The following is a 57,671-nucleotide window of genomic DNA, read 5'->3' as shown; positions in this document are numbered from 1 at the left end:
TATAGTCTTTTCTTAATATACAAAACTCTTCATATTGAATCGGACACCACATATGTTTTTGATTTCTAAGAATTAATTTGTTTTTAATATTTTTAAAGCGTTATTTAACACTTGCAGCCTTATTTCTGGAGGACACATTTTCATAACAGCAACAACTTGCAATTCTGCCACTAATTCGTCAAAACCTTTTTTGTCATCCAATCCTACTAATTCTATTATGGTTGCCTTCAATATATCACCTTTCATATCTATTCCTCCAAATATAATATAAATCATTTCATTATATGTTTTATTACCTCAATACGTTACCTTAAAAGATTTATTATTATAAATGCAAATATCATTTACAGGTATTTTTTTATTATCTAGTAATCATCTTTCGCACTTTTATCAACTTGACTATCAAGTAAATTAAAAATATCTTTTTCTATTTGCCACGTAGTAAATATTTTCATAATGCATATAATTGCTGTGAAGTATAGTATTTTTTCCACTAATTTTTAATAAATATATTTAGCTGTACTTAATCGATTTAATCTATGTATAAAGCCGCAAGCACTAACATAAATATTTTGGAGGTATAACTATGAAAGCAGCCATTTACTCAAGAAAATCAAAATTTACTGGCAAAGGTGAAAGCGTAGAAAATCAAATAGAATTATGCAAATTTTATGCTAAAAATAATGGTTATGATGATATTTACATATATGAAGATGAAGGTTTTTCAGGTGGTAACATAAACAGACCTGAATTTAAATCTATGATGAAAGATGCTAAATCAAAAAAATTTGATGCAATTATCTGCTATAGACTTGATAGAATTAGTAGAAATGTTTCTGATTTCTCTACTCTTATTGATGAGTTAAAAAAACTCGGCATAGATTTTATTTCAATACGAGAGCAGTTCGATACTTCTAGTCCTATGGGTACTGCCATGATGTTTATTAGCAGCGTATTTGCTCAATTGGAGCGTGAAACCATAGCTGAACGTATTAAAGATAACATGTATGAACTTGCAAAAACTGGCCGATGGCTTGGTGGTACTCCGCCTTTTGGTTTTTCTTCCGAGCCTGAATATTATTTAGATAATAACTCTAAGCAAAAAAAGATGATGAAATTATCACCTATTGATAAAGATCTCTCTCTAGTAAGATTCTTCTTTGAGCAATATTTATTTCTTGGAAGCCTTGGAAAGCTTCAAAAATATCTTCTAGAAAACAATATTAAAACAAAAAGAAATTCTAACTGGGATATAAAAGCATTACAACTCCTACTTAGAAATCCAGTTTACGTTAAATCCTCTGATCTCGTAATAAATTATCTTTCAAATAAGGGTACAATTGTATTTGGTAAACCAAATGGTAATGGGATTTTAATCTATAATAAAAAAGACTCTAAAGATAAATATAAGGATATTAGTGAATGGATTCTTTCTATCTCAAAACATGAAGGAATAATTGAAGACACTTTATGGATTAAAGTTCAAAGACAATTAGATAAAAATAAGGATCTTGCTCCTAGATTAGTTAATGGCAGTGCATATTGTGTATTTAACTCTGTGTTACATTGTGCGAAATGTGGTGGAAGAATGATACAAAAACAAGGCCATATTTCTAAAAGAACTGGTAATATACTTAGGTATTATGTATGTATAAATAAAATTAATCCAACCGCTACCGTCTGTGATTCCAAAAATATAAGAATTGATAAGTTAGAAGAATCTGTTCTAAAAGAGCTTTTTAAAGCCTCTGAAAATAAAGGCTCATTAATTAAAGCCATTGAAGAATATAAAAAATCCTTAGAAACTGAATCTATAGATAAAAATAATATAAAATCCTATGAGAAGCAAATCTCTCAAAAGAAGCTAAAAATAAAAAATTTAGTAGACAAGCTTTCTTTAAATCCTAATATATATGAATTACTCTCTTCCAGAATCGAAGAATTAAACAAAGATCTAAATAAATTAAAACTTAAGAAGTCTGAATTAGAAAACATTAATGATTTTAAAGCCGCTATCAAAGAAATTGATGCTTATACTTCTATGATTCTTAACTTTAAAAATTTATGGGAAAATGCTGATCATTTTACAAGAAGGTTTCTTATAAATTCTCTTATTAACCATATTTCTTACAATTCAGATACTAACGAAATTATTATTACTCCGCTTTGCACCAATAAGTCCCATTTAAAAAAATAAAATGTTAATCTATACCATACTTTCATGCGCCTGAAAAGGCGCTTTTTAATGTAGCACTCAAATGCGCCTGCAGTTGCAGCAAAATCTATATTAGTAACCATATCAACATCAGTTTTAGGATTAATATTATTTTGCTTCATGGCATATTCAAAGGCCATTTCTGGTACGCCACCGGGCCTTCCACCTATGATTTTCTTCCCTTTTATATTTTGCCAACTGAAATTATCCTCTTTATTTCTTCCAACTAAAAATGACCCATCCTTTTGTGTAAGCTGAGCAAAAAGTATTGGGTAATCTTCTCTTCCTTGATTATTAATATAAATTGTTTGTTCTGGACCACAAAAACCAATATCTGCTGATTTACTCATAACTGCCTGCATAGTCTTATCAGCACCTTGTCCTGTCTGCAAATCAATTTCAATTCCATTTTCTTTAAAATATCCCTGACTCATTGCTATATACATTGGTGCATAGAAGACAGAACGAGTTACTTCATTTAAACGTACAGTTACTATACCACCACTAGTAGATTTACTATTACTGCATCCAAACATAGATATAACCATCACACATGAAATCATTAAACCAATTAATACTCTCAATTCTCTTTTCACGAAGAAAGCATCTCCTAATAGTATTTATGGTGTATAGTATGATATTTTATCGAAGATTGTTCTAATTTATAGTAGTTATGCGCATAAAAAACTATTGCAAAATAATTAATATCATTTTGCAATAGTCCTCTAACATGATTTCATATTTTATATAACTATTTAACTTTAAATTGTGCTACTAACTCACTTAGTCTGCTTGCAAGTTTTGATAATTGGCTGGCTGAATTTCCGATTTCATCCATAGTAACTGCCTGTTCTTCTGCAGATGCTGATACTTCTTCTGTTGCAGATGCTGTTTGTTCTGATATAACTGATGTTTCCTGCATTTCTGCCACAGTATCTTTAGCTGTCTTAATCATTGTTTCTGTAGAATTATATACATCTCTTACTACATCAAAAATATTACTTATGGCTTTTTCAATATTATCAAAATGAGATTCAGCTTTAACTGCTGTTTCCATACCAACAGTTATTTCTTTTGAACCTTCATTCATACTATTAGTTATATTTTCAATTTGCCCTTGTACACCACTTATTAGCTTTGATATCTGGCTTGCTGCAGTAGCTGATTGTTCCGCAAGAGTTCTAACTTCATCTGCAACAACTGCAAATCCTTTTCCTTGTTCTCCTGCTCTTGCTGCTTCTATTGCTGCATTTAATGCAAGTAAGTTAGTTTGACTTGCAATGTTAGTTATTACTTCAACTATTTTCCCAATCTCATTTGATTTTTCAAGCAATATTTTGCTTTCTTCCAGATTAGTTTGATTATTATCAACAATTATTTTCATACTAGCTACAGATTTATCTATAGCTTCAAAAGCAACTGCACTTATATTGTGAGATTCCTCAGCTGTTTCAAGCATATTGTTACACTTATTCACAACTGCTCTGCTCACTTCTTCCATTTCAATCGTCTTTTCGCTGGCTATTGTTACCTGCCTTGATTGTTCAGTAGTATTTCCCGCTATTGATTCTATTGCCTTAGCAATTTCCTCAGTAACTTTAGTACTGTCATCACATGAATTAGCAAGACTTGCAGAAACTTCATTAACTTTGGCTGACTCATCAGTTATATCCTGCACTATTCCCCTCAATGCTCCAATAGTATTATTAAAGGCTTCTGCAAGATTTCCAATTTCATCTTTGGATTTTACTTCAACTGATCCACTTAAGTCCCCGGTTGATACAACCTGAGCAAACTTATTAAGCTTTACTAAAGGCTTAATTAAATGAGTTGTAACCGCAAATATTACTATAGATAAAATTACTATGATTGCCACAGCTAATCCAAGCATCATTAATATAAGGCGATCAGCTGATGCAAAAAGTTCATTTTCATAAACTACATTAACAACTGTCCAATCTGCTACTGGCACCTTAGCATAAAAGGCAATCTTTTTATCAGATCCGCTTCCAAAGCTGAAAACTCCTGGCTTACCCTCTTTAATAAGTTCACTAAGTTTAGTCAAATCAGGATCATTCACTGAATCTATTTTTTCTTTCATAGCCCAGTCAGCATTTGGATGAACAATAAATGTACCATCACTGCCTATTAGCATTCCATATCCTTTATTTCCATATTTTAAATTCTTTACTTGATCTTCTACGGTTTCAATTGTTACACTGGCAGCTGCTCCAATTATTGCTTTTCCCTGATTATCTTTCTGCCACGCAAACATCATAACAACATTTTTATCATAAGCTTGAGAGTATGTAGGTTTAAATATTGCGTCATAAGGTACACCATTTGTTTTAGAATATCTTTCTCCTGCTTCTTGTGCAGCACCTTTGGCCCAGTTAGCTGTAGCAAATTGTCCATTACTAACATTGTAATATCTTGCCTGAAGCTTATTTAACCCATCTGGACTACTCCATTCACTAGGTTCTATATTATTTACTATATGTAAGGCTGCATATTCATTAGGATACGCATTATTTATAAACTTAAATCTTGATGAATTTATTTCATCTATCAATGCTAATGAACCATCATTACTTTGTAAATCTACATTGGGATTTTTCTCCAAAAATGCATTAAGCATTGGATTCTGAACCGTTTCTTGAACTTCTCCTAATCTTCCGGTTAACCACGTATTTATATGATTTGTTGATTCAGTTGTTCTTTCTGACATTGAGCTAACCAATTCGGTCTCTAATATATGTCTAAAATTTATATATGCAACTCCTGTTAAAGATAGTAATCCTACTATTACCAATGGCAAAATTGCAACCATAAATTTTGATTTAAACGACATCTTCATAATCAATCTCCCCCTAAACTTATGTAAAATTTCTATTGTTGAAATTCACTATTATGTAACCATATATGGTTTAATTCTGCTTCCTTTTTTTCAAAGTTTTTTCTTTCTCTTATTGGCTTTGCTGGAACTCCACCGACCATCGTATTTCCACTTACATCTCCAACAACTAGTGAACAGGCCGCTACTATTCCTTGTTTTTCAATTGTCACACCAGGTAATATTGTTGTATTTGAATATACTTTTGCATAATCCTTAATTATTACTGGTGCATATGTTCTTGATACGTGATCATGCTCTTCATGAGAATGTGTGAAAACTGTCACTCCTTCAGTTAATGTAACTGAATTTCCTATGACTATTCCACCTTTTGAATCTAAAAATGTTCCCCTATTTAAGAATACATTATCTCCTATTTCTATGTTATCAGGTACATTGAAACGAACATTTTCTTCTGCTATGAAGTTTTTTCCACAAGACTTAAATAACTTCTTTGCTAACAACTGTCTATACGGAATAGCAAAGTTAGCTATAAGACACATTGGTGACTTATCTAAAACTTCCCATAAAAAATGTAGATATCTTTTTTCCTTTGTGAATCCTAATTCCTTATTCTTAGGTAAATAATCTCCATACAATTTTATCTCATCTAAAATTTCTAAAGGAAAAGGACATTTTATTAAATCTAAAATTTTTATTACACTTTCTTTATTTACCTCTTCATTTAATATATTTTTTACTTTTTCTAACATCTCTTCTATTTTACCCATTTTATGTATTGATTACCAAAATTGCAAAGATAATCTTCTCCCTTCCCCGTTAATGTGCACTGCAATTTTTAAAATATTGAAATATCGCTAGGTTACACAAACTATTAAACAACTGATTTCTGAATTTAAAATAATAAAAATTTAACTTAATTACCATTATCAACTTAAGTTAACTTTTAACCTAAATATGTTACACTCCTTCCTAACCTTTATGCATTTTATCATGCACTGCTTATATAGCTCACTTTTTACTAAGGAAAATTTTCAACAAAAAAGGTGCCTATAAGTATTTAGGCACCAAAAATATTATAATCATGTTTTATAAAAAAATAAATTTGGCAACCTGACGATCATAGAAAAAAACTTTCCCTTAGACTCAAAGCTTTGCGTCCTTACCTTTCGATAAGTATGCTATTAACATCATAATATATACTATTATATTCCATTATTACACTAATTATATTAAATTTCAACATTTTATATTAAATCTATATTAAGTAAAATGAAAAAAAGTTCATTTTATATCATCATAAATCTGTTTTTTCCATTATATAACTTTTATTTTTTTTTATGTTGAATTTTATTATTTGTTTATAAACGCTTCAGATTAATATCATATTATTTATTCCTATTTGGCCCTAATACAACAATCTCATATTTATTATTCTTTTTACTTAATTGTTATTTTTTAAATAATATGTTAATATATCATTGTTATTTTTAAAAATTTCCGATTATATTGCATAAACATTTTTAAATATGGAATTTTGTTTTTTATATTTACAGAAAGGATGATTCAATATGAAATTATGGTCCATTGCTGCTATTGCAATCTACATTCTCATCTTACTCATAATTGGATACAATTCATACAAAAAGACCTCTAATATTTCAGACTATATGCTTGGAGGCAGAGGTCTTGGTCCTATGGTAACTGCTTTATCAGCCGGAGCAAGTGATATGAGCGGCTGGATGCTTATGGGGCTCCCAGGTGCAGTCTATTTAACCGGTATATCTAGTCTTTGGATTGGAATAGGATTAACAATAGGTGCCTATTTAAATTATCTTTTACTTGCTCCACGTTTTAGAGTTTATACTGAGGTCGCAAACGATTCTTTAACAATTCCAGATTACCTTGAAAATCGCTTTAAGGATAAATCAAATGTTTTGCGTTTAGTATCTGGAATCGTAATACTTGTATTTTTTATTCTATATGTTTCATCAGGAATTGTAGCAGGAGGGAAATTATTTTTAGATACTTTTGGATTAACCTATACTATGGGAGTAGTAGTTACTTTATCTGTTGTCGTTCTTTATACTTACTTTGGTGGTTTTTTAGCAGTAAGCCTTACCGATTTCTTTCAAGGAACACTAATGTTTATCTGCTTAATCATGGTGCCACTTGTAGCATTTATCAATATAGGAGTAGATCCTGGCACCTTTACAAATAAGTTGACTAATATTGACCCTGCATTGTTCGACATGTTTAGAGGAACCAGTATAGCTTCTATCATCAGTCTTCTGGCTTGGGGCCTTGGTTATTTTGGTCAGCCACACATTATTGTTCGTTTCATGGCCATAAAATCTCCAAGGGAACTAAAATCAGCACGAAGAATTGGTATTGGATGGATGGCAATTGGTCTCTTAGGTGCTGTTGCAAGTGGTCTTGTAGGACTAGTATATTTTACAGAACATAAAACACCATTAAGTGATCCGGAAACAGTCTTTCTTCGTCTCGGAGATATTTTATTCCATCCGTTTATTACAGGAATTATACTGGCAGCAGTACTTGCTGCTATCATGAGCACTATCTCATCTCAGCTTTTAGTTTGCTCTAGTTCAATTACAAAGGACTTTTATCTAACATTTTTAAAGAAAGAAGTTTCTGAACACAAACAAATGATAATAGGAAGATTATCTGTACTGATAGTTGCAGCTTTAGCAACAATCCTTGCATATTTACCTAATAAGACAATCCTTGATATTGTTGGTCAAGCATGGGCTGGTTTTGGTTCATCTTTTGGACCACTTCTCCTATTAAGCCTTCATTGGAAAAAAATGACCAAATGGGGAGCATTATCAGGTATGATTGTTGGTGGATTAACAGTTATAATATGGATAGCTTCAGGTTTATCAAGCTATCTATATGAAATGATTCCAGGTTTCTTCCTATCACTTATATCTATTGTTATTGTCAGCCTTCTAACTTATAAGCCTAATAGCATTATTGATAAAGAATTTGCTACAATGGAAAAGACATTGTTAGATATGAACTAAAGTTATATTGGATTATTTTACAATTGAAGCATAAACTTAAAGCACATATGATTTCACTATAAAATCATATGTGCTTTATATTTGCCTCAAGCCTTAATATTATAATATTTTTCTAACTTAATTAATTCGTCCAGTTCCAAGTATAATTCCCACCACCACTCTGAACAGTATATGCCTGATTATTATTTGAGATAGGTAGCGCATTTTCTCCAAAATGGTTTATTCCTTTAGAACTTGCAAGGCTGGCAATATTCTTAACAAGAGTTTTTGGAGCTGAGTAATATGGACTTGTATTTGCATTTGAGTCATCCATTTCTAAGCATGTAAATGTCAAATCTACATCTGATTCCTTAAATTGATCAAGTAAAGTGCTATAATTATAATAACCTGCACAATATTCTGATGCATGAGGCATTATTGGGCTATTCATAAGCCAATGTACCCCTGATACTTTTGCTCCTATTCTTACATTAAAAACTTGATCAAAATGTGAATGAGCTTCTGATGCCATATCTGCTAAATGCTTTGTAAGTACGCTTTGATACCAGCTTAAAAAGTCACATCCATATACTGAGTTATACCCATTTTCAAAAAAATTATCTCCATCTGTTGGTGGACTGATTTGTGAAAAACTTGCAAGATTTGTTCCCCATGCACTATTTAATTCCTTTACTGTACCATATTTTATTTTCATAGCGTTTTGAAAATCTGCTTCCGCTGCTGCACTATAACATTGTAAATACCCCCTATTAGGGTATGACCACCCAATAGCTGCATTATATGAAGGATATCTTAATTCACCTGCTGGTCCGCCAGAAATATATATTTTGGCTATAATATCTTTATATACGCTAAAATTTAATGCAAATGAATCATAAAGTTCATCATATTGCTTATTTGCTCCAGACCACCATGGACTAAGAGCCTCTTTGTCAAAATTCCCTTTTTCATCTTTATACTCCATATTTTCTTGTGTATCTTTATTCCATAACCATGAAGGTAAAGATATATTTACTGTATCTCCAACATTACCACCACATTGATGCGTTGATATTATAGGCACCCACTTTAATCCTGATGAGCGTACGACATCAGCATATGTTTTATAATAGCTCCAGTCAAATTGGTTATCTCCTTTACTTTCAACATCTCCCCACCAAACATCCGTTGTAATTGCATAGACTCCGTTATTCTTCAGCGTTATCAATTTATTTTTAAAAGCATTCCAATCTGTTATTTTTTCTAATGGTGCCATTACAAAGGATTTGTAATCAGAGTTTATTGTTGATGCATTTACCTTAAAACCAAATGATAAAAATAGTGTAAAAACAAGTAATAAAGATACTAGAGCCCTTTCATAGCCTCTTAAGGTTTTGTTAACATACTTCATAAATTCCCTCCTAGTATTTTACTGATCTATTGAGTAAAGCATTAGGACATTATAATCGAGTTATTTTTTTCCATTACTTAACTTAATTATATTCCATATTATGTAAGTCATCAACACTTTTGTATTCTCTAAATTATAATAATATAATTATCATTGTAGCTAAGTATAAGCGTTATCCTCATCTAATTAATTACTTAGCTATAATTTTCTTATAAAAAACTCTATTCTTAGATATAGCTATAATTTTAATTTCTTATAAATCTATCGTCTCACCCAAGTTTTAAAATCTTCTGGTGAATCCTCATTTATAAGAAACACTCTTGCACCTCGTGGAATATCATCATTACCATAAGTTCCATATCCCATATACCCGGCATATCCAAGTCTAATACCGCTTAATTCAGCACAATAATTATTTAAATGATCATGACCTGTAAAAATTCCTTTTACATCTCCAGTTTTAATTACTTTACTAAAAAGGCACAAATTTATTTTTGCAACGCTTTCCTCTTCAAACCTTTCACCATCAATCAATCCAGTTTGCCATGCTTTCTTAAAATTTCGTAATGGTATGTGGAAAAACATAAGTGCTGGTATTATTCTATTATAGTTTCGTTTTAGGTTTAACGCAGTCTTCCTATACCAATATATCTGAGTAAGTCTTATCCAATCGTATCCTCCAATAAATGAAGGTGCATATTTTCCAGAGTCTATCATATAAATATTAAACTTAGGTACTTTTCTTTTTGAACTTTCTATAAGAATATTATAATTACCAATCCTATCAAAAGTTTTGTATCCAATTTCACTCAAATTACATTTATAACTCATATATAACTGCATCATTTCTTCCTTTGTCATCATACCATGCTCATCATCATGGTTACCAAAAACAACCGCCCACGGTATCCTCCTATTTTCCATTGGTCCTGCTATATTGTTAATAGCTTTTTTAACGTCATCTACAGTTTTACATTTACCATCAATATTATCTCCAGTTAAAACTACCATATTAGGTTTCTCGCAATCTAATATCCTATTCATAAGACTTATGGATTTATCCTTCTCTGGACCTTCGTGTATATCTGTAAATTGAACTATTTTGAAATTTCTATTATTATCAAATTTAAGTGGTATTTCCATAATAAGACCCGCTTTCATTTAATATACTATACTAATTTCTATGATAAAAATTAGTATAATAGTATTTATATTAAAAACATATCTTTCTTTAGAAATTAATAATAAAATTACTATTTAAATAATTCAAATTACAGACTAAAACTAAAAAACAAGAACTAAGTTCTTGTACTAAAACTTAGTTCTTGTTTTTTTATAATAATTAATCTCTACATATTTAAACCTGAGTAACCTTCTTCTCCATGCAGCGAAATATCCAATCCTTCTGACTCCTCACTTGAAGTTGCTCTTAGCTTCATTACAAAGCCAATAACCTTAAGTATTACAAATGTTGCAACTGCTGCATATAATGCAGTAGCACAAATTGATATTAAATGTGCTTTTATAAGTGCGAAATTACCATATATTAATCCATCAGCACCTGCTGGATTAATTGCTTTAGATGCAAATATACCAGTAGCTATAGATCCCCATATTCCCCCTACACCATGGCAGCCAAAAGCATCTAGTGCATCATCGTATCCTAATTTCTTCTTAAGAACAGCTATAGCAAAGAAACTCAATGCTCCCCCAATTAATCCAATAAACATGGCTGATATAGGGCTTACAAAACCTGCTCCCTGAGTTATAGCAACTAGTCCAGCAACGGCTCCACTAACCATTCCAAGTGCAGTAGGTTTTTTATAAAGAATCCACTCGCACACTGCCCATCCAATAGCTCCAGCTGCTGCAGAAGTATTTGTAGTAAAGAAAGCGTTAATAGCAACATAATTCATTGAAAGAGCACTTCCTGCATTAAAACCAAACCATCCAAACCACAAAAGTCCGCCCCCAAGTATTGCCATAGGTATGTGGTGAGGTCCAGGACTTGGCTTCTTTCTTTTTCCAATAACTAGTGCTGCAATAAGACCAGAAACTCCAGAATTTATTTCAACTGGATGTCCTCCTGCAAAATCTAGAACGCCTAAATTTTTTAACCATCCATTAGTTCCCCATACCCAGTGAGCAATAGGATCATAAACTAATGTACTCCATAAGATTATTAATACCAAAAAAGCCGGAAAAGTCATACGTTCAGCAACGGAACCTGAAATAACAGCGGCTGTGATTGCTGCAAACATTAATTGAAATATCACAAATTCTAAATGAGGTATTGTAGCTGCATAATCTGCATTTGGGGTGATTCCTATATTATTCAAAAATCCCCAATCTAGTCCCCCAATTATACCTTTAACATCTGGACCAAAGGCCAAAGTATAACCAACTAAAATCCACTGAATAGATATAATAACTAACGCTACGTAACTTTGTATTGTAATACTAAGTACATTCTTGCTCCTTACCATACCACCATAGAATAAAGCTAAACCTGGTACCATAAGCATTACTAGTGCTGCACAAATAAATACAAAGCCCATATCCGCGCCATTCAACAATTCCATATTTTTATTCCCCCTTGAATAATTTTTAAGCTTTTCACTATTAATTACATTTTGAGTTTATTACTAATATATTGCTTTATTATAGTTTCATAAAAATAAAAAGGCGCTCTCACTTCAAAAAGGTATATCTATTGTTAGATATATCTTTATCCAGAAATGAAAACGCCATTGTTTCCCAAATATTTTATTTAATCATGTATTATACTTTTATAAGTTTACTATCTTAAAATTTAGGTGTCAATATAAAATGTAAAATTATTTTATATTGTGTTAAAATATGAATATATTTTTTCACAAACAAAAGATATAGGTGTTAATAACAAAAATCTCTTGCTTTTATACATAAAAAACAAGAGATTTTTGTTTATTTTTTATCTTATTGTCTTAAATAACTTAGTATTTCCTGCTGCTCCTATAGTTAAGCTCTATTCCCCCCCGCAAATTCTCTTCCTGGATTAATATCCATGACAACACGTTTAGGTTCTGCCAATGAAACTTCATGTTCACATTTCCACTTTTCCTCTTCATAAATTCCATCTATTTCTTTTAAATTATCAGCTGCCTCACTATTATCAAAAATATAATATCCATAAGAATATAAAATATCGAGCACTTGATCAGGATCTAAATTCTTGAAATGACATTGTAAATCACATAATCCTACCGCCGAAAGTCCTAAGGTATCCATTAAGTATTCATCTTCCCTTCCTTCAATATTAAATAATCTTACATTTAATATACCAAATAGAAGGTCATAATCTTCATTAAAAGGATTATTCTCTAAGTATTCATCCCTGCTTATTACCTGCTCAGTAAGTTGAAAGTGAATTCCTTCACACGGAATAAGTTCAACTATAGCATAAAGCGCCTTTTGAAAAAGCTCTATTCTCTTATTGTATTCTAATCCTATAGCCATTATATCTGTTACTATAATTCTATATGAACACTTCTCAATTTCTTCTTTATTTTTTAAATCTCCTGATTGTCCTAAAGATTTATTTAACTTTAAAATATCTGGTTTATCAAAAATCTTACTAATAACAATTGAAACCGGGGCACTCATATTTTTATACTCTAATACATGATCCATAAATGCGAATATAATATTATTCTCCTGACTAGATGAAATTTCAACATTACCACAATATTTCTTAATGTTTTCTAATAAGTCATTTTCCAAAATTACAGGCTCTTCTTTCATATAGAGTTCTACACTATATGTTTCCGCAAAAATATCTGGCACATTTTCCTCTTTATTCTTTTCTCTGTATTTCTTCATATTACAAACCTTCTTTCTCTTCTCGTAATTTTTCTAATATAAATTATTTTATTTTATATAAAAAAGCCATCTCAAAATTTAATCAATTTTGAGACAGCTTTGCCCATCAATGTGTTAATTTATTATATCATAATAATCTATTATTTTATACATAATTTCTTGAAATTATATATTAGGTAAAGATTTATTAGTAGGACCTTCTATCCAATTTCCTTTGTAATCATATCTTGAGCCATGACATGGACACTCCCATGTTAATTCATCAGCATTCCAATGAAGTTCACAACCTAAATGAGCACATTTTGTTGATATAGCAAATATCTTTCCGTAATTATCTTTATATACCCCAGCCTTTTGTCCCTTATATTCTATGATACCTGCCTGGCCATTCTGAATACTACTTGTATTTTCTTCCGGAATGTCTATCCTTTGTGCAATAAAGTTTTTTGCAGTTATAATTATATCATTAGCAGCATTTTTCATTGAAGCTGACATATCAAATCTTTTTGGTGAAAATATTTCCGAAAAGTCATTTTCTTTTTGAAGAATCATATCACTTATTATCATCGCAGCTACCATTGAATTTGTCATTCCCCATTTTTTAAAACCTGTTTCAACATAAATATTCGGTGTTTTTGATGAATAATGTCCTATATAAGGTATATCATCTAAAGTCATACAGTCTTGTGCTGACCAATGAAACCTTTCTATTGAATCAGGGTAAAACTGTTTTGCAGCTTTTCTGAGCTTATCATAAGCCCCACCTTTCTCATTTTCTCCAACTCTATGTACCGCGCCGCCAAACAATAATAAATTTTTATAATTTCTAAATGAATGGGCATTTTTATCAATTCCTTTATACATACCATTTAAAACTTGAGCATTTTCTAGAGCTAATACATAAGATCTTTCTTGATGCATTCTCATAAAATAATAGCCTGGAGTATTTAGAAATGGATAATGTGTTGCTACTACTATTTCCTCCGCTGTAATTTCTACTCCTTCCTTTGTCACTACAGTATTTTTCTCTGTAATATCAAGTGCCGTCGTATTTTCATAAATAGTTAACTTTTCTGAGATTGATTTCAAAAACTTAAGGGGATTAAACTGAGCTTGATTCTTAAATTTCAATGCTCCTTTGATTTCAAATGGCAGCTCGACTTTATCAACTATTTCAGCATCAATTTCCAGCTTTTTCGCTGCATTATATTCATCTTCAAGGCTCTTTATATTATCTAAAGAGTACAAATAAGCATCCTTACGCTCAAAATCACAATCAATATTTTCCTTATCAATTATTTCTTTGTATCTCTCTATCGCCAAAATATTAGCCTTAGCATATTGTCTTGCACCTTCTTCACCGAATTCTTTAATCAATTTATCATAAATTAAATCATGCTGACACGTTATTTTAGCGGTTGTATTTTTTGTAACTCCACTAGCAATGCTTCTAGCATCAATAACAACTACCTCTTTCCCACTTTTATTAAGTATATAAGCTGTCATCATTCCAGCCATACCAGCTCCTATGATTAAAACTTCACATTTAATATTTTTATCTAAAGCTTCTCTTTTTCTAAAATCAATTTCAGAATTCCATACACTTTCCACGTATACATCACCTCATATTTAGTATCTCTTCTTTTTTCAAATATACACGAAATTTATACACTATCAGCTTCTCATTTATAAAATTTCCTCACTAATAACTTAATGAACTCATAAATTATAATGATATAAAAATATATTAGGAGAAACTAATGGATTCAGATTATAGAATGAAAATTAATTTTGATACTCTTCCCAGACGCTTTCCACCTCAACATCAAAATTTCCAGCCTGGTATCGAAGAATTAATGAACCCTCTTCCAATATTCGATAATCCCGATTATAAAGGAAGTGGTAAATTAGAGAATAAAGTAGCATTAATTACAGGCGGTGACAGTGGAATTGGAAGGGCAGTTGCAATTGCTTTTGCTAAAGAAGGTGCAGATGTTGCAATTTCATATTTATATGAGCATCAAGATGCACTTAAGACTAAAAAGTATGTTGAAAAATATGGCGGCACATGCTTACTTATGCCCGGAGATATTTCTCATGAATGTTTTTGTGAAAAGTTAGTAGAATGCACAATAGACAAATTTGGGAAGCTAGATATTTTAATAAATAATGCTGGTGTTCAGTTTCCTCAAGACAGCATAGAATGCATATCTCCCTCTCAATTAAAAGCAACATATTCAATTAATATATTTCCTATGTTTCATCTTACCCAAGCCGCACTTCCATATATGAAAAGAGGCAGTACAATAGTTAATACTGCATCGGTTACAGCCTACCAAGGCCCTAGAGATTTAATCGATTATGCATCAACAAAGGGTGCAATTGTAACATTCACTCGTTCTCTTTCTAATTCATTAGTACCTAAGGGAATAAGAGTTAATGCAATAGCACCAGGTCCAATTTGGACTCCTCTTATAGTATCAAGTTATTCTGCCGAGCGAGTTGCTATATTTGGTTCTGATACTCCTATGAAAAGAGCTGGCCAGCCATTTGAATTAGCTCCTGGATATGTTTATTTGGCATCTGATGATTCATCTTATGTTTCAGGTCAAGTTCTTCATATAAATGGCGGAATTATGGTTGACAGTTAATTTCTCTATTAACGAACTTTTAAAATAATTGCACTAATCGCTTATCCTTATATAATATTAAGATAATAAATAATTAGGACTTGCAAAGCAAGCCCTAATTATTTATTATCTATAAATTCCATATTCCAATTAAAATATCCTGTTTCCTCATTTTTTATATATTTAAAATAAGCTGAAAAAGTATTACCTTTTTTGCTCTTTAAATTTCTAAATCCAACTTTTCCATTCTTAAGTAGAAGTTCAACCATTTCTTTAGATACATTCTTTCCAAAAGATTTTATATATTTATCATCCTTCCAGATGGTGAATTTACAGCCATTCTTCCAGTTACTACACCCAAAGCCTTTTTCACCTTCAATTACTGGATTGCCACATACTGGACATGGACCTATACTTTCAGTATCCTTTGGTATTTCAACTTTAAATCTTGATAATGCGCCATCATCTTTCTTAATTAACTCCACAGACTGAATTGTAAAGTCTATAATTAACTGCATAAAATCACTTTTAGCAAATTTACCTCTTTCAATATCTGAAAGAGTTTTTTCTAATCTTCCTGTATACTCCAAATCAAACAATTCCTTTACAGGAAAAGTTTCAACTAGATTCCTTCCAAGATCAGTGCACATAAGATTTTTTCCTTTGGTTTTTAAATATCCTATATCCTTTAATTTTTTTATTGTTTCAGCTCGCGTTGCTGGTGTACCTATACTAAAGCCACTTAAAATAGCCTGCATCATTTCTTCTGAATCTTCTTCTTTGTCTTCAAGACCTTTTCCACAGGTCTCCATCACTCTAAGCAATGTTTTTTCAGTATGGTACTTAGGTGGTTTCTTCGTTACTGAATTAACTTTTGAATCAACAATATCGACATTTTCATTAATTTCAACCTTTGGAAGTATTACATCCTTACTTTCTATCTTTTCTACTACTTTCCATCCTTCCACAAGCTTTACTTTTCCCTTTGATATAAAAATTCCTGGTACTTCTGTAACATTAGCCTTTAACGTTACCTTTGTTTCCTCAAATTCCGCTACAGGCATAAACTGCATTATGAATCTGTTTTTAATAGCCTCGTATACTACTTTTTCATCTGCTGACAGTCCTGAAGGCTTAATATATGTAGGTGTTATAGCACTATGGCTTTCAACTTTTGAACTATCAAAAATTCTTTTAGATGTAGAAAATTTAATATCTTTCTCATAAGGCAAACCTGCCTTTAAGGTATCTAAAACCTTTTTAGCTCTATCCTTTAAACTTTCTTCCAAAACAACACTGGCTGTTCTTGGATAAGTAGTAAGTTTCTTTTCATAAAGTGATTGAGCAACCTTAAGAACTTTATCTGAAGTCCATCCTTTGTATTTGCTGGTAATATGACCTTGAAGATTTGATAAATTAAATAAATATGGCGGATATTCCTTTTTAAGCTCTGTTTGTTTATCAATAATCTTAGCAGTTACTCCCTTAAGTAAAGGTAAAAACTTATCCAAATCTTCTTTCTTATCGAACTTTTCAGAATCATTTTCATAATAAAGTCCTTCAAACTCTTCATTAGCTGAAGTTTTGAAGTTAGATATTAATTTATAATAAGTTGTAGCAGTAAAATTTTCTATTTCCTTATCTCTATCATAGATTATCTTTAAAGTAGGAAGAAGCACTCTTCCTATATTAATAGTTTTATTTTCTTCAAATTTATACTTTAGTGTACTTACTGAAGTTAAGTTAATTCCTATAATCCAATCACTCCATTGTCTTCCTATTCCCGCATCTTGTAGTGATTGCATTTCTTTATTGTCTTTTAAAGCCTCCATACCGCTTTTAACTTCATCCGGTGTCCATTCATTTAAGAGTAATCTATATATTGGCTTTTTAACTTCAAAATAACCAAATAATTCATCTGCAATAACCTGACCTTCCCTATCATAGTCTGTAGCTGAAATGATGCTTTCAACATCATCCTTATCAATCAGGCTCTTTATTATGCCAAGTTGTTTTTTAGCGCCCTTATCCTCCGTGGATCTATCTACACCATCACATTTTACTTTATACAAAAAATGTTCTGGAATGAATGGAAACTTTTCAAATCTCCAGCCTTTCATGTTTTCATCATAATCTTTTGCATCATATAGCTGCAAGAGATGTCCAAATGCCCATGTTATGTAATACCCATTGCCCTCAAAATAACCATCTTTTCTGGTCTTTATTTTATATGCATCAGCAATATTTTTAGCAACAGATGGCTTTTCCGCAATAATAACCTTTGCCATGATATTTTGTATCCTCCTTTAGTTACTATTCTCATAATAAAATGCTAAATATCAGATTCTCATGAGAAATATTAACCAAGTTCTTTTCTCTATCTTTTAGCAATATATATATTAACACTAAATAAAAAATAAAACCAGCTTAAATAGTTTACAATTTAAAACTAGCAGTTCACAGTTATTAAAACTCTTATTTATGCGTTTTCTATTTATTTTATCATTTTTATTATTGCATAATTCTTTTGCCGCTTTTATTTCCTAAGCCTTTATATAATTACATATATCATAGACTGGCACATGAATTTCTCTCTATTAACTTAGTATCCAATAATATATGTTTATTCTCTTCTTGTCCATTAATCAATGAAAATAATAATTTTATGCTCATTGCTGCCATCAACTTTTGCGGCTGCTTTACTGTTGTTATACTTGGATTGTAATACTTGCTTTCATCCATTCCATCAAAACCAACTAATGAAATATCTTCTGGAATCCTAAAGCCACTATCAATTATTGCTTTGGCTACACCGATTGCCATAATATCCGATAATGCAAAAATTGCTGTAATGTCCTTTCTTTTCTCTAATAATTTCATTGTTTCCACATATGCTTTTTTACTTGAATATCCACCTATTATAATTAGATCTTTTTCTATCTCTATCCTTTCCTTCTTCAAAGCTCTTTCATATCCTTCTAATCTTCTTAAACTTATTCCTGTATCATTAGCATCCCCTAAAACTAATGCTATTTTTTTATGTCCTTTATTTATTAAATATCTTGTTGCATCATAAGCACCTTTAATATTATCTATTCCTATTGATGAATAATATGACTTTCCTTGCTTTGAAATAGTATTTACAGATGTTAACACTATAGGTACATTTACTTCTTTAAAACTCTCATCAGTAATCTCAATAAAATTTCCACCTAAACATATTATACCTTGTAATCTTTTTTCCTTTATAAAAGCTATTAAAATATCCACATCTTGATCTAAATTATAATCATTTTGATGCACTATAGCTGTATATCCATTTTCATTTATAATTTTTCCTATAATATTAGTCATTTGAGCGAAAAATGGATTAAATACGCCTTTTACTAAAATACCTATATTCTTTGTATTATTTTGTTTTAATATTCTTGCACTATTATTCGGAATATAATTGCTATCTTTTATGATCTTTAAAATTTTTTTCCTTGTACTTTCCTTAACGTCAGGATGATTATTTATTACTCGTGAAACCGTACTAACTCCTACCTGCGCTAATTCTGCTATATCCTTTATATTCATATATTTCTCCCACACCACTTTAAACATAGATCAATTACGATATCGTTACCATTTACAGTTATATTATTAATTTTAAGTTATCTAATTCATTTAAAGTCACTTTTATTCAAGATTATAGTTTACTTTTTTGTTTCCAAATAAAAAATGCTATTTTAAATAATGACGCATCATTAAATTTTCTTATATCATACCCTGTATATTTTTCAATTTTATCTAATCTATAGATCAATGTATTTCTATGGACATATAGACTTTTTGCCGCTTCACTTAAGTTTAGGTTGAGCTTAAAGAAAATCTCCACTGTTTTTATCATATCTTCATCTAACTTTGAAAATCCATCATCAAATTCTTGTAATATCTTTGCTTTAGTTTCCTCTTTTAAATTGTCCATTATTTTCTCAAACAGAAGGCTATTCTGTTCAAATATCCTTGAAGATAACTTATATTTTTTTGCAAGTCTTATTTTATAAACATTTTCGTTATACAATCTGCTTAAAAATTCATACTCTTCAATATGACAATAACTTATGTAACATTTCTCATAAAGAGAAACATAAACCGTTTCACTTATGCTTGATACATGTTCATTTATATCCTCAAATGCTCCAATTAGATTTATTGTATCTTCATAATTAATTACTATGATATCAGTATCGTTATAAATTTTTTTCAAAATTTCTAAGACTTCAGCTATTTTTTCCCTCAAGTCAATAGTTATTAAAAATGTCTCCTCTTTTATTTTAGGCATGGTTTCCTTTATTTTTTCTTTTGATACATTTGAATTTTGCAATAACTTAATTGTAAGCTTTTCCTTTTTATCACAGTTGCTTTTGTACTTATCCTTAATACAAAACTCCAATATTTTCAAAGATTCTTTATATTCTTTTCCAATTTTTATTTCAAATTTCTTTGTTCCAATAAAAAATATATTGTGAAAATGTTCTTCTTTGATGCTGCTTGAATTTGCCTTAAATATAATTTTTCCGTCTTCATAAATCTCAAAAGGTATTTCACAATTTTCATATATTTCTTCTAAATACTTTACTAATTCCTCCATAATCCTCTCACTCCAATTATTATTTATCCCATGTTCAATTATTATAATACTCCCATCTTTTTAGATGGGAGTTAAAAGCTGCATCCTTATAGCTTATTTAAGCTTAACTGCTACATAAACTAACATATTCTCAATTCTGTTTCTTTATCAAACACATGAATATTTTCATGTTCCACATATAATTTAATTTTATCCTTAGGTTCTGATTTAGTACTTCCATCAACTCTTGCTGTCATATTGTTCTTTCCTGATTTAAAATAAATATAACTTTCAGCACCCATTCTTTCAACAACTTCCACATCTCCAGCAATTGTTGCACTAGGATTCATTTCAATTAATTCACTATTATCATCTAAATGTTCTGGTCTAATACCAAATACAACTTCCTTATTTATATAATTCTTTTCTTTTAATACATTTCCTTTTTCTTCCGGCAATAATATACTATTTTCTTCAAAATTACAATATATCTTTCCTTCCTTTTCAGTTACAGTCCCATTAACCAAGTTCATTTGAGGACTTCCAATAAATCCTGCAACAAATAAATTAACTGGAGTGTTATAAATATTAAGTGGAGTGTCAACTTGTTGAATAACACCATCTCTCATTACAACGATTCTAGTTCCCATTGTTAATGCTTCAACCTGATCATGAGTAACATATATGAAGGTTGTACCTAAGCTTTGATAAAGCTTTGATATTTCAGTTCTCATTTGAACTCTTAATTTTGCATCAAGGTTTGATAATGGCTCATCCATTAAGAATACCTTTGGTTCTCTGACAATAGCACGTCCTAATGCAACTCTTTGTCTTTGGCCTCCAGATAGAGCCTTTGGCTTTCTATCCAATAAATGTTCAATATCTAATCTCTTGGCTGCTAATCTTACTTTTTTATCTATTTCATCTTTTGGAGCTCTTCTTAATTTTAAGGCAAAAGCCATATTATCATATACTGTCATATGTGGATATAAAGCATAGTTCTGAAATACCATTGCTATATCTCTTTCCTTAGGCTCTACATCGTTAACAAGTTTTCCACCTATATATAATTCACCCTTTGATATTTCTTCAAGTCCCGCAATCATACGTAAAGTTGTTGACTTACCACAACCTGATGGTCCAACAAATACTATAAACTCTTTGTCTTCAATTTCCAGATTGAAATCTTTAACTGCAGCTACATCTCCTTCATAAATCTTATAAATATGTCTTAATGATAGATCTGCCATATCTATGTTCTCCCTTTCATTTATATAATTTCAATTTTATTTCTATAACATTAGCTATAGGTTTATTTTACTACATGAAATCCTTTAAATTCCATATTGAAAATTTACAAAACTGCATTCTTTTTTTTGTGAAATAATATAAAACCTTAAATAGTACTTTCTTTATTTATTCCCGTCTATATATATAAGTTGCGTTAATGAATTTACATTACATATTTTGTTTTAGCATTAATGTAAACAATAGTGATGCGGTTTCATTATCGCAACTTATATAGTATAATTTATATACATTTTCATTGGAGGTGGCAATTAGAACAAAAGTGTCTGCGACACGCTCCTTCGGAGAAATTATTAATAGTTAAATTAAAAACCATAGAGATTGCTGTTCCTCTATGGTTTTCTTCTTATAGTTTATAACTTTTGCCATATACCCCATTGTATTCTTTAGGTCTCATAACTCCACCACATTTTTCGCATGAAAAACAAGGCGGTTCATCTATATTACTTTGATCCATCTCATCAAAGTATTCTACAACCTCCCTAGGTATATTTTCTGTTATTCCACAATTTAAACATTTATATGGTATTATATCTTTCACTTAACATCCCTCCAACTATGTTGTTGTCGGCTTTATTTTACCATATAGTACTCCTTTTGCAATTGCATATATTTCCAGGATGTTTTCTAATTTTTCTTTCCCTTCACTTATAAATTTATCTTTAAAATATTCTCGCATCGAGCCGTATCGTGGATACACTATATCATTAAATCTCATCTTACCACCACATTTAGAACATTTGCATGGATCTACCCCAAAAGACGCAAGAATTCGATATTCCCACTTTTCTATTGATTTCTTAATTTGTATTATTTTCTTATCTATCATCTTGATAAATTGATCTTTATCCTTACATCTCCTCGAATACAGTCCAAAATATCTCACCATTTTAAAATTCTTGTCTGGTATATGTATTATAACTTTTTTTATAAACTCAAAGACTGGCACTTTCTCTATTATTTCTTTATTGTCTTCATGTCTTTTATATTTAAATGTTACACTTTCACCATCATACGCAATTATTCTTGATTCTGCTATCGCAGGTCGTCCAACATATCTTCCAATATATTTTGCAGCTATCTTTGCTGATTTTATTTCATTTTTAGCATGAACATAAAATCCATCTTTATTATTTTTATATATTTTGTTCTTTAATCGTCTAAAACTATCTTTATTTCCTTCTCTTTTTATTATTTCATCTAATAATATTTTTTGCCATCTCTTTCTTAATGCTTCATACGAAAAATATTTAAAATTTCTCCAGGTAGTTAGCTTACCCTTTCCACCTTCTGTAACCATCATGTGGACGTGGGGATTCCACTTTAAATCTCGTCCAAAAGTATGTATAACTGCTATAATTCCAGGTATAAATTCTTCTTTTTTATTTTGCTTATACATCCAACTCGTAACAGCTTTAGCTGCACATTGCGGAAGTAACTTCAGCCTATCTCTTTCTCTTCCGAAGTAATTTCTAAGTTCCTCTGGTATTGTAAATACCATATGTCTATGCTTTACATTTATTAATTTTCCCAGCATTCCATTAACCCAATTATCAACATAAACCTTTCCACATGATGTACAAAATCTACTTTTACAAGTGAACCCAACTTTCTTTATTTCGCCACATTCCTTACATTTTAATTCAATATAACCATTACTTATATCCTTGCATTTCATAACTTTTTTTACTTCTGCAATAACACTAGGTCTAATTCTGTTTTTATATCTTTTATAAAATTCATTCCAATTTTCCTCTAATATTCTTCTTAATTTACTCTTAATCATTTCATCAATTTACCACATATATTTTTCTAATGCAAGTCTACGCCGCGCTTTCAGCGAGCGCGATTTTTATACTTTCCTATACAATGAAAAAACCTATCATAGGTATAAACTCTAGTCGACTTATAAAACAAGATACTCTTTATTCTCATTCTGTTATGGAATCCATCAGTAATGATTATGTCGAATCAGTAATTAGAGGCGGAGGAATTCCCATTATACTTCCAATTCTTTCTGATGAAGAATCTATTAGACAACAAATTGAAACTCTCGATGGCGTCGTACTTTCTGGCGGAATAGATGTAAATCCATTACTTTATAATGAAGAACCTTCTCCAAAACTTGGATTTATATTTCCTGAAAAAGATAACTTCGACCTTTTAATAGCAAAAATTGCTTATGAACTTGACAAACCAATTCTTGCTATATGCCGAGGACATCAAATTTTGAATGTAGCTTTTGGAGGAACTTTATATCAAGATTTATCAGATATGGATGGATGCTATATTAAACATCAGCAGCAAACAAAAAATGGTGCCGTAACTCATACTTTATACATCCTTGAAAATTCAATTCTGCATGATATTTTAGGAAGCTCTATTATAAGCAATACTTTTCATCATCAGGCAATTAAAGATTTAGCTCCTGGCTTCAAGGTTACTGCTTATTCTAAAGATAATGTAATTGAAGCTATCGAAAGCATAGATAAGGAATTTGTCGTTGGCGTGCAATTTCATCCAGAAATTATGACTGTCTACAATGATGAAAATATGCTTAAACTATTTAAAGCTTTTATAAATGCTTCGTTAAACAATATGATAAATAAAAAATAACTTAAAATCTTAAATAATATATTTAACTTATTAATGTATTTTTTAAGATTTTAAATTATTTGCTTTATATTATTTATAATTCTCCTTATCTTATAAATAACTTCATGAGTATTTATAGCATATTTTGGAATACTTTTACTATGCTTAATATTCCATATCCCCATTGAGGATTTGGATATGTGTCACCGCCTCTTTGAATTGCACCTCTTTGTATATATGTTTTTATAGTTTGTGAATATATGTTAGGATCATTTCCTTCAACAATTCCCCATTGAAATAGCATCGCGCATGTTCCTGCCAGTATAGCTGCTGATACACTTGTTCCATTAACAATAGCCGTTGTATTATTAGGAGCTGTAGTTAATGCATTTACTCCTCCTGTAGCAACGTCTATTCTATCAACATATTCCTCTAAAAATGCCATTCCAGAATACTCTAAAATATTATTGTTATTTTGATTATATGCTGCAGCTGTAATTGAATAGGTTGATGCACTCGGATTTACAATTGTTCCATACGGATCTGAAGGGATAAATCCTGTTCCTCCAATACTTAATCCTACACCAGGTATCCAAGCATTGTATCTTCCATCTAAAATCAACTCTCCTGTCAATCTAAATTTCCAAATCCCTTCCTTTATATTACTGAATCTGATCGTATATGATTGTTCTCCTGTAAGCTCTTCTGGAAAGTATGAATTAATTACTATTGGTGTATTTTCAAAAACAAAGGAATAAGTACTTATACCTTTAATTTCCGGCCTTATTCTTCCTGTATTTTCTCCTGAAGGTGATATAATTTCTAGAGACATTATATTAGGTGAATCAATCCAAATCTGAGCTATATTATTTTTTTGCTCTGGTGCCATATATAATTGTATTACTCTCGAATCATTAACTTGTGGTATTACACCAGAAGCATGACATCCAATAGCACCTTGATTTCCTGTTCCTGTAACTATGGCTATTCCACTATGACTAGATATTGAATCCATATATTGTTCCAGAATCCCATCACCTTTATGACTGCCTAAATTACTTCCAAGAGGAAAATATATAACCAATGGTTTATTACTGCTTAAGGAATATCTATATAAAAACTCTAGTGCCGGAAAAATGGCAAATAAATCAAATACAGGAATATTAAATCCAAAATTCATCATGATCTTAATAGATTGTATTAACTTAATTATTATAAAATCACATTCTGGAGTAATCCCCTTTAAATTAGGATTTATCCCCCTGGCTCCGATTATCCCAGCCATATTCGTACCATGGCCAATTTCATCTCTGCTAGGCACTATTTCATACGGTGATTTTCCTTCATTAGAAGCACTTATAGCCTCTTGTATTTTATTTTTATCATAAACAGTTCCGTACGGAACAATATTTCCTTCTTCTATATTAGTGGATTGTATTGTTTGATCCCATATATATTCTATCCTTGTCTCTCCATTCTCTTTCATAAATTCTCTATTGAGGTAATCAATTCCTGTATCTATAATAGCTACAGTAACTCCTCTCCCAGTTAGTCTTAATGGCAGCTCCAATTGCAAAAAATCTGCTCCAGAAGCTTTAACTGGAGAGATTTCCTGAAGAGTAAATATATCTATCGGGGCAACAAATACTACAGTTGAAAAAATCGTCCCTTGAATATTTAATTGATCTTCTTTATTGGTAGATACGATAGCATATTTATCATTAATTATTGTTACAAAATATCCTAACTGTTTTGAAATTTCCTCCTCAATATTTCCTTCATATTGGACAACATAATGATAATAATTAGGATCAGAAAATATGTTAGGAGGCACTCTATAATTACCTTTCATTTAACTCCCCCTGTACTTTCCTTTCGGAATTCTTATAAACAAATCGTTAATACAATATTCATTATATTCATAATCATTATCTTCATTATTAAAATTACAGCTTCTACTCCTCCTTCCTCTATATATTCCTCCAATAATATTAAAAATACCAAGCAAATCAAAATCTCCATATCCACTTTCTCTTGTAGGATATCTATTAGTTTGATTTCTATTTGCACCGTACATCATATATGTTCTAACTTTTTTTGTGTACATAGTTGGGTCATTACCATCAATTATTCCCCATTGCAATAAAAGTGCGCAGGCACCGGCAACTATTGCAGCTGCTGCTGAACTGCCTGAGAATGTTGTTGTTCCACTTGAAGTTTTTGTTGTTAGAATATTCACTCCTATTGTTGAAACATCTGGATTAATCACACCATTTGTATTGAATCCTTTTCCTGAAGCTGCAATTAGAGCATTATTATTCCCGTAATAAGCAATAGTAAGTACATTTAGTGCTTCAGATGGCATTGTCAATGTATTAAATGGATCTGATTCAAGAAATATAGTATTTTCAGGTAAGGTACTTTTAGGTGGAAGCCATATGTCATATCTTCCATTAATTATATAATTCCCAATCAAATTCAAGCTCCATATTCCTGGTTTTATGTTGGTAAATTCAATACTTATTACCTCGTGCCCTGTAAAGTGCTCTGGGCTGTAATATCTAACTAACATCTGTGTATCTAAGAAAACAAACTTAACTGGCTGAACTTTGTTTATTTGAGCTTGAATAACCGATGATGCTTCCCCCGTGGGAGAAATTACATTTATAGAAGCGATATTAGGTCTTCGTATCCAAATATAGAGATGAAAAGTTTTTATTTCTCTTGGTATTCTCAAATCTATTACTTTTACATCTCCTACATTTCTAATATATCCTGATGCATGACCTTGTGAATCACCTTCATTACCAACTCCACATACTAAACATATTCCTCTATTATTTCCAAGAGATGTTACATATCTAGAAATCAAATTAAAGCCATCGTGACTTCCTTCACTGCTTCCAGCTCCAAGACAAATAACCATAGGCTGCCTGCGAGCCATCGCTACCTTTCTTAGGTACTCCAATCCACTTACAATTTCAGATGCATTGTATACTGGTACATCAGGAACTCCATTTGCTTTTAGCTCTGCTTTAAAATTACTCGACTCAAAAAGCTTAACAATCACAAAATCACTTTCATTTGCAATTCCTTGAAATTCTTTATTACTTCCACGTGCACCTATAATTCCTGCAACTTTAGTCCCATGACCAATTTCATCTTTTGATGGTACAATTTGATATGGATCACCTTTGTTTCTATAAGACTTTATAGCATTATTAATTTGTTCATTGGAATAAACTTGACCGATGTATACAGATTGATTATTGCTATTTACAATCGTTTGATCCCATATACTCACAATTCTTGACGTATCATCTTCTCTTATGAATTCATCATTTAAATAATCTATCCCTGTATCAACTATTCCAACCAATACATTTCTTCCATTTAAATCCAAATATGGATTGATTTTTATATTATTTATATTATCAACAGATGATGGCGAAATATCTTGCAAGACATATCTAATTCTAAAATCAAAAAAAACAATCTCTGGAACATCAATTAAGAGCCTGTCAAAATCTTTTGCTTGTACAGATACTACTCCAATGGTATCCGTAATTACATCACCACAAGCATAAGATATACTATCTATCTTCTTTTTAAAATCGCCCTTATATTCTATTAAATAATTTGCTGTATTGGGATCATAATATAAACTACAGCTACGTAAAGCAGTCATATTTAACTCCTAATATTACTCACACTCGTTTAATATTATATATATTTTTATTTTGTTTATTTGATGATTAAATTTAATATACAGAATAAATACTTCTAAGGAGTTTTGTAAATTTATCTCACATCAGTACATATAATCCTATAATTAACATACTTTATTCTTTATAAAATTTTTATCTTAAGCAAAAAAAAGACTATCTAAAATCTTAGATAATCTTTTCTCTACTCCGTATCTATTTATAAACTTAAATTTTCATCCCTGCTTTCTTCATCTTCTGAGAACTTTTTGTTATGAATTTTTTTATTAAACATATTCTGTACATCATTAAAGACTGTATACATAATTGGTACTACAAATAAAGTTAAAATTGTAGAAGTAACCAATCCTCCAATTACTGCCTCTGCCATTGGGGCACGCATTTCAGATCCCATACCATTAGATACAGCTAAAGGAATCATACCAAATATCATAGCCAAGGTTGTCATAACGATTGGACGTAACCTTATTAATCCAGCATGTTTTATAGCCTCTTCTCTTTCCATGCCCTCCTCAATTTTTTGTTTTGCAGCATCTATAAGAAGTATTCCATTCTTGGCAACTAAGCCCATAAGCATTATTATACCAATTATAGACATTAAACTTAACTGAGTTTTGCAAATAAATAAACCTAAAACAGCTCCAATAATTGCAAGTGGCAAAGCAAACAATATTGATATAGGATCAACAAAGCTTTCAAATTGTGCCGCCATAACTAGGTATAAGAATAAAGCTGCCATAGCCATTGCTTGTTCTAAACTGCCAAGACTGCTAGTCATAGAACCAGCTGTTCCTCCTAAAGATACTGAAATGTCTTCTGGCTTATCCATTTGAGTTTGAATCTTTTTCATAAATGAATTCATAAAGGTACCTGAAGCTGCTCCTGAAATATTACAAGAAATCTGCAATTCTGCCTGCCTGTCATACCTCGTTAATTGTGCTGAAGCTGTTGAAAAAACTTGTTTAGTCACTTCTGATAAAGGAATCATCTTATTATTTGTGCCAGAAACATAAATTTGCTTAAGACTATCAAGGCTTGAACGTTGATCATTTTGTAAGTACAACACTACATCATCCATATTTTTTCCATCATCGTACTTAGTTACAGTTGTTCCATTAAATAAAGTCTTTAAGGTACTTGCAACATCTGAGCTGCTAACTCCTAAATCTGCTGCTTTATCACGATCTACTGTTAACTCTATTTCTGGAAGACCTGATTTATCATTAGTACTTATTTCTCTTACTCCTGACTCTTTAGCCAGTTCTTCTTTTACCTTTTCACCAAAAGCTTGAACTTCTTCTCTATTTTCGCCAATAAGTTCAAAAGTTGCATCTTTAGAGGTTCTTCCACCACTTGCCATTGAAGCAGCTGCTACTGATACCTGAGTTCCAGGAATTCCTTGTAACTGTCTACTAAGATTTCCTGCAAAGGTTCTTGAATTTTCCTTACGGCTGTTTTTATCTACTAATTCTATTTTGACTGTTGAACTACTTTTTGATACTGTAGTATACAGTCCTTGTACTTCTGGATTCTTGTTAATAATAGCTTCAATCTGTTTAACTTTTTCTGATGCATTATCCAAGGTTATTCCAGAATCAAAACTTGTACTTACAGTTACCTGATTATTATCCGTTGAAGGCATCATAGTAAAGCCAAGTGCCGAGATAAGTGTAGTACTAGCTACAAACATAGCTATTGCAATAACTATGATTATTAATCTATTGTGAAGCGAAATAACCAAAAGCTTTGAATATCCATGAGCTAAAGAATCAAATTTCTTATTAAATCCCTTAAAGAATTTACCAAGAATATTTTCTTTCTTCTTCTTTTTTATTCTGAGCATTTTAGATGACATCATGGGTACAAGTGTAAAGGACACAAGTAGTGAAACTGCCATACTAAAAACAACTGTAAGCCCAAATTGGAAAAAGTATCTTCCAATTGTTCCCGTTACCATTGATACTGGTAAGAATACCGAGATAACAGCTGAAGTTGTTGCTATTACGGCAAATCCAATTTCCGAGGTAGCATCTCTAGCTGCCTCCCTTGGAGATTTACCCATATGCAGATGCCGTACAATATTTTCTATAACAACTATAGCATCATCAATTAAAAGTCCTACTGCTACTGATAATGCCATTAACGTCATTGTATTTAGTGAAAAAGCCTGAACTTTCATACAAATAAAAGTAGTTATAATTGATATTGAAAGTGAAATTGCACTTATAAGGGTACTCTCCCACTCATTTAAGAATAAGAATACAATTATAACTGCTAATATACATCCATCTCGCATGGTTTCTAAAACACTATCTATTGTACTTTGTATTGATATTGAATCATCGCTAACAACGTCAACATGCACACCTTTAGGCAAAGTGGATTTAAGTTTGTTTAAAGTCTTTTTAACATCATCCGCCAATTGAACAGTGTTAGAACCAGATTGCTTCACTATATCAATACCAATTGCTGGTTTTCCATCATAATAAGCGTAACTGCTTCTATCTGCAACTCCATCCTCAACATCTGCAATATCTTTTACTCTGATTTCTGTACCATTTCTATTAGCTATTAAAATATTTTTAAAATCATCAACTTTTGTTATCTTACTGCTTATTTTAAGAGAGATCTCATTATCCTTATCACTAATTTTTCCAGTTGACTGATCAACATTATCTTTTTTAATTGCGTTTGTCACATCAGTTGTTGTGAGACCATATTGTAATAACTTATTATTATCTAATTTTATATGAATTTCTCTTGTATCCTCACCAGATATATTTACTGCTCCTATACCAGATACTGTATACAACTTCTTTTCAATTGTATCAACGACATCTGATAATTGCTTATTATCATCTAAACCATAAACAGCAACTGATAAAATTGATGATGCCGATGAGTCAAATTTAGAAATAATAGGTGTATCTATATCGCTTGGCAATCCTCTTAAACTTGAAACCTTATCTCTAACTTCTTGTGCTGCAACTTCTGGATCTTTATCCAGGTCAAATTGTATCATGGTCCTGGAGCTTCCTTCAGTTATGTTGGAGGTTATGTGACTGACTCCTGAAATTTCTCCAACTGCATCTTCTACTGATTTTGTTATATTAGTTTCCATATCTTCCGGAGATGCTCCGGTCTCTGTGATTGAAACTGAAACCGTAGCATTTTCTGCTTCTGGCATATCATTAACTACTAATCTTTCATAACATGTCATACCTACAATAGCCATGACTAACATAATAACTGTTATAAATACTGGCCTTTTAATACTAACATTTGCTACCTTCATCTATTGTCCCTCCTACTTAGAAGCTGTGTCATCGGCACCACCATCTTGTTTAGCAGATGTATCATCTGTTGTATCACTATCTTGTTTAACCACTGCATCTACTTCATTTCCATCTTGTAGTGTACTTGTATTTGAAGTGATTATTTGATCACCGTCGTTTATACCAGATGTTATCTCTACATTATTATCATCAGTTTCTCCAATAGTTACCTTTGTTTTCTTAGCTGTTCCATTATCATTTATAAATACTGAATAATCTCCTTCATTTCCAACCAATGCATTTACTGGTACAGTAATTACATCAGTAGTTTGTTCACTAACTAAGGTTACTTTTCCATAAATACCTGGTAATAAAGATTTATCACTATTATCTATTTTAACTTTAACATTGAAAACTCTTGAAGTTGTATCTGCTGCAGCATCCATAGTCTGTATTGTTCCATTATATGTTTGATCGCTTCCATCAACTGTAACTGTAGCTGCTTGTCCTATTTTCACACTACTTATTTTTTCTTGTGGTACCTGAATTGTTGCATATACAGATGATATATCATTAACAGTTGCAAGGGCTGTACCCGTTGCTGCCATTTGTCCAACATTCATATTTTTACCACTTATTGCACCACTTATTGGTGCCTTAATTACTGTATTAGCTAAATCGCTTTGATACTTTTCTAGCGTTACCTGCTGTGCTTGTATATTGGCTTTCGCTGTTTCAATATTTGCTTGCGCTGTCTGAATACTTGCATTTCCAGAATCATAATCAGCTTTAGCAGAATTTAAAGTTTTTTCTGCTGTTTCAAGATCTGTCTGTGATATAGCTTTGTTATCAAAAAGAGTTTTTTGTCTGTCATAATTACTCTGAGCATCATCTACATTAATTTTCAATTTTTCTAGAGCTACTTGTGCTGAATTTAATGACTGTTCTGATGCCTGTTCCTGTTTTTCATTTACAGCTATTGAAGCTTGCGCGGTTTTTATATTATTTTGTGTATCCTGGTCATCTAAAGTTGCTATAGTATCACCTGCATTTACATATTGTCCATCTTCAACTGATACTGAAACAATCTTTGCTGCAAGCTTACTTGTTACTGTTCCTTGCTGATAAGCTTCTAAAGTAGCTTTATATGTATCTCCCGCATTTTTTTCTGTTGTCTTAGCAGTCTGAACTTCTACTGAAGTTTTACTTACTGTAACTTGAGTCGTCTTGCCTTTTGAACTTGCTGATAGCTTAGTTCTAGCCACCACTACCCCACCTACTACAACTGCAATTATTACAGCATATATAACTATTTTTTTTACATTTTTCATTGCCATCCTCCCATTTGTAACATCAACTGTTAATTTACTTTTCTTATCAAATTAATATTTTATTAAATAAAGAAACATATATTATTGCTTGGATATCTATGAATATTTTTACATACATATATAAATAATTTCTAAACTTTAATTATATTTTAAACAAAATATAATTAGAGGAATAATAAATAAAGTTCGTATATTTTAACTAAAAAACTATAGCTAAAACGTACGAACTTCGTTAAATTGTTAAGAAAATTTCTAGATAGACTACAATAATAGATTGAATAAATATTGATTATTTATGCTTTAAATCTATAACCTGCCCCCCATACAGTTTCTACAAATTTAGGATTACTACTGTCTTCTTCAATTTTATCTCTTATTCTATTGATATGTACTGTAACTGTTGCAACATCTGCAAAAGAATCCATCCCCCAAATCCTATCTAGTAATACTGTTTTGGAAAATACAATATTAGGATTAGTAGCTAAGAATAAAAGAAGCTCAAATTCTTTATTAGCAAATTTAACTTCTATATCATTGATATACACCCTTCGTTCTTTGATAAATATCTTTAGCCTTCCAAAATTCATAGCCCCCTGTCCTAGTTTCTTCTTTTTTTCAATTGATGTTAATCTATCATATCTAGAAATATGCGCATTCACTCTAGCAACAAGTTCACTAGGATCAAAAGGCTTGACAATATAATCATCAGCTCCAAGTCCCAGACCTCTAATTTTATCTACTGAATCCTTTTTAGCTGTAATCATGAGTATTGGTATCTCTTTATTGTTTCTTATCTCCGTGCATAGTTGAAATCCATCTTTACTTGGCAGCATTAAATCAAGTAGTATTAAATCAAATTCCTTATTCAAGGCAAGTTCTAATCCTATATCTCCATTACCTGCAATTTCAGTTTCAAATCCGTTAGCCTCAAGATAATCCCTTTCTAACTCTGCAATGAGTTTATCATCTTCTACAATCAATATCCTTCGCATTTTCTCTTCTCCCATTATAACTAATATATTTAGTTTTAATACATTATACAATATTTTAGTAACATAAGTTAGTTTCGCTTAAAGATTGGTAAAGTTATGATAATAGCAAGTCCATTCATATTTCTAGCAGTAATTGTGCCTTTATGTGCCTTTACTATATATTCACATATTGAAAGGCCAAGTCCGCTGCCTTCACTAGAATTAGCTCTTGATGGATCTTCTCTGTAAAAACTATTAAATAACCGCGGAAGATTTTCTTCTAAAACTCCTGGTCCATCGTCCTTAATTTTTAAAACAATGCTATCTTCTTTTTCATCTATTGTAATGTCGACACTTCCATATTCTTCAACCTTATATTTTGCACTATTTTCAAGTACATTCATAAGAACCCTGCGGATTTCTTCAAAATCCATATTAATTATAATGTCATCATGGCAGGTGCTTTTATACGATAAATTAATTCCACTTCCTTTAAACTCCACCGCTGCATTTTTGAAGAAATCGTAAAAGAATTTATTACAATTTATATTTTCAAAGTTAAATGGAAACTTTCCTGTATCTAATTTTGAAAAGAAGAATAACTTATCAACTAACATATCCATATCACAGGCTTTATTATATAAAACTTCATAATATCGCCAACGCTTTTCATCTGTATTTGCAATTCCATCCTTTAATCCTTTTGAATATCCTTTAATTGTTGTTAATGGTGTCCTTAAATCGTGAGATATTCCTGCAACCAGTTCTTTTCTATTTTGCTCATATTTTAACTGCATATCAATTGATTCCTGAAGCCTGATTCTCATTTTATTAAAATCAGCACATACCTTTGCAAATTCGTCTGTACCTTCATAATTCATTTTAAAATCAAGATTACCTTCTTCTATCTGTCCTGCCCCATAACTCAATAACTCTAACGGCTTTATCAGACTTTTAGCTACACGTGATGATAATATACCATTAATCATCATTATTATAAACAAAGCTACTATTAATACAATTCCCATATAACTAGCTAAAAAAGTTCTCGCTTCTGCTCTCATACGCTGCCTGCTTGTCAAATTATTATTTGACTTAACAGCTATAATACTAATAGAATCTCCATCATTAACAAAAGCATATTTAACTAAACTAACCGAATTAACTTCAAGCACTATTGAATCCGCCGATGTTAGAACATCCTTTTCGATGTTAGACATAGCATTTTTATCCTCATCAGTTATATTGGAAAATACTACATCTCCATTACTAGTCAGCAATAAATTATAACCTTCACTATTTAAATCTTGTTCTGCTTTATTATATTCTTCAAGCTTTACATGATTTGTCTTTATATCTTTACCATATGTATACACAATCTTTTGTATATCAGAAATCCCGCTATCCTGTTCAAAAACTTTTATTTTCCTACCATATAGCTCTGTAAATCCCTCTAGTACACCAGCTGCAATTACTACTATTAATATTGCTGGAACCACTAGCATAATAAGATTTGATATTGCAAGGCGTTTTTTTATCATCATATTATAGTTTGTCCTCCTAATTTTTCTGTCAATCAAGAAATTGAATAATCATATGATTTTTTAAATTAGCTTTATAATCATTTCAATCTTAATAACTAGTTTATACCACTTTTTATAATAATTTCTTCACAACAACTTACCATTATGCATCACTATACATATTCTATTATAAAATATTATTCATTCTATGCGAATCAAAGGAATCAACGTATTCTTTCGATTCCTTTAATCCAAATCCAGTAACAAATCTATATCTTTTTATTGCTTCAATTTTTTTACCTTCTAGAATAAGACTTTTTATTTCATCGTCTATTGTATCAAACGCTCCAACTTGTTTTGCAATTTTATTCAAATTTGCATTTATACGTGATATATAACTTCGCATCTTAATAATACTACCTAATATCCACATTAATATTCCTGTTCCTGCAAGCACTGCAACTATATAATTCATTACTTTTCCCTTTCTAATCTCCTCTTAATTTACTATCGACAAATACTTTTAAAAAAACTACCGCAAATTCACTTCCGAATAATGAGCTATTTAGTAAAGTGATTTATGTATATTACTCACTTCTTTTTTTTTCTAGTTCATCTAAAATTGTATCCAGTTTTTCATTCATTTGTTTATTCCTTTTTATAAAACTTTTAAATGCTTTTATCCCTTTATATATTCCTATTATTATTAAAATTATTAACCCAAAGTTAATCCAATTCACAATTAGCGTCATATAATTAATCTGCATAAACTTTCTCCTACCCATATCTATAATTTTTTATAATCATATAATTTTTAACTATTCCCTATTGTCTATACATATTATTATATTATAACTGTATTTATTTACAAGTTCTTCATATTCTTATATGAATATCATTATGTAACAAGTTAGAATCTTAAAAGGTAGTCAAAGGAGCAAGTGTGTGTTTTATGTGCTATAGATAGAGCGGAAAATGCTTTTACTGAACTTTTGTGTAAAAGAAGAATGAAACATACTGATTTAGAACCGTGAATTTCCCTTTTGTTGCTTCAATATACCATAAATCATCTAGACCTATAAATAAAAAAGAATGATCTACTAGGGTGTCATAGACCATTCTAAATACTGGTTAATATTTATTTGATAGGGGATAAATAATGTTTTAACTATTTTATATTTATATATTACAAGAGATTTGTGACAGTAATATGGCAGAAGTGAAATACTTTATGTTCCACTAGGATATGGCATTTCAAATATATTCCACTTCATTAAATTTATATAACCAATTCTATTCTAGGAATGTATAAACTCAACAATCAATAACTGAAGTAAACCTATGATTAGTCCCAAAACTTAGCAATACGCTTTGCATCTTCGTAACCTTGTTCTCGACCGCAAGCTGCAATTACAGGTCGTATTCTAGGATCAACTGGGTTTCCACCAAGTTGTTGTAATTCTTCATAAATTTTTTTGTCAGGTTTAACTAATTCAACTTCAGAACCAGATTTCTGTAAACTTTGAATTTGGTCTTCAAGCTTAAACGGGGTTTGTACTGGAAGCCCCACCGATAAAATAAGAACTTTGCTAGCTCCTTCAGCTATATCAGCGTTCTCCATTGAATGAACTCCACCATCTAAATACTTACGAGAGCAGATAGTAGTTGGCGGCCATACTCCTGGGAGAGAAGAACTTGCAGATGCAGCTTTAATTAATTCAATGCTAGAGTTAGATCCCCAAACAACTCTTTGAGATGTGACAAGATCAACCGCCACGATACGCAAAGCCTCCGCCCATTGACAGTCACCTATCGTATTTCTAATACGCGATAATTGTTCACTCTCAGCCATGGTGTTTGATTCAATGGCCAACTTTCCCATCCTATCAATCCATTCTTTTGGTGTCTTAGAGGAAGTAGCTATTTCATCATACTTTTCAAACAGTGAACCCAGATTTCCCGAAGGACTCTCTTTCTGCGATTGATATTTTAGATTTATTAATTTTTCCCAAATATCATTCCAAGAAATTCTTGATGCGATCACGGCTCCAACTTGGGATCCAGCTGAGGTGCCTACAATCAAATCAGCAAAACGTGTATCAATTCCACCATCAGCAAGACCTGTTAAGTAGCCTGTTTCCCAGCCAATTCCCATGCTTCCACCGCCTCCACCTTGAAAAGTTATAATTGGTACTCCAGCTTTACAAATATCTTCAATATCTCTATAAATTGTACGTATTGATACTTCGAATTTTTCAGCCAAATATTTAGCTTTTATTTTCTCATTATTTAAGAGAATTGTTATTATTTCAAGTAAGCGATCAACTTTCAATTATAAACAACTCCTCTACATTGAAACGATATCAATTGTGCTAATTTCATTTAAAACTTTGTATAAAGTTGGCTTATTTATACCAATATTGTCTCCAAAATAAAAAAAATAGCCAGTGGAAAAATAGTGGAAGTTTTTCACTCCCTGCTCTCCAAAGTAGCTATTTTACATATGCGAGATAAGCCATAAGCCGAGTTCTGTATTGGAAATATCTTGTACCAAATCATATTTTATTGTATTTTATGATACTTTGAAACCTTGATGTTTAGGTACTTGTGAGTGCTTTTTATATTTTTCCATAACTTCCCATACCCTATTGTATTTTTTCTCTTAAGGGAAAATTGAGGGAAGTGTTTTACACATAATTTCAAGGTAATATACTAAGCATTATCAATTTTTCCCTTAAAAGATGAAGATTTTAAGGGAAAACTTTTTTTACATATAATTCGAGAACGATATACTAAACATTCTTGATTTTTTCCCTTAAATGAGAAACTTTAAGGGAAACTTCATTATATGATCATAAGTTAATTATTATTTTTGTGCCCAAACTCTTAACTCTTCTATAATTAGTTTTAAAAATTGCCAAATAAATTACTTATATAAGGGAAAGTTTAAGTTACATTATTAATTTCAAAAGTACTGATATTCAGCTGCTTTTAAGCATTATTATAATTTCTCTTAACTTGTCACATTTTTTCCCTTAAGGGAAGATTTATTGGAAGAATTACTTCCATATAGTTCTGAGTAAATCTATTTGGCATTCTTTAAATACTAAAATCTTTAAAGCTTAGATAAATGATTAAAAAAACATTGTCCCCCTTATGTTGAATAATAACTCCAACATAAGGGGAACTAATTGTTTATATTAATTTATAAATTAATATATTTTATTATAGCCAATAAATCACCCATTTTAATATTTATTCTCGTCGGCTCTCGTCGGCTTTATTCATATCACGTCGTCGGCTCGTCGGTAATCGTCGTACTTTTATTAACGATATAACTGTTAGTTCAACAAGTATCTTGTGCTACTGCTTGCTCCTTCTTTTCTTATCTTTCCCTTTTTAATTAAATTATTAAATAAAGCAACATTCTTATCTTTCCCAAAACCTAAATGATCTCTACCCTGTTGATTATTTATAGATCCATTTTTTTTGATATAATCTATAATCTTAATCTCGTCTTCATTTAAACTTCTTTCATCAACCATTTTTGATGCAGAATCATAACTATAATCATTATTTAAATAATATACTTTTCCTCTTCCATAACCATCTACTATTAATGTTTCTTTTTCAACTAAATCATGTAATATTCCAGTTATATCATATGAATGCTTATCCATCATTAATTGAATACGAGCATTATTGACACTACCTTCTAAATATGCTGTTGCAAGTATTAATACTTCATCTTTATTAAATGAATTAAACGCTTTTCCAAATATACTTTTTAATGATTCTAAGCATTCTTCCGGTAACATAGATATCATCCACAATTTCAAAGAAACTTGATTTAAATTAGTTTCCTCTTTTAATTCAGGTGTTCTCCAACTTTGTTCATTCCATGCTGCTAAAATTTTAGGGAATCCAGATCCTGCTCCTTCACCTAATCCTATTAAAGAAAACATCTTTTGAATTCTAGGATTTCTACTTTTAGAATTTCCACCTTTAAATATACTTTCTAAATCTATCTTTAAACTTCCTGGATTAGTAAATTCCAAACTATCCTTAGTTTTTATAATCTTTAAAGTTCCCTGTATATTAAAATCAGCATGAATTATTTGATTTACAAATGCTTCCCTTATTGCTTGATGTACTAAAGTATCATCCTTACGTTCAAGATTTTCTAATCTAAATGGTACTTTAACATTACTTGTCAGCTTATTAATTACTGTAAAATAAAAATTATAAATATTATTTTCCCAGGTTCCATCTATAGTAAACCTGTCTGACCATCTTTGATCAGAGCTTACATCAATTTCTTCCCTAAAATCAAAATTTATCTTTGCAAACAAATCTCTAATATAAAGACCTTTTCCAAACATAAGCATTCCTGCTACTGTCACACCTTTTATTTTTCTTCTTCTGTCTTCCTTTATTCCACCAAGCATTTCAATGAATTCTTCAGTATCAAGTGCATTCCAAGGATGATCTGGATTTCTAGAGCTAAACCTATTTCTATATTTCTTTATTGTATCTTCATCTAAATCCTTTACTGTGTAATCTTCAAGTATTACACCATCATTGCCTTCTTCTGATGCATCTCTTATCATAGCGTTAACTTCTTCTTCAGTAGATTTATAATCACCTTCAGCATTACGCTTATAAGTTCCTTTGTATGGATTTTCATTTAGATATATTGGTCGTTCTTTATAATTAGCTCTAGGCACATTTATAATTAAAACATCCATTCCTTCAATAGTTAATTTTTCTACATCGTCATCCTTCAATAAATTTCGGTTAACTTTGTTTCCATTTATAGTATTCCAAAAATCCTGTATTCTTTTATCAATATTCTTAATACCTTGAACTTCGAATGTACCCTTTGCTTTATTCTCTTTTATTCCTAAAATTATTATTCCTCCATTTGTATTCGCCATGGCAGAATAACTTTCCCATAATGAATTAGGAATTTTATTTTCTCCCTCTTTACATTCTACATCAACAGTTTCACCAATTTTCAATATCTCCAATAATTCTATATCAGTCATCTTAGTGCTCACCTTCTTCATATTCAAATGAAAAATTCATATTTTAATCCAATCACTTTGCTTTTCCATTTTATTGTAATTTACTTATTTTATTATATCAATATATTTTAACTTTGTAATTAAATTATATACTAAACTGCTGTTATCTAAAAGTTTGATATAATTTTTAGATTTCATGAAAACAGACTAGATTTTTTTATTAAAATATCCAACTCCAAGCATTGCAAAACACACCTTATGTTGTATACTAGTTTCAACGTGAGGCGTGTGTTGAATGGTTTTATTAAATTATAATTTAGAATATTTTATCGTATCCATTTATCATTGGAAATAAATCAAACCTTAGATTAAAAATATTCTATATCTACATATTGTATTTTAAAATAATATATCATATCTTGCTAACGGTCGGAAGATGGGTGGAACTTTTTGTTCTTCCGACCATTTCTTAAGTTAAGTAGTATCAATGCTTAATATGTTAGTTTATAATTATTAATTAGTTTTATTTTGTTCCAGCTTATAGTTTAATTAAATAGCTTGTACCTATTGAATATCTACAAATCATTGAACACTTTGTAATGGACCATCAATTGCTACTTGTTTATCCGTAAATATACTCATTATTCCTGAGTATATGCTTATGGTCTTAAACGATTCTTTAATTTGGAAAGACTTCTCAAAATAATATGTAAATCAAGTTCTGTATAAACTTTTTCTTTAATATAATAATAAAAAATATTATAACTTACTTTATTTAAAAAACAATTTCGTATTTATGATTTTGAAATTATCCTTTTAATTTCTTCTCTTCCTAAAAGTTCTAATCCTATATAATCTATGTTTTCAAGCCTTTTTACTTTCATTAAATTCTGCTTCAGTCTAGCTTTTATTTCCATTGTCATGCATCCAACCAAAATACTTTTACTTATTTGCTCTTTTAATAAAATAGAATTTAATAAATTTAGGTATTCTATAACTATTCCATCAAAATTGCCTGGACCAACTTTTGCCTCATAAAATTCACTATTATCTAAGTTATATCCTGCTATATCTACTGTTTTCTTTGATTTATTTACTTTTAAGTTCTTATAATGAATTTCTTTCTTTCTTATCTTTATTTCACAGCCATTATTAAATATGCTTCTTTTCAATCTAGTATCTTTATATTTTTCCGAATATAATTTTTCTAATATAACTTCAAATAATCTTCCTCGCAAATCTGATATTTGATCATCATCTTCTGAATCTTCAAAAGCATTTTTTATAGAATCGATAAACGATTCTATATTATCTATTTTGAATGTTTTATTAACAGAATGAACTTGTTCAACCCACGATTCAAAATTTTTCTCATAATCTGCCTTACTTTTATTAGCTAAAATAAATTGGCATAATAAGTCAAACGTATTTTCATTATTACCAATGAACTTTTCTATAGAATATGCTCTCGATCTAATCTTTTTCATATAATCGTCATCAATATCTTTTCTATTTAAAGACATTATCCCTAATGAGACTTCCTTTAATGAAGGCATTTTAATTCTCCTCCATTTCATCCTTTTTGCTTATTTCTCCTATTATTTCATTTATATTTACTGCTGGTAATATTACAGGTGGTAATCCCATCTTTATTATAGTATTATTTATAGTTTCCCTTGCATACGCCCATAGCATTGGTATACTCTGCACTTCTAAATAGAATCTTAAATTTCTTTCATCTATATTTGTAGATGATTCACAATATCCTTTATATATAACTTCTATATTAAAAAGTTCATTTTCTTTCTCACTAGCCCCTATCTCTACCCTTAAGTAACATACACCTTTATTAGTACCAGTCACCTTTGCACCATTATTAATATTTATATTAATAGGTGACTTTTTTTCGATTCCTTCGTTTTTCTCATTGTAAGTAGATTTTAATGATACCATCTGTATCTTTTTTAATTGAATATCATGAAAATATTTCTTATCTAATCTCATATACATACCTCCGTTTTATAAAACAAAGCCTGCGTATGACACGCAGGCTTTGTTAGATTTATATAATCACTTTCCAGTTCTATCTCTTCACTAATTAACTCCCAATAATCAAAAGAAATATGCTGCTTATCTGAATCATCATTCCAAATTATATCATTAACTGTAACATTTTCAAATATATATTTATTTACTTTGTTAAATACTTCAGTAGCACATTCTGTTAAAAAAGTTACTTTTGTAATAATATCACTATTTGAAGAATTATCCATCAAATAATTGTAATACTTCATTATATTATACATATCTTCATTTGTATAAGAGTTAACTTCTAATTTCTTAAGAAAACTTACTATTTCTATAACGCCTTCATCTATGAACCACTCCAAAAATATAGATAAATCTATATCTTCAATCGTATCAACATAGCTTCTAATTTCATAGATATTTTCATATTTTGAAAATGAGAAATCATAATCTGATTCATTAATACATTTCTCCAAATAATAAATATAATTATATACATAATTATAAGATATTATTTTAGCAATATCCCTTATTTCACTAGAGCTTTCATATTGGGTAATATTATTATTATCAAAAAAATCACTTTTCTCTCTAATTTTTATAGATGTTTTAGAGCATGAATCTGTAAGCCAACTATATAGATTTACAAAGATACTATAATCATTAATATACATACATTCATCTCCATTTCTAATATATATTTTCTAACATAGTATTCCCCTTTAATACTTTTTGTACCTAATTTAATATATATAATTATATATATTTTATATAATTTTTTCAAGCTATATATAATTACATTCTGTATTTTTAACACTATTAATATAAAATATACTAAATAAATCATTATACTATTCTATTTATTGATTATTTTTTAATGTTTAATACATATTAAACATTATCTTATATATTTTGAAATTGAATTTTATGATTAATTAGTTTAGTTATGACTTACATTAATTAAATAACTTATAGGTTTTGTCACATATTTTTCCCCTATTACTCTGACATCATAATATTCCGTTCTTATTTCATATTCATTTCCAAATCGTATTATGTTATCCTTGAATTCTGTTCCTTCCAACTTTATTTCCATATCTTTTATTTCCGGAAATTTTTTCTTAGAACTTTTTAAAATCTTATCCAAATTTTTTTCTTCATTAAAATAAATATTTACTTTAATTTTCTTCTTTACTGCTTTACATAAAGAAATCATGTATTCATCATCAAACAATATTTTACTTAAATTACTTACATACAAATTTATCTCTTTAACATTTTGACTTAGTTCTTCCATCATTAATCTTAATTCATTATCTATAAGAGCTCTATCGTTTTTATATATTTTGTGAAACTCATCTTCTATAGACTTTTGTTTCTCTAAATCAGATTTATTATAACCTTTTATAAGAGCTCTAATATCATCATTTTTGTAATTAGTTTTTTCTTCTAATTCATAATCAGAAATTACTTTATAATTATTTCTATTCCTAAAAATATATTTGAATTTGTTCTGATTTATTACTTGATTTAAAACTTCATTCTGAATATCATCTATTCCATTATTAGGTGAACAAATTTCTATTTCATCACCTATCTTACTTTTATATATATTAGATTTTAAATTAAGGTATTGAACCTTATTTTCCTCTATATCTTCAATTTTAAATAGAGTGGCCTTTGATAATTTATTTGCTCCGTATGTTTTTTGTTGCATATCAAAAATCTCATTTATTTTTTCAAAATTCTTATTAATATAATCAATATCAATTTTAATTCTGCCGTTTAATACATTTTCTTTATTTATATACTTATCAACTTGATTATCGTACTTATCTATATATATTTCTTCAGTTATTAAATTTATAAATACAGGCGCTATATTCTCATTTTCAAGTTTAATTTGCCTTAACTCTTTTAATACATTTCTTCCTTTAGATAATAAAATGCAATTTCCTGCAGTTACTGCAATAAAATCTTTAACATGTAGTCTTCCAAGAATCTCTTCAATAATATCATTGTTTAATCCCAATACTTCAGCTAGTTCACTAACAGTTGTTACTTCATTATCTAAAAGTTTCATTACCATTTCTTCTGCCAGCTGTAATCCGGTCTCTTTTCTCTTTATAACTTTTATAACACATCTCAATATTGGAACACTTATATTAATTGTAGTTATATAATTATATTCTTTATTTTCTTCCGGAACTATTCTTACTAAATTCTCTAAATAATTTTGCATAAGTTTTCTCCTTTGAACAATCTATGATTAAACATTCACTGGGGTTTTCTCTAATATATGAAACTATCTCTGGAAATTTATTTTCTTCTTCTCTCCATCTACTGTACATATCTATATCTCCAACTATTATAAGAAGTACTTTTGCTCTAGAAAAAGCCACATTTATTCTTTCAGCTTCTTTTTGAAATCCAATTCTATAATCTTCATCACTACTTCTAACTGGTGAATAAATTATAATATCATCTTCTCTTCCTTGAAATGCATCTACAGTATTTACATCTATTTGATTACTTAAATTATAATTTTTTATTTTCCTTCTTATTAAATCTTTTTGTGCTGAATATCCTGTAATTATGCCTACATTTATATTTTCTTCTAAAATTATTTCAGTATGTCTTTTGATAAATTCCTTTATTATTTCTGCTTCGCAAACATTATAAAATGATTTCCCAGATGTCTTTTTATGTTTTCTTATTTTTCCCATGTTTGATGTATTATACCAAACAATTGAATATCCTTCTAATTCATTTATTTTATGTTGCTTATCTTTGGCAGAAACTCCTGCTGCCACGCCTCCATCATAAAAAGTTTTACTGATTAAATCACCTATATTAGGATGCATTCTATATTGTCTCTTTAGCATCTCTTTATGCGTATCTGGGAGTATACCATATAAGTTTGTAAAAAGGCTTGTCCTTAATTCTTTAATAGTTTTATTATCAGTCCAATCAAATTTACTACTTTCAATATATGGTGGTAATTGCTTGTGATCCCCAACTAATAATATTTTTTTTGCTTTTATTATTGAAACTAGTAACTCTGGTGTTGTAGCTTTCGCAGCTTCATCAATAATAACATAATCAAATAACATTTCCTTTATAATTGGATTTGCAATAAAACCAATACAAGTCCCTGCGACTATTTCAGCATTACTTATAATTTGATATTCTATATCATCTGATGAACTTAATCTTTCTATCCATTCTTTTTGTATATTTAATATATTTTTTAATCTTGAATTCTCTTCTAATTCCAAATTTATTTCTGATAACTTTTCAGAGTAATCTCTACAATTATTCTCTATATTATTAATAAAATTTTTCTTCAATATATCAACTGTAAATTTACTACTAATTTCTTCAGAAATATTTTTTTCATCCCCAACTCTAAAAATTTTTAAATTGAAGTCTTTCTTTATTAATCCTTCTAAAATGTTATCTACTGCTGGATGAGATTGAGAAACAACTAAAATTTTAGGCCTTTCATTAGAATCAACATTCTCATTCAATATCTGATATATAACTTCATTAATTACTGTTGTTTTACCTGTTCCTGGAGGACCTTGAATTAATGCTATGTTTTCTGATGCCATAAATTTATAAATTGAACTTTTTTGATACTCATTCATTAATTCACTTTTAAAATTAACATTTTTCAATTCACTAATTCTTCTTGGTTCTTTTATATCTAAAATTATATCTTTTAAGTTTTTACATTCATAATTGTCTTCTTGTAAAACATTAATTGCTGCTAATTGTCTTTGATAAGAAATAATTTTATATAAATAATCTTCCTGTATTAATAACTTCAAATTAAGTAGATTCTTAATTTTAGTTATTGATTCTTTTTTATTGATATTGATATTGATATATGTTTTTCCTTTACTATATTCACAAGAATCATATGTACCTATTCGTGTTATAAGTTCCTTCTCTCCTACAGATTGCTGTATAAGAAGTTGTGTATTTTCTTTTATATCATCTACACTTTTATTAGAAAATTCATTAATCTCTAAAGTCAATTTATTTCCATCAATTTTAAACCGACTATATGAAAATCTAATTCCACTAACTTTTTCATGTTCGATACTATCAATTAAATAGCTTCTCCAGGTTTTAAAATAATCATAAAATAAATTATTCTTTCTAGCATTAGAATTATATTCTTCTCTATAATTATCTAATAATATATCTAATTTATCATTACAATTATCTGTTCTTGAACTTGAATCAAAAAATAATTTTCCAATTACATCTGATGCCCTTTTCTTAAATCTAATTTTTTCATCATCTAATAATGTATTTAATTCAAATATATAGAATATATTTTTTTCGTATATACATTTTATTATATATTTTTCCCCTATAAATTCATATTGATCATTATTATTAATTAATCCAAAAGTAGTTTTGAAATCATTTGGCAAAATTGATTTAGTGAATTCATTAAAATTCATTGATCTCTTAATTATTAATTTTCGTTTTGACAATTCAAACAATTCAGTATCAATATTAAAATAATACTTATTTACTACGCTATCTACTTTTTTTATTATCTCTTCTATAGAGTTTTTTAACTTTTCTAAATTACTTTCCCTCTCCTCAGGAATTTCTTTAATCATACTTACTAATAATTCTTTAAAGTCGCCTCTTAATCCAAGTATATTTATTTTGTCCTCAAAATGCTGTGGTTGAGGTGGTTTATTTCCTGTAAATAAATAATATATAACTGCTCCTATTGAGTATATATCACTTAATTCTGACGACTCTCCTCTTAATGCTACTTCCGGGGCACAATAATCTTTTGACTTAAAATCCTTAACTGTACCTTCATCAATACATGATTTAATTTTACTTATTCCAAAATCAATAATCTTTACATTAGTTCCATCAACCATTACATTACTTGGTTTAATATCTCTATGAATGATACTATTGTTATGTGCATTTAAAACAGCTTCAATTATTCCTATACTAATTTTATACTTCTCAATATCATCTAAATTCTCTATTTCAATTTTATCTAAGCTTTCTCCATTTACTAATTCTAATAATAAGATACCATATTTTTTATTATCTTTTTTATTAGTACCAACCTCATTGTGATATAATGTAACTATGTTTTTATATTTATTAAGTTTCTTTAACGCATTTATTTCTCTAGTAAATATGGTGTTCTTTAATGAATCATCCAGTGGACCTATTAATTTTACAGCATAGTGTTCTTCCCCATCTTTTTCTTTTACCTCAAATATTTTCGAATTATTATGTTTATTGTCATAAATGGTACCAACCTTTTTATAATTTTCAAGCATAACCCTTTCACTTCTTTCTCTACCAGTATATATATATTATATCATCGTCTCATCTAATCATTAAAGACATTTATTAAATTAACCCAATTTCAGAAATTTATTCCAAAGCAATTCTAAAATTATAGACTACTTTGAAATATAACTATTTAATCCAAACGCCTTCTTCATTAACACTATATCCATCAGGAGTAACGCAATCACAATACATCTTTCCACTTTCATCAAAAGCATAGCAACCACTATATATCCACTTCCACAAAGGCTTTTCTTTACTTCCCCTAACCATCTTACAATTTTCATCTAAGTAATACCAAGCATTATTCTTTTCATCATGATACCAGCGATTCTGAAAAGCATATCCTCTATCATCAAAGATATACCATTCCCCCTCAATCTCTTGCCAGCCATTTTGAGAAGTATAATAGTATTTATTTTCTATATCCGTGCAATACCACCATCCCACATCATCTTTGTTCCATCCCGCCTTCCATTCACCATCACTAGAATTACCAGAGCTAACTAGTCCATTAACAATAGCTTTTGCAATAATATCTGGATCATATTTGTCTGCATCATCACTATCAGCAAACAAACATTCAACCAAAATTGCAGGCATAACAGTTTTATTAAGAACAATTAAGTTTCTTATTTTTACTCCTCTATTAGGTAAATTCAGAGTACTCGATAATTCATTGCAGACTTTCGTAGCATATTGATTAGCTACTTCTGATTTTCCAAATACTAATACTTCAGGGCCACTACCTCCCCCTGCATTAATATGAATCTCAACATAAAGTTCTATATCTTCTGTCTTTGCTATTTCATTAGCTTGATTTGCTCTTTCATAACAATCTTCACAGTTATAGCTATTGCTCTATCAATTCTAAGCAAATTGACTCCATAACCTTTCTGCTGCAAATACTCTGCAACTAAAGCTCCAATTTCTCTTGTACAATTACTCTCATCAAGTTTATTAATAACTCCACATCCAACATTACCACTTGCAGTATGACCTACTGCTATTATAAAATTACTCATTTTTTACACCATCCTCTCCACAATTTCTAATTTTTTACTTTTCATATAAGTTATACACTTATGAAAAAAGCAGCTATGCTGCAACCAAGAACTTCAATATCAAAAACATAAGTAACAACATAAATCTAATCATTTTTATACTCCTATATAAGTTATATGTAACCTAGCCATATATACTATATATAGAGGTAAATTTAAAACGAAACACAATATATGTAAAATAATTACTTTAATTCATAACTCTTATATTGAAGATGGAGGTTTATATGGATTTTGATTATGTTGAAACTTTAGTTAACAGATGTAAAAATAATGATGAAGAAGCAAAAGAAAAATTAGCTTATGAGTTTAGGCCTTTAATTTATAATATTTCTAAAAGAACTTTCATTGATGGATATAACCCACATGATATTATTCAGGAATGTTATCATTCACTTTTCAAATCTGTTTCCAGGTACGATTTAGAAAAGCATAGATTTGTTGCCTATGCTACTAATGCCATTAAAAATAATATGAATGATTTAATAAAAAGAACTAAAACCAGAAGATCTACCGAAGGTAGTGATGCATTAAGCTTACATGATGATGTTGAAAATGATTTTCCCGAGCCTGAAATCTCAACTGAAACTTCATTATGTGAGATGTGTGACTATGAAGATTTAAAATTAGCTCTTAAAAATTTAAATGAAGAGGAAGTTGAACTTATAGATTTTGTATTCTACAAAAATTACACTGTAAAAGAATATGCTTATTTTAAAAACATGTGTTACTCTACTGCTATTCAAAAAAAGAAAAACATCTTAATGAAAATCCTCAATAATATTTCATTGTATTATTAAACATAAAAATCTAACAGCTCCAAGATTATCCTTGGAGCTATAGTTATTACAATATTAATCAATTTAATTAAAAATATGGTTCCAGCGTCCTGTACATTTATTAATTGTATATTATTTTGACATTTAACACTCCGAAAACTCTAGGCACATATTTTTGATGCTAATATCAGCATTAAGTGCTTTCAATAAATCTAATCCAACTAGTAAATCAATGTCAATCCCATAATCCATTTCACCAACACATAAAAGAACATCATGTAAAGCATAGCCATTATTAATGCTTATATTTTTAAAAGGCTTCATTAAAACAGATTCATAACCACCAACTCCATGCACATTAATAAGCTCTTCATTACCATCAAAATGAATATAGTCGCTATTTATTAAGGTAGTAGCTGAACCAGTATCTATCAATACATTTTCAAAATGCAAAGACCTATTATCAATAGCCAAGTCCAAGGAACAAAATAGTAATTTATGTTCGTACCTTAAATTTATCATCTCATTAATCCGATCCTTTCGATTTTAAATTCAAGATTTTCTTTCCGTGTATCACCAATGTTTAATTTACGTGATTTATCCTGTTTATGAAGATTACAATAATACTTATAAGCTGTGTTTAAATCTGAAAATACTTCTACTATTGCTAAATCTTCAACAATTAATTTATTGTCTTCCTCATATTGTTTTAAGCCATCAAATACAACCCACTTATTAGGATAAGTCTTTCTTACTTCATTCCATAGCATATCTTAAAGCCTCCTTTTTTGATATCATTTTTCAACTTATTTTTTTATCACACGCATTTAACTTAACACATTATCTATACTGTAATTATAACCTATATTTAAAATTCTTAAAACCACTCAAATTCCCTTGTTCACAGATTCTTATTTATTATAATTTCTTAGTTTTAGAGATTATAAATATGCTTTATTCAAAACTAAAATTGTTCACAACCGCTGTAGTTTTCTCCACATAATCATCAACAACTTGATCTATTCCATCACAAATATTTTTTAAGTTGCACCCTTCGCATTTATTGATTATACCTTCTTCTAGCAAGGAACAATTCATTTCATCACCCAATGTAGAATTTCTAATTGCAAGTGCAATCTGCTTTTTATCAAAGCATTCTCCTTCTTCTGATCCAATCTTAATTTCATCTCTAATCATTTTACAACACACTCCATTAATTTATTTACAGCTTAAGAAAATTTATTAGCTGCTATTATGGATATATGTTTTATGCTTTGATGTAACATTAAATTAATGAATATTATTATAGCTTTGCCCTCTCAGCCATCATTTTAGGCGCATATTCTGAAGAATATTTATGGTAATATGGTTCAGAATATTTATTCTTGTATGGTAATATTCTCAAGAATATTTATTGTACGGAACATTTATGGTGAACCATATTAGAATACGCTTAATTTAGCCATATATCATAAGTAAGAATATTAATAAAGGAGACTACTTATGGCAAGAAGGAAGCAAGATAAACTACCTAAAAATGATTTTGCAGTAGAAGAAGACCTAGACATCTGTGGCTTTACATCTGAACCTATTGCAACTGGAGATTGTATTTCATCATTTTCATTTGATGATGATTCTATAAATGAAAATAAAACTAATGTTACGATTCATAATGAAAATATAAATAATACTAGTACATCTTCTAATTGCATTATAGATTTTAATTTTTCCTCTACCACTAGTCCCAATGCATCAAATCAAAATAATATCTTAGATGATAATAGAAAAGCTCCTGTAGTAAATGGTATGGCTCCTCCTATTAATGGAGAGTACTTAGATATAAAAAGAACCTATATGCTTAGAGTCTCTACAGTTAGAAAAATTAATGAGCTTAAAAGTATTCGTCCCGACTTAAACACTTATGTCAGTACTATAGTTGACTTAGCTATAGCTCACTATTATGAACATATAATTAATGGTGGCAGTCAATAATAAGTACCTTTTGTAATTCTCATTTATAATACTAATAATATTTTAATTGGTTTATGAAACAATATACTTTTGCTCATATATCCCTTATGGGAGGTGATGAATTTATGGAAGTCAATGAATTAGTTAATTTAATAGTTAATAATGGTTTTCCTGTTGCTGTATCAGCTTATTTGCTCATTCGCTTGGAAAAACAAATTGTTAGCTTATCAAATTCAATTAATAAATTAAATACCATAATATCAGCAAAGCTTGGAGTAGCTCTAGATGTAGATTCTAGTGATGATCCTCATAAAGTAGCTTGAATAAATGCGATAAACATTTTATCTTAAGTGTTTATCACCTTTAAATTTATTGATATTATGGGTTCTACCGGACAATAAACCCTAAAAATAAGCAGTTCAATTTAAAGTAACTCATCCGTTACTGCACAAGTTAAGAATTATGTAGTAACGTAAGTAATATATATGCTAAGATTTTAAGTTTGTTTTCACTTACGTATTATTTTTATTTAAGTATGTTGCTAATTATAGATATCACTATACTATAAGCAATCAATATTTTAGTAAGATTTTTAGAAACTAGTTTTATATCTTTTAATAACATAGTTAATATTATAAATACAAAAATAAAAGCTCCTAACATATTTTTGTTTTCTGCTACAGTAATTAAATTTTTAATAAAAGTTAAAATTTCTATAAATAAACACCCCCTTATATTTTTTTGTATACTCCAATTATATAAGCTCTATACTTTAAATATAATATTACTCATGCTCTATAGTGTTTTATATACCAACATTATTGTCTAGCAAATCAGTTTTTTAATGAAAATATTAATATACTTCAAGTCAAAGAAAATCTACGTTTTAAAAAACCTCATTTAATAAAGTTCCAACCTCTCCTATATTCCATTCAGCTTGAACTAATTAATATCTTTTGATTATGCTCGTTACACTCGTAAGTTAATGTTTCCCTCATCTATTCTGCTTACTTTAAATTTATTTCTAAAACTTTAAGTCCAGAAAGAGTCAATTCGTAATACCAATACGCTCTGCTCCTTGGCATTACATTGACACTTTCTTCTGCAATTACTCTAAATGTAGAGGCAGGATTAAAGGCTGCGCCTTAAAATCCCATAGTTAATATTTCTCTCAGCAAAAGGAGTTAAGATGGACAGAATAAAGCTATTTATAGTTATGATGTAATTTTAAATTTAGCTATAGCTTTATTCTGTCCATCTTTTGTAATCCAATAACGTCGCTTTGCTCTTAAGGAAGAGAAGTTCAAGCTAGTTTATAGATTTCACTATTTTTAATGCATACATGTTATTGTGGTATATTCTAAATCGTTATAAAATCTATATATCTTGAACTTCTCATTAATTGTTGTAGCCTGCGGCAGCAATGAATAAATCTATAAAGAGCACCGCGTGCTCTTTGTGGCTGCGCCACTTCATTAGTTTAGTTTTATTTCTACATACTTAATTTAAATTCTTTCTATATACAGCTAACTAACTTATAATATTTCACGTATCTATATTGTTATATTATAGCTATTATTGATATACCTATATACGCATATCCTAAAGGACAAGTTTTTTAACTTGATAATTATCTGGGCGCCTTAACCACCACCCAAAAATGGGACAGGTCATACAGCTAGAGCTACTAAGCTTATAAAAGTCTCCTCCACAGTCGGAGCCTTTTATAAACTAAGTATCTCTACGCATTAGACTAGTCCATTGTTTGGATACCCGGTGGGGCGTAGTCGGGTTGACAGGTTTACAGGTCCATTTAAACATTGCGAATAGATAGTATTTTCTTTATATTATTGTATAAAAACTAGTCCACCCCTCCTTCAGAAACCATAGTTTATTATTGATATTTCGGTACTTGATAAATTGTTGGATCTTGTTTTGGAAAATCTGAAACAAAAGTATATTGGCCAGACAAGCTGGCAAGATATTTTTGGGGGCTTGGACGTGCTATCACCAATGCTGAGATACAATTTAAGAAAGGTGATAGCAATTCCATTTTGTACAGGCTTTATGCTTTATGTAACTAAGGTATATTGCTTAATGAACGCTTTAATGTCCAATAACTACAAATAATAAAAGATATTTATGGAAATTATTTCTAGCCATTCGGCATTAAAGCTGGTATATGACTTAAATATGATAAAACATAAAATTAAGCCTGCACAAAAACGCCCCCTGGTGAAAATTTGTAGAATACTCTTAACCATGTTTTTTCATAGCTTATGGTATATTTATTTAAAAATATAGTAAAGATACGCTTCGCTTTTTATCTTGACTATATTTTTAAATAAATATGTGTGGTCACTATGAAAAAATCTATGTCTTAGTATGCTGCTCAGTGGGACATGCCATTCCAAGGGTTGTCTATGTTTCGATATCTATGGATTGTCCATCTTTCTTCTTAAGGGTTTACCCATAATTATATATTCCTTTCAATTATAAATTTTCCCTATATGTATTTAATAAAGTTTCAGTAAATTTTAATGACGTATTTAAATAAGTTTTTATACGGTTAATTTCCCCTTTAATATCATGATTTACAATAATTGCTGTTACTGATACTTTATTAACTAAATTAAATGCTATTTTGGTAGCTTCATAGACCTGCTTCATTTTTTCATATTCTAATTTATTTGCATACATTTTACTGCTCCTTAACTGTTAGGGGCTTAAAGCCCCTTATGTATTTAAAATGGAAGTTCATCCCCTGATACTCTTTCGAGTGTATTTTGATGTTCTGCGTCTATTTGTTTATAATATTCTTCTTGTAAATTATTAAGCTGCTCATTAAGTTCAGTCTCCCAATCTAAAAAATGACTATTATCAATATCACTTCTAACTGCTTTCCAAAACTTATAATCTTTTTCATAAATACTATAAATTCCTTTTCTTCCTATGTTCTTTTGAAAACTTAGTTTTAATCCATAAAGACTTAATCTAGCACCATCATACTCAATAATTATTGAGCCATCTTTTAATCTATAAGCTGTTTCAGAAAATCTAAAGTCTTCAAGTTCACTCAAATATTTGTACTCTGCAATTAATGTTTTTGATTCATATTTTCTCTTTTCCACTTTTATGGCCACCTTTTTTTATCTAATCTTCTCCCATATTTTTATTATGCCCACTCATAGAAATTCAATACATTTTTATGTACAAAAAATTACCTTTTTTAGGTACCTTAAATTAAGCATTTTATTCTCCTATACACATTTTCATAAATGATCTTATTGTTTTACTTACATCTTTTCCATTTCTATAACAATATTCTTCGAACTTATTGTATAATGCCATATCACATTCTAAATGAACTTGCTTTGTTGGTGGTTTTTTAGCTTTCAATTTCTTTTTTTCTTCCATTGGTTTTCCACTCCCTTCTAGTAAAATATTCTATCCATCTATTAAATTCCTTATACAGTTTTTGTACAAAAAATATTTCATTTTTGTACAAGCCATATAGAATATTTGTTCTCATAATTGGCAATAATTATAATATCAAATCAAGAAAGGACTTTACATATATGAGATACTTTTCATTCACAAGATGGCTTACAGTTAAAGAAGGATTTAATTCATTGACTCATTATAAAGGATGGCTAGAAATTATAGCAGAGAAATCTAAAGATAATGCACAAAAAACTGATTTATTTTACCATGAAAAATATGAACATTGGCAAAAATACCAACAAACTGAATTGGATTAGAGTTTCCCATCTAATCCCTAATAGATATATTGAAAAGGATTGATTACAATAACCTTCGCAACCTGGCTAAAAAAAGAAGAAGGATTTACATCTAAAACACAATATGATTGCCTATTAAACACCTTGCCTTATGAAGCAAGAAGAAAAGTAAGCCTTTATTATAAAGAAAAATACAAATATTTTATTAGTACCAATCCAAAACAGCTTGAACTTAAACTGAAATAATTCTGAAGAGGTACACCTCTTCAGAATTACTTTATATACTTAATTCCACTAATAAAATATAAAAAATTAACACTAAACGCTAATGTACGTCTAAACTAAAACCAAAACTCAAAGTATTGAAAACCTACAAAATTAACTACCTAAATTATAGGACAAGCCATCTGTTGTTTTTGGGCTAATACTTAAGCTCCATAGAAAATAAATATTGTACATGGGTGAGATCTCGCAATCCCCTTTACAATATTTATTTTCTACTGGTATAATTGCTCTCCTAAAAAACATTATTTTAAGCATGCTCTTTTATTAAAACCATAAAATTTACCTTTTCTTTATTTTAATTATAAACTTATGTCTTACAATTTTCTTTAGTACTAGAGCTTGTTTAAAATTTCCTTATTGGTATTAGTATACCTTAAAACTACAATTTCTATAAAAAAAGAATGCTCTACTAGGGTGTAATAGACCATTCTAAATACTGGTTATCATTTATTTAATAAGGGGTAAATAATGTATATCTATCTTATACATTTATAATATAAGATAAATATGTCAATGATGTGACAATGTATAATTTGACTACTTAGAAACAATAACTCCTTTACCTTTTGATTCTAATATTTTATCACCAAAATAATTTACTATTTCCTTACTTATATTTTCCTTAGAATTTGATGGTCCTAATGTTATACTTTTTATAAGTCTTTTAGGAATATCTATCTCAATATAATCTTGTGTTTCATATTCACTCTTATATTTTAAATTATAATTTTATTTCACTTGAAAACGCTTATCATTAAAATATTTTGATACTAACATAGCTCTAATCTCATTTTCAACTTTCCAATAAGGATTTTTAATAAATGCTCCAAATTGAGAGAACATTTCAGATAAATTATAATATCGATCTGGATCAGTATCTCTGAATAGTTTCATAATGTTCAATGTTTTTGCAATATCCTCAAATTGTTCCTCCTTATCATACAAAACTTTTCTAAAAATGCACTCAGTACCATATTCTCTTTGCAAATAAGACTTTAATTCAGCCTTAGAAAATTCGAGACATATCCCCTCATTATTAGTATAACTATCCCAAAGAAATCTATTATCTCTTTCTTCGGTAAAACATATAACATAAGGGTAGCTTGCTCCAATTGCAATTTGAATAACATCTTCACTAATATTGTCTGCATCTATTCCTAAAATTTTATATAGTTCATCTAATTTAAATTTTTCTATTAATTCCATATAAAAGTTTTCTAGAACATTTTCCTCAACAAATTCTTTGTACATATATCTCAAATCTTCATTTTTTAATTCTACTAAGTCTTTCTTAGCTTCTATTGCATAATTTAGTGCTAAACTTGCATCGCTATAATTTTTAGTAAACGAATAAAACATAAGATCCTTCAGTACTCTTAAACTTATACTCTTTTCAGCATAAAGAACTTTTTTGTAGTATCTAATATATCTCAAATTTCATCAGAACTCCAATCTGTATCTAAAGCTAAATAATCTTGTGCTTCTGAAAAATGTTCACTCATGTAAATTGTATCTGTTTTATCATTTGATGTAATACTTCTTGTCGCCCATATTTTTTCGTTTTTAAACCATTCTTTTAATACAAAATTACTAGTATAATAAAATATTGAATCAGACATAAACAACCACCTAACTTTTTATGATAAACATTCATTTTTTTACTCAAATATAGGTATTATACCATATTATTAAATTTTAGAAGAAAACTTTTTTATTCGTTCTACATCTTTTCTCCTTTTTAAACTGAGTATTAATAAAAAAATGTGGGCGGCTGGGGGCGTTCTTGTGCAAGTTTGCCTGTCACATAAAAGTATGAGCTGGATTGGAGCGAAGGTGTGTCTTTTAGCTAAAAATACCATCATCTATAATTAATTCAAAGGTACTTTTAGCTATAGGACACATCGAGTGAAAAGCTAAGCGAGCCTTTGATGGGACTAGCAAACTTGTATAAGATGGACCTGCCATCTTGCTGGCAAGTCCAAGCCCCCCCCACGCCCGCAAACCGTCCGCTGAAAGCCACCAAACCAATCTCCAAACTATGACGGGTGACAACGAACGAGCCACTACGACACGAAGTCTGCGCCCCAC

General features: G+C 29.7%; 47 protein-coding genes, 2 pseudogenes and 1 riboswitch (1 of these 50 running past the window's edge). Of the genes and pseudogenes, 9 read left to right on the top strand and 40 right to left on the bottom strand.

The features are described 5' to 3' along the window. Nucleotides 1-16: the 3' end of a hypothetical protein gene (locus tag CDLVIII_RS07670; protein ID WP_009168873.1), read on the top strand. The gene continues 302 nt to the left of window position 1, outside the view; the window shows 16 of its 318 coding nt (coding positions 303-318); its start codon lies beyond the left edge, outside the window; the stop codon is at nt 14-16. Between the two features lie 56 nt (nt 17-72). On the opposite strand, the gene CDLVIII_RS29745 is transcribed toward CDLVIII_RS07670, so the two are convergent. Next, on the bottom strand, nt 73-246 hold the full coding sequence (locus CDLVIII_RS29745; RefSeq protein ID WP_009168872.1) for a hypothetical protein: 174 nt from the start codon (nt 244-246) through the stop codon (nt 73-75). Nucleotides 247-586: 340 nt separating this feature from the next. Here CDLVIII_RS29745 and CDLVIII_RS07665 point away from each other — a divergent pair, with 340 nt between their 5' ends. Then, a complete protein-coding gene (locus CDLVIII_RS07665; RefSeq protein WP_009168871.1) occupies nt 587-2,197 on the top strand; it encodes a recombinase family protein in 1,611 nt (536 codons plus the stop codon). Nucleotides 2,198-2,253: 56 nt separating this feature from the next. Here the strand turns inward: CDLVIII_RS07665 and CDLVIII_RS07660 are convergent. The 3 genes and pseudogenes from CDLVIII_RS07660 to CDLVIII_RS07650 form a co-directional block, all read right to left on the bottom strand. Then, nucleotides 2,254-2,811, bottom strand: a pseudogene (locus tag CDLVIII_RS07660) (ABC transporter substrate-binding protein); the annotation flags it as partial. A gap of 155 nt (nt 2,812-2,966) precedes the next feature. After that, complete coding sequence (locus CDLVIII_RS07655) at nt 2,967-5,072, bottom strand: methyl-accepting chemotaxis protein (RefSeq protein ID WP_009168870.1); 2,106 nt, start codon at nt 5,070-5,072, stop codon at nt 2,967-2,969. A 32-nt stretch (nt 5,073-5,104) separates the two neighbouring features. Further along, entirely contained in the window at nt 5,105-5,839 is a 735-nt protein-coding gene (locus CDLVIII_RS07650; RefSeq protein ID WP_009168869.1) for an acyltransferase, read from the bottom strand. A 334-nt stretch (nt 5,840-6,173) separates the two neighbouring features. Then, nucleotides 6,174-6,262, bottom strand: a riboswitch (cyclic di-GMP riboswitch). Between the two features lie 378 nt (nt 6,263-6,640). Here CDLVIII_RS07650 and putP point away from each other — a divergent pair. After that, on the top strand, nt 6,641-8,116 hold the full coding sequence (putP, locus tag CDLVIII_RS07645) for a sodium/proline symporter PutP (RefSeq protein ID WP_009168868.1): 1,476 nt from the start codon (nt 6,641-6,643) through the stop codon (nt 8,114-8,116). A gap of 121 nt (nt 8,117-8,237) precedes the next feature. Here putP and CDLVIII_RS07640 read toward each other — a convergent pair whose 3' ends face one another. The 5 genes from CDLVIII_RS07640 to CDLVIII_RS07620 form a co-directional block, all read right to left on the bottom strand. Further along, on the bottom strand, nt 8,238-9,506 hold the full coding sequence (locus CDLVIII_RS07640) for a family 14 glycosylhydrolase (RefSeq protein ID WP_009168867.1): 1,269 nt from the start codon (nt 9,504-9,506) through the stop codon (nt 8,238-8,240). Nucleotides 9,507-9,767: 261 nt separating this feature from the next. Then, on the bottom strand, nt 9,768-10,649 hold the full coding sequence (locus CDLVIII_RS07635) for a metallophosphoesterase family protein (protein WP_035301699.1): 882 nt from the start codon (nt 10,647-10,649) through the stop codon (nt 9,768-9,770). A gap of 206 nt (nt 10,650-10,855) precedes the next feature. Further along, the gene (locus CDLVIII_RS07630; protein WP_009168865.1) at nt 10,856-12,088 is read right to left on the bottom strand and encodes an ammonium transporter; all 1,233 of its coding nucleotides are present in this window, start codon (nt 12,086-12,088) and stop codon (nt 10,856-10,858) included. A gap of 418 nt (nt 12,089-12,506) precedes the next feature. Next, nucleotides 12,507-13,367: a DUF4261 domain-containing protein gene (locus CDLVIII_RS07625; protein ID WP_009168864.1), complete on the bottom strand. Its 861-nt coding sequence runs from the start codon at nt 13,365-13,367 to the stop codon at nt 12,507-12,509. Between the two features lie 165 nt (nt 13,368-13,532). Continuing rightward, nucleotides 13,533-14,978, bottom strand: a complete 1,446-nt coding sequence (locus tag CDLVIII_RS07620; RefSeq protein WP_009168863.1) for an FAD-dependent oxidoreductase — start codon at nt 14,976-14,978, stop codon at nt 13,533-13,535. Between the two features lie 149 nt (nt 14,979-15,127). On the opposite strand from CDLVIII_RS07620, the gene CDLVIII_RS07615 reads away from it, so the two are divergent. Further along, nucleotides 15,128-16,018: an SDR family oxidoreductase gene (locus CDLVIII_RS07615; protein WP_009168862.1), complete on the top strand. Its 891-nt coding sequence runs from the start codon at nt 15,128-15,130 to the stop codon at nt 16,016-16,018. Nucleotides 16,019-16,116: 98 nt separating this feature from the next. Here CDLVIII_RS07615 and CDLVIII_RS07610 read toward each other — a convergent pair whose 3' ends face one another. The 6 genes from CDLVIII_RS07610 to CDLVIII_RS07585 form a co-directional block, all read right to left on the bottom strand. Next, on the bottom strand, nt 16,117-18,285 hold the full coding sequence (locus CDLVIII_RS07610) for a type IA DNA topoisomerase (protein ID WP_009168861.1): 2,169 nt from the start codon (nt 18,283-18,285) through the stop codon (nt 16,117-16,119). 280 nt (nt 18,286-18,565) lie between these two features. Further along, nucleotides 18,566-19,576 (bottom strand): LacI family DNA-binding transcriptional regulator, encoded by a 1,011-nt coding sequence (locus tag CDLVIII_RS07605; RefSeq protein ID WP_009168860.1) that lies wholly within the window; start codon nt 19,574-19,576, stop codon nt 18,566-18,568. 112 nt (nt 19,577-19,688) lie between these two features. Beyond that, the gene (locus tag CDLVIII_RS07600; protein WP_009168859.1) at nt 19,689-20,633 is read right to left on the bottom strand and encodes a helix-turn-helix domain-containing protein; all 945 of its coding nucleotides are present in this window, start codon (nt 20,631-20,633) and stop codon (nt 19,689-19,691) included. A gap of 119 nt (nt 20,634-20,752) precedes the next feature. Then, nucleotides 20,753-21,862, bottom strand: a complete 1,110-nt coding sequence (ugpC, locus tag CDLVIII_RS07595; RefSeq protein ID WP_009168858.1) for a sn-glycerol-3-phosphate ABC transporter ATP-binding protein UgpC — start codon at nt 21,860-21,862, stop codon at nt 20,753-20,755. 404 nt (nt 21,863-22,266) lie between these two features. After that, the gene (locus CDLVIII_RS07590) at nt 22,267-22,461 is read right to left on the bottom strand and encodes a hypothetical protein (RefSeq protein ID WP_009168857.1); all 195 of its coding nucleotides are present in this window, start codon (nt 22,459-22,461) and stop codon (nt 22,267-22,269) included. A 15-nt stretch (nt 22,462-22,476) separates the two neighbouring features. Beyond that, on the bottom strand, nt 22,477-23,706 hold the full coding sequence (locus CDLVIII_RS07585; RefSeq protein ID WP_009168856.1) for an IS91 family transposase: 1,230 nt from the start codon (nt 23,704-23,706) through the stop codon (nt 22,477-22,479). Nucleotides 23,707-23,789: 83 nt separating this feature from the next. On the opposite strand from CDLVIII_RS07585, the gene CDLVIII_RS07580 reads away from it, so the two are divergent. Continuing rightward, nucleotides 23,790-24,536 (top strand): gamma-glutamyl-gamma-aminobutyrate hydrolase family protein, encoded by a 747-nt coding sequence (locus CDLVIII_RS07580; protein ID WP_035301698.1) that lies wholly within the window; start codon nt 23,790-23,792, stop codon nt 24,534-24,536. Nucleotides 24,537-24,648: 112 nt separating this feature from the next. Here CDLVIII_RS07580 and CDLVIII_RS07575 read toward each other — a convergent pair whose 3' ends face one another. The 16 genes and pseudogenes from CDLVIII_RS07575 to CDLVIII_RS07495 form a co-directional block, all read right to left on the bottom strand. Beyond that, nucleotides 24,649-26,367, bottom strand: a complete 1,719-nt coding sequence (locus CDLVIII_RS07575) for a S8 family peptidase (protein WP_009168854.1) — start codon at nt 26,365-26,367, stop codon at nt 24,649-24,651. Then, nucleotides 26,368-28,203 (bottom strand): S8 family peptidase, encoded by a 1,836-nt coding sequence (locus tag CDLVIII_RS07570; RefSeq protein ID WP_009168853.1) that lies wholly within the window; start codon nt 28,201-28,203, stop codon nt 26,368-26,370. 236 nt (nt 28,204-28,439) lie between these two features. Next, complete coding sequence (locus CDLVIII_RS07565) at nt 28,440-31,535, bottom strand: efflux RND transporter permease subunit (RefSeq protein WP_009168852.1); 3,096 nt, start codon at nt 31,533-31,535, stop codon at nt 28,440-28,442. A 12-nt stretch (nt 31,536-31,547) separates the two neighbouring features. After that, the gene (locus CDLVIII_RS07560; protein WP_009168851.1) at nt 31,548-32,846 is read right to left on the bottom strand and encodes an efflux RND transporter periplasmic adaptor subunit; all 1,299 of its coding nucleotides are present in this window, start codon (nt 32,844-32,846) and stop codon (nt 31,548-31,550) included. Between the two features lie 293 nt (nt 32,847-33,139). Next, a complete protein-coding gene (locus CDLVIII_RS07555; RefSeq protein ID WP_009168850.1) occupies nt 33,140-33,838 on the bottom strand; it encodes a response regulator transcription factor in 699 nt (232 codons plus the stop codon). Between the two features lie 68 nt (nt 33,839-33,906). Further along, nucleotides 33,907-35,361, bottom strand: a complete 1,455-nt coding sequence (locus tag CDLVIII_RS07550; RefSeq protein WP_009168849.1) for a HAMP domain-containing sensor histidine kinase — start codon at nt 35,359-35,361, stop codon at nt 33,907-33,909. A gap of 166 nt (nt 35,362-35,527) precedes the next feature. Continuing rightward, nucleotides 35,528-35,815: a ribosomal protein L7/L12 gene (locus CDLVIII_RS07545; RefSeq protein WP_009168848.1), complete on the bottom strand. Its 288-nt coding sequence runs from the start codon at nt 35,813-35,815 to the stop codon at nt 35,528-35,530. A gap of 112 nt (nt 35,816-35,927) precedes the next feature. Next, complete coding sequence (locus CDLVIII_RS07540; RefSeq protein WP_009168847.1) at nt 35,928-36,107, bottom strand: hypothetical protein; 180 nt, start codon at nt 36,105-36,107, stop codon at nt 35,928-35,930. A 578-nt stretch (nt 36,108-36,685) separates the two neighbouring features. After that, entirely contained in the window at nt 36,686-37,672 is a 987-nt protein-coding gene (locus CDLVIII_RS07535) for a patatin-like phospholipase family protein (RefSeq protein WP_009168846.1), read from the bottom strand. Nucleotides 37,673-38,681: 1,009 nt separating this feature from the next. After that, the gene (locus tag CDLVIII_RS07530) at nt 38,682-40,388 is read right to left on the bottom strand and encodes an RNA-binding domain-containing protein (RefSeq protein ID WP_009168845.1); all 1,707 of its coding nucleotides are present in this window, start codon (nt 40,386-40,388) and stop codon (nt 38,682-38,684) included. Between the two features lie 773 nt (nt 40,389-41,161). Beyond that, on the bottom strand, nt 41,162-41,923 hold the full coding sequence (locus CDLVIII_RS07525) for a hypothetical protein (RefSeq protein ID WP_009168844.1): 762 nt from the start codon (nt 41,921-41,923) through the stop codon (nt 41,162-41,164). A gap of 1 nt (nt 41,924) precedes the next feature. Beyond that, nucleotides 41,925-42,371, bottom strand: coding sequence for a protein-export chaperone SecB (locus CDLVIII_RS07520; protein WP_009168843.1), 447 nt, complete (start codon nt 42,369-42,371; stop codon nt 41,925-41,927). Next, nucleotides 42,368-43,069: a hypothetical protein gene (locus CDLVIII_RS07515; protein WP_009168842.1), complete on the bottom strand. Its 702-nt coding sequence runs from the start codon at nt 43,067-43,069 to the stop codon at nt 42,368-42,370. Before CDLVIII_RS07515 ends, CDLVIII_RS07520 begins: the two co-directional genes overlap by 4 nt. Before the next feature lie 266 nt (nt 43,070-43,335). Beyond that, entirely contained in the window at nt 43,336-44,637 is a 1,302-nt protein-coding gene (locus tag CDLVIII_RS07505; protein WP_009168841.1) for a hypothetical protein, read from the bottom strand. After that, nucleotides 44,588-47,731 (bottom strand): AAA domain-containing protein, encoded by a 3,144-nt coding sequence (locus CDLVIII_RS07500; protein WP_009168840.1) that lies wholly within the window; start codon nt 47,729-47,731, stop codon nt 44,588-44,590. The genes CDLVIII_RS07505 and CDLVIII_RS07500 overlap by 50 nt, the downstream gene beginning before the upstream one ends. Nucleotides 47,732-47,873: 142 nt before the next feature. Continuing rightward, nucleotides 47,874-48,769: pseudogene (locus CDLVIII_RS07495) on the bottom strand (N-acetylmuramoyl-L-alanine amidase). A 266-nt stretch (nt 48,770-49,035) separates the two neighbouring features. Between CDLVIII_RS07495 and CDLVIII_RS07490 the strand changes: the two are divergent. After that, the gene (locus CDLVIII_RS07490) at nt 49,036-49,608 is read left to right on the top strand and encodes a sigma-70 family RNA polymerase sigma factor (protein WP_009168838.1); all 573 of its coding nucleotides are present in this window, start codon (nt 49,036-49,038) and stop codon (nt 49,606-49,608) included. Between the two features lie 123 nt (nt 49,609-49,731). Here the strand turns inward: CDLVIII_RS07490 and CDLVIII_RS07485 are convergent, their stop codons facing one another. From CDLVIII_RS07485 to CDLVIII_RS07475, 3 genes are all read right to left on the bottom strand, one after another. Then, entirely contained in the window at nt 49,732-50,109 is a 378-nt protein-coding gene (locus CDLVIII_RS07485) for a hypothetical protein (protein WP_009168837.1), read from the bottom strand. Then, nucleotides 50,106-50,357 (bottom strand): hypothetical protein, encoded by a 252-nt coding sequence (locus tag CDLVIII_RS07480; protein WP_009168836.1) that lies wholly within the window; start codon nt 50,355-50,357, stop codon nt 50,106-50,108. Before CDLVIII_RS07480 ends, CDLVIII_RS07485 begins: the two co-directional genes overlap by 4 nt. Before the next feature lie 184 nt (nt 50,358-50,541). Next, complete coding sequence (locus tag CDLVIII_RS07475) at nt 50,542-50,784, bottom strand: hypothetical protein (RefSeq protein ID WP_009168835.1); 243 nt, start codon at nt 50,782-50,784, stop codon at nt 50,542-50,544. A 306-nt stretch (nt 50,785-51,090) separates the two neighbouring features. Here CDLVIII_RS07475 and CDLVIII_RS07470 point away from each other — a divergent pair, with 306 nt between their 5' ends. Continuing rightward, entirely contained in the window at nt 51,091-51,579 is a 489-nt protein-coding gene (locus CDLVIII_RS07470; RefSeq protein ID WP_009168834.1) for a hypothetical protein, read from the top strand. A 104-nt stretch (nt 51,580-51,683) separates the two neighbouring features. Then, nucleotides 51,684-51,881 carry a YvrJ family protein gene (locus tag CDLVIII_RS07465; protein ID WP_009168833.1) on the top strand — a complete coding sequence of 66 codons (198 nt, stop codon included), beginning with the start codon at nt 51,684-51,686 and terminating at the stop codon, nt 51,879-51,881. Between the two features lie 2,170 nt (nt 51,882-54,051). Here the strand turns inward: CDLVIII_RS07465 and CDLVIII_RS07460 are convergent. From CDLVIII_RS07460 to CDLVIII_RS31150, 3 genes are all read right to left on the bottom strand, one after another. Next, nucleotides 54,052-54,258: a hypothetical protein gene (locus CDLVIII_RS07460; RefSeq protein ID WP_009168832.1), complete on the bottom strand. Its 207-nt coding sequence runs from the start codon at nt 54,256-54,258 to the stop codon at nt 54,052-54,054. A gap of 44 nt (nt 54,259-54,302) precedes the next feature. Next, nucleotides 54,303-54,689 carry a hypothetical protein gene (locus tag CDLVIII_RS07455; RefSeq protein WP_009168831.1) on the bottom strand — a complete coding sequence of 129 codons (387 nt, stop codon included), beginning with the start codon at nt 54,687-54,689 and terminating at the stop codon, nt 54,303-54,305. Nucleotides 54,690-54,810: 121 nt separating this feature from the next. Next, nucleotides 54,811-54,975: a hypothetical protein gene (locus CDLVIII_RS31150; RefSeq protein WP_009168830.1), complete on the bottom strand. Its 165-nt coding sequence runs from the start codon at nt 54,973-54,975 to the stop codon at nt 54,811-54,813. 161 nt (nt 54,976-55,136) lie between these two features. Here CDLVIII_RS31150 and CDLVIII_RS07450 point away from each other — a divergent pair, with 161 nt between their 5' ends. After that, entirely contained in the window at nt 55,137-55,319 is a 183-nt protein-coding gene (locus tag CDLVIII_RS07450) for a hypothetical protein (protein WP_009168829.1), read from the top strand. Between the two features lie 993 nt (nt 55,320-56,312). Here CDLVIII_RS07450 and CDLVIII_RS07445 read toward each other — a convergent pair. The 3 genes from CDLVIII_RS07445 to CDLVIII_RS07435 form a co-directional block, all read right to left on the bottom strand. Further along, complete coding sequence (locus CDLVIII_RS07445; RefSeq protein ID WP_009168828.1) at nt 56,313-57,017, bottom strand: DUF2971 domain-containing protein; 705 nt, start codon at nt 57,015-57,017, stop codon at nt 56,313-56,315. After that, nucleotides 57,014-57,202 carry a hypothetical protein gene (locus CDLVIII_RS07440; RefSeq protein ID WP_009168827.1) on the bottom strand — a complete coding sequence of 63 codons (189 nt, stop codon included), beginning with the start codon at nt 57,200-57,202 and terminating at the stop codon, nt 57,014-57,016. Before CDLVIII_RS07440 ends, CDLVIII_RS07445 begins: the two co-directional genes overlap by 4 nt. A gap of 223 nt (nt 57,203-57,425) precedes the next feature. Continuing rightward, nucleotides 57,426-57,635, bottom strand: a complete 210-nt coding sequence (locus CDLVIII_RS07435; protein WP_035301696.1) for a hypothetical protein — start codon at nt 57,633-57,635, stop codon at nt 57,426-57,428. Nucleotides 57,636-57,671: the final 36 nt, after the last annotated feature.

The organism is Clostridium sp. DL-VIII, assembly GCF_000230835.1.
Lineage (GTDB): Bacteria > Bacillota > Clostridia > Clostridiales > Clostridiaceae > Clostridium.
This window is presented reverse-complemented; position numbering and strand designations above follow the sequence as displayed.

Excerpts from the sequence above, each read along its gene's own strand:
- CDLVIII_RS29745 (WP_009168872.1), bottom strand. The coding sequence starts at position 246 with ATGAAAGGTGATATATTGAAGGCAACCATAATAGAATTAGTAGGATTG.
- CDLVIII_RS07665 (WP_009168871.1), top strand. The coding sequence starts at position 587 with ATGAAAGCAGCCATTTACTCAAGAAAATCAAAATTTACTGGCAAAGGT.
- CDLVIII_RS07655 (WP_009168870.1), bottom strand. The coding sequence starts at position 5,072 with ATGAAGATGTCGTTTAAATCAAAATTTATGGTTGCAATTTTGCCATTG.
- CDLVIII_RS07650 (WP_009168869.1), bottom strand. The coding sequence starts at position 5,839 with ATGGGTAAAATAGAAGAGATGTTAGAAAAAGTAAAAAATATATTAAAT.
- putP (WP_009168868.1), top strand. The coding sequence starts at position 6,641 with ATGAAATTATGGTCCATTGCTGCTATTGCAATCTACATTCTCATCTTA.
- CDLVIII_RS07640 (WP_009168867.1), bottom strand. The coding sequence starts at position 9,506 with ATGAAGTATGTTAACAAAACCTTAAGAGGCTATGAAAGGGCTCTAGTA.
- CDLVIII_RS07635 (WP_035301699.1), bottom strand. The coding sequence starts at position 10,649 with ATGGAAATACCACTTAAATTTGATAATAATAGAAATTTCAAAATAGTT.
- CDLVIII_RS07630 (WP_009168865.1), bottom strand. The coding sequence starts at position 12,088 with ATGGAATTGTTGAATGGCGCGGATATGGGCTTTGTATTTATTTGTGCA.
- CDLVIII_RS07625 (WP_009168864.1), bottom strand. The coding sequence starts at position 13,367 with ATGAAGAAATACAGAGAAAAGAATAAAGAGGAAAATGTGCCAGATATT.
- CDLVIII_RS07615 (WP_009168862.1), top strand. The coding sequence starts at position 15,128 with ATGGATTCAGATTATAGAATGAAAATTAATTTTGATACTCTTCCCAGA.
- CDLVIII_RS07610 (WP_009168861.1), bottom strand. The coding sequence starts at position 18,285 with ATGGCAAAGGTTATTATTGCGGAAAAGCCATCTGTTGCTAAAAATATT.
- CDLVIII_RS07605 (WP_009168860.1), bottom strand. The coding sequence starts at position 19,576 with ATGAATATAAAGGATATAGCAGAATTAGCGCAGGTAGGAGTTAGTACG.
- CDLVIII_RS07600 (WP_009168859.1), bottom strand. The coding sequence starts at position 20,633 with ATGGAGGAATTAGTAAAGTATTTAGAAGAAATATATGAAAATTGTGAA.
- ugpC (WP_009168858.1), bottom strand. The coding sequence starts at position 21,862 with ATGGCAGATCTATCATTAAGACATATTTATAAGATTTATGAAGGAGAT.
- CDLVIII_RS07585 (WP_009168856.1), bottom strand. The coding sequence starts at position 23,706 with ATGATTAAGAGTAAATTAAGAAGAATATTAGAGGAAAATTGGAATGAA.
- CDLVIII_RS07580 (WP_035301698.1), top strand. The coding sequence starts at position 23,790 with ATGAAAAAACCTATCATAGGTATAAACTCTAGTCGACTTATAAAACAA.
- CDLVIII_RS07575 (WP_009168854.1), bottom strand. The coding sequence starts at position 26,367 with ATGAAAGGTAATTATAGAGTGCCTCCTAACATATTTTCTGATCCTAAT.
- CDLVIII_RS07570 (WP_009168853.1), bottom strand. The coding sequence starts at position 28,203 with ATGACTGCTTTACGTAGCTGTAGTTTATATTATGATCCCAATACAGCA.
- CDLVIII_RS07565 (WP_009168852.1), bottom strand. The coding sequence starts at position 31,535 with ATGAAGGTAGCAAATGTTAGTATTAAAAGGCCAGTATTTATAACAGTT.
- CDLVIII_RS07560 (WP_009168851.1), bottom strand. The coding sequence starts at position 32,846 with ATGAAAAATGTAAAAAAAATAGTTATATATGCTGTAATAATTGCAGTT.
- CDLVIII_RS07555 (WP_009168850.1), bottom strand. The coding sequence starts at position 33,838 with ATGCGAAGGATATTGATTGTAGAAGATGATAAACTCATTGCAGAGTTA.
- CDLVIII_RS07550 (WP_009168849.1), bottom strand. The coding sequence starts at position 35,361 with ATGATGATAAAAAAACGCCTTGCAATATCAAATCTTATTATGCTAGTG.
- CDLVIII_RS07545 (WP_009168848.1), bottom strand. The coding sequence starts at position 35,815 with ATGAATTATATAGTTGCAGTGCTTGCAGGAACAGGAATATTAATGTGG.
- CDLVIII_RS07540 (WP_009168847.1), bottom strand. The coding sequence starts at position 36,107 with ATGCAGATTAATTATATGACGCTAATTGTGAATTGGATTAACTTTGGG.
- CDLVIII_RS07530 (WP_009168845.1), bottom strand. The coding sequence starts at position 40,388 with ATGACTGATATAGAATTATTGGAGATATTGAAAATTGGTGAAACTGTT.
- CDLVIII_RS07525 (WP_009168844.1), bottom strand. The coding sequence starts at position 41,923 with ATGCCTTCATTAAAGGAAGTCTCATTAGGGATAATGTCTTTAAATAGA.
- CDLVIII_RS07520 (WP_009168843.1), bottom strand. The coding sequence starts at position 42,371 with ATGAGATTAGATAAGAAATATTTTCATGATATTCAATTAAAAAAGATA.
- CDLVIII_RS07515 (WP_009168842.1), bottom strand. The coding sequence starts at position 43,069 with ATGTATATTAATGATTATAGTATCTTTGTAAATCTATATAGTTGGCTT.
- CDLVIII_RS07505 (WP_009168841.1), bottom strand. The coding sequence starts at position 44,637 with ATGCAAAATTATTTAGAGAATTTAGTAAGAATAGTTCCGGAAGAAAAT.
- CDLVIII_RS07500 (WP_009168840.1), bottom strand. The coding sequence starts at position 47,731 with ATGCTTGAAAATTATAAAAAGGTTGGTACCATTTATGACAATAAACAT.
- CDLVIII_RS07490 (WP_009168838.1), top strand. The coding sequence starts at position 49,036 with ATGGATTTTGATTATGTTGAAACTTTAGTTAACAGATGTAAAAATAAT.
- CDLVIII_RS07485 (WP_009168837.1), bottom strand. The coding sequence starts at position 50,109 with ATGATAAATTTAAGGTACGAACATAAATTACTATTTTGTTCCTTGGAC.
- CDLVIII_RS07480 (WP_009168836.1), bottom strand. The coding sequence starts at position 50,357 with ATGCTATGGAATGAAGTAAGAAAGACTTATCCTAATAAGTGGGTTGTA.
- CDLVIII_RS07475 (WP_009168835.1), bottom strand. The coding sequence starts at position 50,784 with ATGATTAGAGATGAAATTAAGATTGGATCAGAAGAAGGAGAATGCTTT.
- CDLVIII_RS07470 (WP_009168834.1), top strand. The coding sequence starts at position 51,091 with ATGGCAAGAAGGAAGCAAGATAAACTACCTAAAAATGATTTTGCAGTA.
- CDLVIII_RS07465 (WP_009168833.1), top strand. The coding sequence starts at position 51,684 with ATGGAAGTCAATGAATTAGTTAATTTAATAGTTAATAATGGTTTTCCT.
- CDLVIII_RS07460 (WP_009168832.1), bottom strand. The coding sequence starts at position 54,258 with ATGTATGCAAATAAATTAGAATATGAAAAAATGAAGCAGGTCTATGAA.
- CDLVIII_RS31150 (WP_009168830.1), bottom strand. The coding sequence starts at position 54,975 with ATGGAAGAAAAAAAGAAATTGAAAGCTAAAAAACCACCAACAAAGCAA.
- CDLVIII_RS07450 (WP_009168829.1), top strand. The coding sequence starts at position 55,137 with ATGAGATACTTTTCATTCACAAGATGGCTTACAGTTAAAGAAGGATTT.
- CDLVIII_RS07440 (WP_009168827.1), bottom strand. The coding sequence starts at position 57,202 with ATGTCTGATTCAATATTTTATTATACTAGTAATTTTGTATTAAAAGAA.